At 68.2% G+C, this 57,671-nt stretch carries 39 protein-coding genes and 1 pseudogene (1 of these 40 only partly in view); 14 read left to right on the top strand and 26 right to left on the bottom strand.

What is annotated here, in order from left to right:
- The first annotated feature begins 285 nt into the window (after positions 1-285).
- Positions 286-765, top strand: a complete 480-nt coding sequence (locus ACFYW8_RS16225; RefSeq protein ID WP_389074308.1) for a DUF1772 domain-containing protein — start codon at positions 286-288, stop codon at positions 763-765.
- Positions 766-1,058: 293 nt separating this feature from the next.
- Positions 1,059-2,552 (top strand): glutamate synthase subunit beta, encoded by a 1,494-nt coding sequence (locus ACFYW8_RS16230; RefSeq protein ID WP_365874316.1) that lies wholly within the window; start codon positions 1,059-1,061, stop codon positions 2,550-2,552.
- A 111-nt stretch (positions 2,553-2,663) separates the two neighbouring features.
- Here the strand turns inward: ACFYW8_RS16230 and ACFYW8_RS16235 are convergent, their stop codons facing one another.
- The 3 genes from ACFYW8_RS16235 to ACFYW8_RS16245 all read right to left on the bottom strand — a co-directional run bounded on the left by ACFYW8_RS16235 (position 2,664) and on the right by ACFYW8_RS16245 (position 4,693).
- Positions 2,664-3,467 carry an SAM-dependent methyltransferase gene (locus ACFYW8_RS16235; protein ID WP_389074315.1) on the bottom strand — a complete coding sequence of 268 codons (804 nt, stop codon included), beginning with the start codon at positions 3,465-3,467 and terminating at the stop codon, positions 2,664-2,666.
- Positions 3,468-3,553: 86 nt separating this feature from the next.
- Entirely contained in the window at positions 3,554-3,832 is a 279-nt protein-coding gene (locus ACFYW8_RS16240; RefSeq protein ID WP_261703428.1) for a DUF397 domain-containing protein, read from the bottom strand.
- Positions 3,833-4,693: a helix-turn-helix transcriptional regulator gene (locus tag ACFYW8_RS16245; RefSeq protein ID WP_365874312.1), complete on the bottom strand. Its 861-nt coding sequence runs from the start codon at positions 4,691-4,693 to the stop codon at positions 3,833-3,835. It abuts the gene before it with no gap.
- A 260-nt stretch (positions 4,694-4,953) separates the two neighbouring features.
- Here ACFYW8_RS16245 and ACFYW8_RS16250 point away from each other — a divergent pair, with 260 nt between their 5' ends.
- Together ACFYW8_RS16250 and ACFYW8_RS16255 are read left to right on the top strand one after the other, a co-directional pair.
- The gene (locus tag ACFYW8_RS16250; RefSeq protein ID WP_389074324.1) at positions 4,954-5,805 is read left to right on the top strand and encodes an ATP-binding protein; all 852 of its coding nucleotides are present in this window, start codon (positions 4,954-4,956) and stop codon (positions 5,803-5,805) included.
- Positions 5,806-5,864: 59 nt separating this feature from the next.
- Entirely contained in the window at positions 5,865-6,248 is a 384-nt protein-coding gene (locus ACFYW8_RS16255; RefSeq protein WP_389075114.1) for a hypothetical protein, read from the top strand.
- Between the two features lie 70 nt (positions 6,249-6,318).
- Here ACFYW8_RS16255 and ACFYW8_RS16260 read toward each other — a convergent pair whose 3' ends face one another.
- The 4 genes from ACFYW8_RS16260 to ACFYW8_RS16275 form a co-directional block, all read right to left on the bottom strand.
- Entirely contained in the window at positions 6,319-6,492 is a 174-nt protein-coding gene (locus ACFYW8_RS16260; RefSeq protein WP_261703432.1) for a hypothetical protein, read from the bottom strand.
- A 223-nt stretch (positions 6,493-6,715) separates the two neighbouring features.
- Positions 6,716-7,402: a DUF899 domain-containing protein gene (locus ACFYW8_RS16265; RefSeq protein ID WP_389074329.1), complete on the bottom strand. Its 687-nt coding sequence runs from the start codon at positions 7,400-7,402 to the stop codon at positions 6,716-6,718.
- A gap of 250 nt (positions 7,403-7,652) precedes the next feature.
- Positions 7,653-9,551, bottom strand: coding sequence for an FUSC family protein (locus ACFYW8_RS16270; RefSeq protein WP_389074333.1), 1,899 nt, complete (start codon positions 9,549-9,551; stop codon positions 7,653-7,655).
- A gap of 555 nt (positions 9,552-10,106) precedes the next feature.
- Positions 10,107-10,844: a hypothetical protein gene (locus tag ACFYW8_RS16275; RefSeq protein ID WP_389074337.1), complete on the bottom strand. Its 738-nt coding sequence runs from the start codon at positions 10,842-10,844 to the stop codon at positions 10,107-10,109.
- Between the two features lie 147 nt (positions 10,845-10,991).
- Between ACFYW8_RS16275 and ACFYW8_RS16280 the strand changes: the two genes are divergently transcribed.
- On the top strand, positions 10,992-11,429 hold the full coding sequence (locus tag ACFYW8_RS16280; protein WP_389075118.1) for a transposase family protein: 438 nt from the start codon (positions 10,992-10,994) through the stop codon (positions 11,427-11,429).
- Here ACFYW8_RS16280 and ACFYW8_RS16285 read toward each other — a convergent pair.
- The 6 genes from ACFYW8_RS16285 to ACFYW8_RS16310 all read right to left on the bottom strand — a co-directional run bounded on the left by ACFYW8_RS16285 (position 11,421) and on the right by ACFYW8_RS16310 (position 23,749).
- Positions 11,421-13,562, bottom strand: coding sequence for a DEAD/DEAH box helicase (locus ACFYW8_RS16285; RefSeq protein WP_389074341.1), 2,142 nt, complete (start codon positions 13,560-13,562; stop codon positions 11,421-11,423). The two genes, ACFYW8_RS16280 and ACFYW8_RS16285, sit on opposite strands and share 9 nt — an antisense overlap.
- Positions 13,559-14,890, bottom strand: a complete 1,332-nt coding sequence (gene brxD, locus ACFYW8_RS16290) for a BREX system ATP-binding protein BrxD (protein WP_389074345.1) — start codon at positions 14,888-14,890, stop codon at positions 13,559-13,561. Before brxD ends, ACFYW8_RS16285 begins: the two co-directional genes overlap by 4 nt.
- Positions 14,887-17,628 carry a BREX-2 system phosphatase PglZ gene (gene pglZ, locus ACFYW8_RS16295; protein ID WP_389074350.1) on the bottom strand — a complete coding sequence of 914 codons (2,742 nt, stop codon included), beginning with the start codon at positions 17,626-17,628 and terminating at the stop codon, positions 14,887-14,889. Before pglZ ends, brxD begins: the two co-directional genes overlap by 4 nt.
- Positions 17,628-21,470, bottom strand: coding sequence for a PglY protein (locus ACFYW8_RS16300; protein WP_389074354.1), 3,843 nt, complete (start codon positions 21,468-21,470; stop codon positions 17,628-17,630). The genes pglZ and ACFYW8_RS16300 overlap by 1 nt, the downstream gene beginning before the upstream one ends.
- A gap of 126 nt (positions 21,471-21,596) precedes the next feature.
- Complete coding sequence (locus tag ACFYW8_RS16305) at positions 21,597-22,226, bottom strand: hypothetical protein (protein ID WP_389074360.1); 630 nt, start codon at positions 22,224-22,226, stop codon at positions 21,597-21,599.
- Positions 22,227-22,366: 140 nt separating this feature from the next.
- Positions 22,367-23,749 (bottom strand): PIN-like domain-containing protein, encoded by a 1,383-nt coding sequence (locus ACFYW8_RS16310; RefSeq protein WP_389074364.1) that lies wholly within the window; start codon positions 23,747-23,749, stop codon positions 22,367-22,369.
- 242 nt (positions 23,750-23,991) lie between these two features.
- Between ACFYW8_RS16310 and ACFYW8_RS16315 the strand changes: the two genes are divergently transcribed.
- The gene (locus tag ACFYW8_RS16315; RefSeq protein ID WP_389074368.1) at positions 23,992-25,479 is read left to right on the top strand and encodes a hypothetical protein; all 1,488 of its coding nucleotides are present in this window, start codon (positions 23,992-23,994) and stop codon (positions 25,477-25,479) included.
- Positions 25,480-25,548: 69 nt separating this feature from the next.
- On the opposite strand, the gene ACFYW8_RS16320 is transcribed toward ACFYW8_RS16315, so the two are convergent.
- The 4 genes from ACFYW8_RS16320 to ACFYW8_RS16335 form a co-directional block, all read right to left on the bottom strand.
- The gene (locus ACFYW8_RS16320; RefSeq protein WP_389074372.1) at positions 25,549-27,471 is read right to left on the bottom strand and encodes an ATP-dependent endonuclease; all 1,923 of its coding nucleotides are present in this window, start codon (positions 27,469-27,471) and stop codon (positions 25,549-25,551) included.
- A 145-nt stretch (positions 27,472-27,616) separates the two neighbouring features.
- Positions 27,617-28,159 (bottom strand): hypothetical protein, encoded by a 543-nt coding sequence (locus tag ACFYW8_RS16325; protein ID WP_389074376.1) that lies wholly within the window; start codon positions 28,157-28,159, stop codon positions 27,617-27,619.
- Complete coding sequence (locus tag ACFYW8_RS16330) at positions 28,156-29,346, bottom strand: helix-turn-helix domain-containing protein (protein WP_389074381.1); 1,191 nt, start codon at positions 29,344-29,346, stop codon at positions 28,156-28,158. Before ACFYW8_RS16330 ends, ACFYW8_RS16325 begins: the two co-directional genes overlap by 4 nt.
- A gap of 104 nt (positions 29,347-29,450) precedes the next feature.
- A complete protein-coding gene (locus ACFYW8_RS16335; protein ID WP_389074386.1) occupies positions 29,451-29,960 on the bottom strand; it encodes an ATP-binding protein in 510 nt (169 codons plus the stop codon).
- Positions 29,961-30,119: 159 nt separating this feature from the next.
- Here ACFYW8_RS16335 and ACFYW8_RS16340 point away from each other — a divergent pair, with 159 nt between their 5' ends.
- Positions 30,120-31,001 (top strand): helix-turn-helix domain-containing protein, encoded by an 882-nt coding sequence (locus tag ACFYW8_RS16340; protein WP_389074391.1) that lies wholly within the window; start codon positions 30,120-30,122, stop codon positions 30,999-31,001.
- A 14-nt stretch (positions 31,002-31,015) separates the two neighbouring features.
- Positions 31,016-31,204 (top strand): DUF397 domain-containing protein, encoded by a 189-nt coding sequence (locus ACFYW8_RS16345; RefSeq protein WP_389074397.1) that lies wholly within the window; start codon positions 31,016-31,018, stop codon positions 31,202-31,204.
- A gap of 71 nt (positions 31,205-31,275) precedes the next feature.
- Here ACFYW8_RS16345 and pglX read toward each other — a convergent pair whose 3' ends face one another.
- The 3 genes from pglX to pglW all read right to left on the bottom strand — a co-directional run bounded on the left by pglX (position 31,276) and on the right by pglW (position 46,470).
- Complete coding sequence (gene pglX / locus ACFYW8_RS16350; protein WP_389074402.1) at positions 31,276-34,959, bottom strand: BREX-2 system adenine-specific DNA-methyltransferase PglX; 3,684 nt, start codon at positions 34,957-34,959, stop codon at positions 31,276-31,278.
- Between the two features lie 111 nt (positions 34,960-35,070).
- On the bottom strand, positions 35,071-41,829 hold the full coding sequence (locus ACFYW8_RS16355; RefSeq protein ID WP_389074408.1) for a DUF3320 domain-containing protein: 6,759 nt from the start codon (positions 41,827-41,829) through the stop codon (positions 35,071-35,073).
- A 198-nt stretch (positions 41,830-42,027) separates the two neighbouring features.
- Positions 42,028-46,470 (bottom strand): BREX system serine/threonine kinase PglW, encoded by a 4,443-nt coding sequence (gene pglW / locus ACFYW8_RS16360; protein WP_389074412.1) that lies wholly within the window; start codon positions 46,468-46,470, stop codon positions 42,028-42,030.
- 511 nt (positions 46,471-46,981) lie between these two features.
- Here pglW and ACFYW8_RS16365 point away from each other — a divergent pair.
- The 4 genes from ACFYW8_RS16365 to ACFYW8_RS16380 all read left to right on the top strand — a co-directional run bounded on the left by ACFYW8_RS16365 (position 46,982) and on the right by ACFYW8_RS16380 (position 50,975).
- Complete coding sequence (locus ACFYW8_RS16365) at positions 46,982-47,185, top strand: hypothetical protein (RefSeq protein WP_389074415.1); 204 nt, start codon at positions 46,982-46,984, stop codon at positions 47,183-47,185.
- A gap of 317 nt (positions 47,186-47,502) precedes the next feature.
- Positions 47,503-49,260, top strand: a complete 1,758-nt coding sequence (locus tag ACFYW8_RS16370) for a DNA/RNA helicase domain-containing protein (RefSeq protein WP_389074419.1) — start codon at positions 47,503-47,505, stop codon at positions 49,258-49,260.
- A 187-nt stretch (positions 49,261-49,447) separates the two neighbouring features.
- On the top strand, positions 49,448-49,885 hold the full coding sequence (locus ACFYW8_RS16375; protein WP_389074424.1) for a RidA family protein: 438 nt from the start codon (positions 49,448-49,450) through the stop codon (positions 49,883-49,885).
- Between the two features lie 391 nt (positions 49,886-50,276).
- Positions 50,277-50,975 (top strand): RNA-binding S4 domain-containing protein, encoded by a 699-nt coding sequence (locus tag ACFYW8_RS16380; protein ID WP_389074428.1) that lies wholly within the window; start codon positions 50,277-50,279, stop codon positions 50,973-50,975.
- 62 nt (positions 50,976-51,037) lie between these two features.
- On the opposite strand, the gene ACFYW8_RS16385 is transcribed toward ACFYW8_RS16380, so the two are convergent.
- Positions 51,038-51,502, bottom strand: a complete 465-nt coding sequence (locus tag ACFYW8_RS16385) for a DoxX family protein (protein WP_389074433.1) — start codon at positions 51,500-51,502, stop codon at positions 51,038-51,040.
- Between the two features lie 185 nt (positions 51,503-51,687).
- Positions 51,688-52,674: an acyltransferase domain-containing protein gene (locus ACFYW8_RS16390; protein ID WP_389074438.1), complete on the bottom strand. Its 987-nt coding sequence runs from the start codon at positions 52,672-52,674 to the stop codon at positions 51,688-51,690.
- Between the two features lie 93 nt (positions 52,675-52,767).
- Between ACFYW8_RS16390 and ACFYW8_RS16395 the strand changes: the two genes are divergently transcribed.
- The gene (locus ACFYW8_RS16395; protein WP_389074443.1) at positions 52,768-53,079 is read left to right on the top strand and encodes a DUF6343 family protein; all 312 of its coding nucleotides are present in this window, start codon (positions 52,768-52,770) and stop codon (positions 53,077-53,079) included.
- A gap of 135 nt (positions 53,080-53,214) precedes the next feature.
- On the opposite strand, the gene ACFYW8_RS16400 is transcribed toward ACFYW8_RS16395, so the two are convergent.
- The 3 genes from ACFYW8_RS16400 to ACFYW8_RS16410 form a co-directional block, all read right to left on the bottom strand.
- A complete protein-coding gene (locus ACFYW8_RS16400; RefSeq protein WP_365874298.1) occupies positions 53,215-53,595 on the bottom strand; it encodes a tetratricopeptide repeat protein in 381 nt (126 codons plus the stop codon).
- Between the two features lie 50 nt (positions 53,596-53,645).
- Positions 53,646-54,254: a dephospho-CoA kinase gene (gene coaE / locus ACFYW8_RS16405; RefSeq protein WP_365874296.1), complete on the bottom strand. Its 609-nt coding sequence runs from the start codon at positions 54,252-54,254 to the stop codon at positions 53,646-53,648.
- A gap of 67 nt (positions 54,255-54,321) precedes the next feature.
- A complete protein-coding gene (locus ACFYW8_RS16410) occupies positions 54,322-55,260 on the bottom strand; it encodes a PAC2 family protein (RefSeq protein WP_389074453.1) in 939 nt (312 codons plus the stop codon).
- A 489-nt stretch (positions 55,261-55,749) separates the two neighbouring features.
- Between ACFYW8_RS16410 and ACFYW8_RS16415 the strand changes: the two are divergent.
- A pseudogene (locus tag ACFYW8_RS16415) lies at positions 55,750-56,169 on the top strand (sheath polysaccharide-degrading enzyme); the annotation flags it as partial.
- Positions 56,170-56,259: 90 nt separating this feature from the next.
- Here ACFYW8_RS16415 and rpsA read toward each other — a convergent pair.
- Positions 56,260-57,671: the 3' portion of a 30S ribosomal protein S1 gene (rpsA, locus tag ACFYW8_RS16420; RefSeq protein WP_389074458.1), read on the bottom strand. Its footprint extends 91 nt past the window's final position; 1,412 of the gene's 1,503 nt are visible here — the last part of the coding sequence; its start codon lies beyond the right edge, outside the window — the gene reads right to left on this strand; it ends in the stop codon at positions 56,260-56,262.

Below are 57,671 nucleotides of genomic sequence, written 5' to 3' on the forward strand. Positions count from 1 at the left end.
CGCGGGCGTGAGTGGACGCTCTGCGGGCCCAAGCGAACGCTCGCGCGGGCGTGAGTGGACGCTCTGCGGGCCCAAGCGAACGCTCGCGCGGGCGTGAGTGGACGCTCTGCGGGCCCAAGCGAACGCTCGCGCGGGCGTGAGTGGACGCTCTGCGGACTTGGAGACGCTCGCGCATGTGTGCGCGCCGCTCGGCCATGGCCACCGTCGTCGTTGCGGATTTCACTTGTGGTGACGATCGCCGCTGTGCAGGATCTTGGGTTCGGCCGGTTCGACATGGGAGTGAACATGATCGATGGACCGTATTTCGTGCTGACGCTGCTGGGGGTGCTGGGCTGCGGGCTGGTGGCGGGGGTGTTCTTCGGGTTCTCGACCTTCGTGATGAAGGCGCTCGCCCAGCTGCCGCCGGCCCAGGGAGTCGCCGCGATGAACGCGATCAACGTCGCGGCGGTCCGCCCCCCGTTCATGCTGGCCTTCGTCGGGTCGGCCATGCTGTGCTCGGTGCTCGCGGTGGTGACCTTCGTGCTGCTGCCGGACGAGGGGACCGTGGAGTTGCTGCTCGGCAGCGCGCTGTATCTGTTCGGGGCGTTCGGGGTGACGATCGCCGCGAACGTCCCGCGCAACGACGCGCTGATGAAGCTGGACCCCGGAACGCCTGAAGCCGCCGTCTACTGGCCCACCTTCGTGCGCCAGTGGACGATGTGGAATCACGTCCGCACCGCGGCCTCGGCCGCCGCGGCGGTGTCGTACGCGCTCGCTCTCACCTGAGCCGCCCGCCCCTCCCCCGGCTGTGCGCGTCCGCGCCCTCCCCAGCCGTGTGCGCGTCCGTCCCACCCCCCCCCCCCCCCAGCGGCCCGGACGTCCACCGTCGTCCGAGCCCTCGGACGAGCCCGCGTCCGAGCCCGCGGTCCGCTGCCGTCCGGAGCGGCCGCGTATGCGCAGGCGGCGTATGCGCGGGCGACGTATCGTGGCGGGAAAGGAGTGCCGCCAGCATTCCGGGGCCGATGACGGCCGACGGCTGTGCGGCCCCGCACCGGTACGCGTACATGAGGGGGACGGCCATGGCCGATCCCAAGGGTTTCATGACCACTCCGCGCCAGGAGTATCCGCGCCGGCCCGTCCAGGAGCGGGTGCGGGACTGGAACGAGGTGTACGTTCCCGGAGCCCTGCTGCCGATCATCGAGAAACAGGCCGACCGGTGCATGGACTGCGGCATCCCCTTCTGTCATGAAGCGTGCCCACTGGGCAACCTGATCCCCGAGTGGAACGACCTCGTCTCGCGCGACGACTGGCGGGCGGCGAGCGACCGGCTGCACGCCACGAACAACTTCCCCGAGTTCACCGGGCGGTTGTGCCCCGCGCCGTGCGAGGCCGGCTGTGTGCTGGCGATCAACCAGCCGGCGGTCACCATAAAGAACGTCGAGGTCGCCATCGCCGACCGTGCCTGGGAGGAGGGATTCACACCGGCGCGTCCGCCGGACCGGCTCTCGGGGCGGACGGTCGCGATCGTCGGCTCGGGGCCCACCGGACTCGCCGCGGCACAGCAGTTGACGCGGGCGGGGCACACGGTGGCCGTGTACGAGCGGGCCGACCGGATCGGCGGTCTTCTACGGTACGGAATCCCCGCGTTCAAGATGGAGAAGCGGCAGCTGGACCGGCGGCTGGCCCAGATGCGCGCGGAGGGGACCAAGTTCCGTACCTCGACGGCGATCGGCACCGACATCGGGGCGACCGAGCTCAAGGCGCGCTACGACGCCGTGATTCTGGCGCTGGGGGCCACGGCCTGGCGGGAACTGGACGTACCCGGAAGACAGTTGTCCGGCATCCATCAGGCGATGGAGTACCTTCCGCTGGCCGACCGGGTGTGCGAGGGGGATCTGGAGGTCTCTCCGTTGTCCGCGGCGGGCAGGCACGTGGTGATCGTCGGCGGCGGTGACACCGGAGCCGACTGCCTGGGGACCGCCGTACGTGAGGGCGCCTCGTCCGTGACCCAGCTCGACATCTATCCGCAGCCGGAGGCCGAGCGCGACGAGGACGCCGAACCGTGGCCGACGTATCCGAAGATCTACCGGCTCTCCGCCGCGCACGAGGAGGCCGGCTCGCTGGGCACGGCACCCGCCGCGGACGCGGACGCGCGCCTCTTCGCCGCGTCCACGCTCCAGTTCGGCGGAGGCGCCGACGGGCGGGTGCGCTCGCTGCGGCTCGTCGAGGTCGACGAGCGGCGACAACCGATAGCGGGTTCCGGGCGGACCTTGCCGGCCGACCTCGTGCTGCTCGCGCTCGGCTTCCTGGGACCGGACCGGCACGACGGCCTGATCGATCAGCTGGGACTGGCACTTGAGCCGCGCGGCACGATCGCCCGCGGCCCCGACTTCGACACGAACGTGCCCGGGGTGTACGTCGCCGGGGACGCGGCACGCGGCGCGTCGCTCGTCGTGTGGGCGATCGCCGAGGGCCGGGCGGTCGCCGCGGCCGTGGACCGGGCGCTGAGCGGCGCCGCCCGCACGCGTCTGCCGGCCCCGATCGGGCCGTACGACCGTCCGATGACCGCGTAGCGCCGACGAAACCGCGCCCCGAAGCCCTGAGCCCCCAAAGGCCGCGCCCCGCCGCGGTGTCCCCGCATCCGGGAGACAGCGCGACGGGGTGCTCAATTCCCCCCGGAAGACCTACGGTTTGCGTCCCACGGCCCCGTACCCGGGGATGATCCCGTCCTCCTGACCCGGCACCGGTTCGCCCAGTTCCGGGTGCCACTCGTGGACCACCGCCGCGCCCGGCTCGACCAGGTCCAGGCCGTCGAAGAACCGGAGGAACTCCTCGCGGGAGCGGAGTGCCAGGGTGACGCCCGCCGCCTTCAGCTTCGCGATCGCCGCCGCCGACTCCTCGGGAGTGAAGTCGGCGGTGGCGTGGGTGACCATCAGGTAGCTGCCGGAGGGCAGTTCGGACAGCAGGCGGTCGACCAGGGCGTACGCGCCGTCCGCGTCGGAGACGAAGTGGAGCAGCGCCACCAGGGAGAGCGCCACGGGCCGGCCGAAGTCCAGGACTTTCCTGGCCCCGTCGAGAATCGCGTCCGGGTCCCGCACGTCGGCCTGCAGGTATTCGGTCACTCCCGTGTCCGAACTACGCAGCAGGGCTGCCGCGTGGGCCAGCACGATCGGGTCGTTGTCGCAGTACACGACCCGTGCGTCGGGTGCGACGGCCTGGGCGATCTGGTGGAGGTTCGGCTCGGTCGGGATCCCGGTGCCGATGTCGAGGAACTGCCGCACACCGTTCTGGGCCAGCCAGCGTGTGGCACGGTGCATGAAGGCGCGGTTGACCCGGGCCATCACCGGCACCCTCGGATCGAGGGCGAGCATCTGACGGCCCATTTCCTCGTCGACGGGGTAGTTGTCCTTGCCGCCGAGATACCAGTCGTACATCCGCGCGGGATGCGGCTTGCTCGTGTCGATTCCCGTGGGGGGCTGCCCGGTCATGACGGTCTCCGTAAGTCCGCGCCGTGGTAGGTGATCAACTCAGAACCAAATTCAGGGAAGTCGGGGAAAGAGAAAAATCAAGTCGTTCAGGAAAGGAGGAAGTCCGCCTCTCCCGCTTTCGCGCCCTGGATGAACGCGGTCATCTCGCCGGGTGTGTAGATGAGAGCGGGACCGTCCGGGTCGGCCGACTGGCGTACGGCGATACGGCCGTCGGCGAGTTTCATCGCCTCCAGGCAGTTGCCGCCGTTGCCGCCGCTCCACGGTTTGTGCCAGCCCTCGCTGCCCAGTTCACGGGCGGGCATTCCGTTGTAGATGCGCACGTTGCCTATTCGCGGGTTGATGCGTTCCGGCGTGATGCGTTCCATTCACAGCTCCTTGCGGAGATCCCGGAGGATCTCCTTCGTGCGGTGTGCCGTGGCGGCTTGAGCCGCCATGCGGTCCATGACCTCCAGGTGGGTCGCCACCTCGGGACGCGCGTCCAGGTAGACGGCGCCGGTCAGGTACTCGCTGTAGACCATGTCCGGGAGTTCCGGCATGGCAAATCGGAACAGCACGAAGGGCCCGTACGTGCCGGGGTGCGGACCCGAGGAGAACGGGATCACCTGCAACGTCACATGGGGCAGCTTCGTGGCCTGAAGCAACTTGTCGATCTGAGCGCGCATCACCTCGGGACCGCCGATGGTGCGGCGCAGCACCGTCTCGTCCATCACGACCCAAATCCGGGGTGAGTCCTCGCGCTTGAGCAGATCCTGGCGTTGCATGCGCAGTGCCACATGGCGCTCGATGTCCTCGGGCCTGGTCTGCCCGATGGCTCCCGCCTCCAGGACGCCGCGGGCGTAGTCCTCGGTCTGCAACAGGCCCGGAACGAAGTGGGGTTCGTAGGAGCGCAGGAGGGCGGCGGCACCCTCCAGGCTGACGTGCATGGAGAACCAGTCGGGCAGGATGTCGTGGAACCGCTGCCACCAGCCTGGCTTGTTGGCGTCCTCGGCCAGTTGGACGAAGGCCTCGGCCTCCTCGTCGCCGACGCCGTACGACTTCAGCAGGAGCTGGAGGTACGGGATCTTGAGGGAGACCTCGGCCATCTCCATTCGGCGGACCGTCGCGGGGGCGACGCGCAGGATCCGCGCGGCCTCCTCACGCTTGAGACCCGCGCGTTCACGCAGGTCCAGCAGTCGCCGGCCGAGGACGACCTGGCCGACCGTCGGCGCGGACCGCGGTTCGCTCACGTCCCACCTCCACTGAGTCCGGACAGCCCGGTCGGCGCCGTCCGGGTTCTTCCTCGTCTTCCTCGACGATCCCAACTGGCGCCGCTCGGCTTGCTGTTGCCAGCAGTGTGCCACGCGCCCCCACGGCGTCACACGGCACTCTGCATTTTTCAGAGTGAGTCTTGCCAAGTGTTCGCGGCGCGGCGATAGTGGCATGCGTGATTCCGTCCGCGCCGTTAGGAACAGACGCCGCCGAAGACCGGTTCGGTCTCCGTGCCGCCATGGGGCAGCACCCCGGCGCGGCCGCCGAGCGCCGGTTCCGCTTCGAGCTGGCCGCACACCCGGGCTCCGTGGCACAGGCGAGACGCGTGACCCGGTCCCGTCTGTCCGGCTGGGCGGTGTGCGAGGACACGTGCGACACGGCGGCCCTCGTGGTGTCGGAGCTGGTCACCAACGCGATCGTGCATGCCGCCGGGCAACGCGTCGTCTGCGAGCTGCACGACGCCGGCGACCTGGTGCGCATAGCCGTGTGCGACGAGGGATGCGCTCCGGGTGAGCCGCAGCCCTCCCCGCGACGGCCCGACGAGGAGCACGGGAGGGGATTGCTTCTCGTCGCGGCAGTGTCCAGGGCCTGGGGGGCCCAGGACACCGGGCCCGGCCTGCTGGTGTGGGCGGAGATCGCGCGCTCGGCAGGCCGGGCCGATAACACCGCGGACACCACCCGCGAGACCTGGCCGGACCCGGTTGACACGGACGATCGGCATGACCTGGCCGACCAGGACGGCCCGGAACGGCTCGGCGCCGGCTTCGAGGCCGAGCCGGACCCGGGGCTGCCTGGTCGGCCCCGTGCAGCGTGGTCCGACCAGGGCCCGTCCGACGCGGACACGGGCCCGCGAGCGGACCTGGGCTGGAGCGCCAAGAAGCCCCCGAACGACGGTCGGGGCACGGGGGCGGAGGGATCCTGGGGGGCGGGAACCGTGGGGAACCCCCAGGATCCCTCCGCCCGGCACGGGAGTCAGGATCGCGATCCGCATCGGGATCGGGATCCGCATCGGGATCGGGATCGGGATCGGGATCCGCATCGGGATCCGCACCAGGAACGAGCGCTGGAACGGGAACGGGAGAGCCTGTGAGTCGTACGTCTGCGGCGGGGCCTGCGGCGCAGGTCCTCAGCCTGGACACGCTGGTCCGCATGGAGCGCGGACGGCGACAGTCCGGGCAGCCGAGGCGTCTCCCCGTTCCCGAAGGCATGAAGGTGCCGCTGGGCTGCGACGCGGTCTCGGTGCCCGCCCATTTCGGACCGCTGCTGCTGTCGCGGCTGCCTCGCGTGGGCTGCGTCTACGCGGACCCGGCGCAGTGGTGGTGGATCGTTCCTTCCGACTCCGATGTCGCCCTGGAGTGGCCGTCCCCCGCCCACTACGTCACGGGTGCGGTCGTGCCGGACTCACCTCGGATTCCCGGGCTGATCCACAAACCGGATGGCACGCTTCCGTATACCCCGCCGATTCCTCTGTACCTGGCCCTGTGCCGGGTCACGGGGACGACACCCGCTTGGTCGCGCCCGATCAGCGCGTGAGCACCGCCGTGGCCGGCAGGGGCAGGACGGATTCACCGAGTTGACTCTCCGGGAGAGGGCGCCGCGTCACTCACTCGACGCCGTCCGCACCGCCCACGACGACCAGGAACGCGTCGGAGGCGAGATCCATGACGACCTCGGCGGCCTGGCCCTCCTGGCGGCGCGCCTGCGCGAACTCCTCCGCGGGCCACGACCCGCGTGGTCCGCCGGCGGGAAAACGCTCCAGCACCATTCGCCCGTTCACCCTGTACCTCCATGTCGCGCTGCTCTCCAGAGTTAAACGCCTGCCATGGGGTGAACGGCTCTGGAAGTGACAGTACTGAGACGAAGTCGACACTGGGTAGCGGATCCGTCCCGCGAGCGGGCTACGCGGGCCTCCGGCGCTCTTCGGACCTCGTCCCGATCCCTCCGGACGTCCGATGTCGCAGGCTCTCGTCCCGGTCCCGTCGGACCTCTTGCTCCTCGCGTCAGATCTCGTACTCGTCGTGGTACCGGACGCGCTCGCTGCCCGCGGGTGCCCCCAGCGCGGATGCGCGGCCCTTGGGCTCCTCCCACTCCTCCTGCCGGCCCAGCGCGGTGAGATCGAGGAGAGAGGCCGTGGAGCCGAGGCCGTCAAGACCGCGTTCGTACGTGGAGTACGTATGGAACACCCGTCCGCTGTCACGCAGGAAGCAGCTCATCCCAGGCCGCTCGTAGGGTTCTTGTCCAGCGAAAGACACCTGGAAGTCGTAGTTGAAGTCACTGTCGTACGACGAGTACCAGGGCACAGTCCAGCCCATTCGGGCCTTGAACGGAAGGAGCTTCGTGTACGGCGCCCGGGACACCGCGGCGAACTCGGTTCCGCGGGCCCGCAGATGGGCGAGGTGCCCGAGCTGGTCGAGGAACGCCGAGCAGCTGCGGCAGCCCGCGTCCCACTCGGGAGCGAACATGAAGTGGTAGAGGACGAGTTGGTCCCGTCCCCGGAAGAGGTCGGGCAACGTCGCTTTCCCGTCGCCGCTCTCGAAGACGTACTCCTTGTCGATCTCGACCATCGGCAGTCCGCGCCGCTCCGCGTTGAGAGCGTCACGCGCACGGGTGGCCGCCTTCTCCTTGACCAGCAGTTCCTCGCGCGCGGCCTGCCACTCCTCGCGCGAGACGATCTGCGGAAGCGTCATGTGCTCCTCCTGTGGAACGGTGCCTACTCTGTGGTGGACGCCCGGGAGAAGCGGAACTCATCGGAGTCGGGTCAAGATTTTTCGGGGCCCTGGGGCATCGTGCGCGCGCTGAGTGAACTCGCGGGCGTCGCGCTCCGATGGACCGTACGGATCCAAGTCCCAGATCCGTCACGCTCCGATGGACCATACGGATCCAAGTCCCAGATCCGTCACGCTTCGATGGACCGTACGGTTCGAAGTCCCGTGAGCGTCACACCGTGAGGGGACGCGTGGGTGCTGTGCGAAGTCCCGCCCGTTCGCGTCGCTCGGCCAGTTCGCCGAGGAGTTCGGTGATCCGGTCGGTGTGCCGGGGCGTGAGCCGGCCGGTGTCGTCGAGCTGCACGGCACACGCCGTGGTCGTGTCGACGAGCCGTTCCAGGGTGACCGCGATCTCGTCCGTGCCCTCGGAGTGCCTTGCCAGGGCGGGGAGTTCGGCGGCGGCGAGGTCGATCGCGGTGCGCGCCTCGGCGAGCGCGCGATAGGCCTCCCGGCGCAGGACCCAGCGGCCCGTACGGTCGCGGGCCGTACCGTCGCTCAGCACATGCGCGAGATAGACGTCGGCCGCCTCGGTGGCGCGGGTGAGCCTCGCGCGCACGGTCCCGCCGCGCTGTCCGAGCGTCGGCAGATGCCCGACGAGAAGCACGATCGCGCAGGCAAGCAGCGTCTCCACGATCCGGTTCCAGGAGGCCTGTGGCTCGCCGCCGACCATCACGAGGGAGAGGACGAGGACGGTGACGACGGCGGTCTGCGCGGCGAAGTGCCGGGTGGCGACGGGGATGAGGGCGCCGCTGACGGCGACGAGCGCGACGAATCCCTCCGGCCGCGGCAGCACGAGGGCGAGCCCCGCGAAGGCGACCGCGCCGAGGACGGTTCCCGCCGCCCTGCACAGCACGCGTGAGGCGAGCGGACCGAGATCCGGCTTGACGAGGAAGACGGCGGTCGCCGGGAGCCAGTACCAGTGCGGGTGATTGCCGTACCAGCGCGCGTGGTGCAGCGCCTGGGCCACGGCGACGCTCGCGCCGAAGCAGAGGGCGACCCGGATCCCGTACTCGCGCCCCGCGGAGCCGAGGACGGTACTCACAAGGGAGACAGCCGTACGCCGCCGGGTGTGCAGGGCGTTCCCGGAGCCCCGGTCGAAGGCCTCGGCGGCGTACAGCAGGGCATCGTGGAGGGCGCGCAGCGCGGGCGCGACGGGTGTACTCCCGGGCGGCCCGGACCGGGTGCCGGGGACCGCGGGCGCCGGCAGCGGACCGGTGGGGGCGCCGGTGCGGACGGCGAGGGCGAGCCGCCGGGGACCCTCCGCGGCCCGTGCGGGCACGGCCTCACCCGTCCAGGCGAGCGCGGTCGCGGCCTCGGCGAGCGGCAGGGCGGCGGCGTACTGCGCGTGCAGTCGCCGCTCGGCCGCCGAACTGGCGTATCGCCGCAGCCGGGGCCCGTCGAGCGCGTCCTGCGCGTGGTCGAGGGCCGCGGTCAGCGCGACGCGCCGCCGGGTCGCGTCGGGTCCGCCCGCGGCCAGCAGCAGTTGGGCGATGGAATCGTAGACACCGCCGACGGCTTCCCGCTCCCCGTCGAAGCGGTAGTCCCCGGTGTTCACCGCGGTCGTCGGCAGTGCGAGCCGCAGCGCGAGCAACCAGCCGGCCCCGCCGAGGAAGAGGAGCGCACGCACCCACCCCGGTTCGGGCAACGGCATCCCGGCCCCGATCGCCGAGGCGACCAAGAACTGGGTCGCGGCTCCGGAGGCCACGGGTCCGACCGCGCTGACGGCTCCGGCGAGCAGTCCGAGCCCGGTCAGGAGGAGAGTGAGCGTCACGGCGCCCGTGTGCTGTCCGGCGTACGACCCGATGAGCAGACCGGCGGCCCCGGCGAGGGCCGGCACCCCGAGCCGCTCGACGGCGACCCGCCTGCTGCCCGGCCGGTCGTTGATCCCCGTCAGCATGGCGCCGAGGGCCGCGATCACGCCCAGAGAGGTACGACCGCTCAGTACGGCCACGAGCAACAGCGGCCCGGCGGCGAGCGCGCCCCGCAGGACCGCGTTCCAGGGGACCGGTCCGCGCTGCGCGCGCAGAGCATGGGCGAGCCAGGGTGGTACGGCGAGGCGGGTGAGGCGCACGGGGCTCCTGTCGGGCGAGGGCGGTGGGTGCCTTCGGGCGACGTCGGCCGGGCTCGTGTCGTTACCAGAGTAGTGCGCGTTGCCTGCGGAAAACGAACGCGGGGATTTCCGCGACGTGACACTTCGGGGGGAGGAGCGGGTCCGAGGGCGTAGCCGGCCCCCGGACCCTGAGATGCCACCATGTCGCACGCCGGCACGCTTGAGGACCCAGGTCAGTCGTTATGTCGCCGCGTCCTGCCTTTGGACCACCGCGCATCGAGCTGCGCAGACTGGACTTGAACCAGCATCTCGGCGTACTGGGGCCTGGGCCCGGTCGATCCGGCGATCGGCGGCGAATACTGAGTCTGGAGCAATAGTCTGAGATTGATCACGGTCTGCCTCTGCCGGGTTGGGCTACCGCGGCGCGTGGACACTCCCTTTGACCGGAGTGCCGTTGGGTGCCGCGGGGAGGACTCGAACCTCCACTGGAACCGTGCATTCACGACAAGCTTCAGGTTCAGCTTGCGCTCCTCGCGCACCCCGGCCGTGGTGCGTGGTGGCCGGGGAGTTCAGAGGCTACCCCTGTGCGAACAGGTAGCCGAAAACTGCGTCCCCGACACGCTGGTCGACGACGTCCACGCCGTTGGCCTCCTCGCGGGCGAACTTGACCGCCTGCTGCAACTTCTCTACACGGTCGAGGAGTTCGTTCACGCGTCGCGCGGGCAGGGCGCCGGAGAACTTGACGGTCGTCCAGTAGCCGACGGGGATGTCCTCGTAGTACACCTCGACCTGGGCCGGGTGCTTCTCGGTGGCCTCGGCCTTGACGTGGTTCCGGGGGACCTTCTTCGTACGAAGCGTCCGCACCGGCTCGGTCTTCCAGTCGTCGGTGGACGGATCCCGCACCCAGGACTCGGAGGCGTCGAGGACGGGCAACTTTCGTACGAAGGTGTTGAGATCGGTCAGCTGCTTCTCAAGAAAGAGCAGATAGGACACCGGCACCTCGGCGACGAGCACGCGCCCGTCCACCAACACATCGGCCCTCGCCGCGCAGTTGGCCCAGTCCTTGGTGGCGGTCACGTCGAACAGCCGTGTCAGGGTCGCCGCGGTGTCCCGCAGCACGTCCTCGGCCTGTACCTGGACCCGGGTCGACTCGGGCGGCAGTTGCTCGCCCTCCTCGTCCTTCGGCTGATACGTCCGCGAGATACCGGCGAGCAACGCCGGCTTCTGCAGGCCATGATGAGCAGCCGTCAGGTCCTGATGGGACTTGGACTTGATGCCCTTCTCCACTGCGATGATCTGATTGAGTTTCGCCACGTCGGTGACCGTAGCAGCGTCAACCGGGATCACTCGAAGCATTATTCGCACCGGACCGGTTCCCCGCCGGGTCCGGGAACCGGCCCATGAACGGCGCCCTCGACCAGGAGCAACGCCCTCGACTCTGCCGAGGCAACGCGCTCAACCCTGCGGAGGCGACCTCCTCAGCCTGCGGAGGCAGCACCCGTGGCCCCGCACAAGCGCCACGGCATGAACGTCCAGGTCATCACGGATCCGTTCGGCCGACTACTGTGGGCTTCCGCGGCCCTGCCCGGCTCCACCCACGACCTGACTGCCGCGCGTGAACACGGCAGCATCGACGCGCTCGCAACGGCAGGGCCGAAGTGCTGGGCGGACAAGGCGTACCAAGGGGCCGGCCACCATGTCCGCGTACCTTTCCGGGGTCGCCGGCTCAAGCGCTGGAAGCGACGGCACAACAGCACCCACGCCGAAATCCGGTGCCTCGGCGAACAGGCCATGGCCGTCCTGAAAGGCTGGCGCCTGCTGCGCAAGCTCCGCTGCAGCACCAACCGGATCACCGACATCGTGAAGGCCGTCGTCGTCCTTCACCACGCCTCAACCTGAGGTTGGAAAGGGCTCAACGACGAACCTCACGGGCTCCTTCAGGACAACCTGAGCGCCGTCCAAGTCGGCGAATCGTGCAGCAAGAGTTGCCTGGGCCAGGCGTGGTGGTAGCGCCTCGGCGAACTTGAGCCCTTTCAACGCCCGGTCATCGACTTCAGGAAGACAGAGATGCTGATGCGCATCCGCAGCAATCTGCTTCCATGCATGGGGACTGACGTCTTCGCGCATGCGGATCCACCAATCGTTGACACGCTGAACAGGCGAAGCTGCGGATCCAAGGGACGCCGCGAGCGTGGCATTGGCACGATGGCCTGCCCAAGTCCACCACCGCAAATATCCCCCAGACCCCCGAGTAATGACCGTCCCCCCCGGATGCACCTCCTCCAGAAAGAGATCCCTGGCTTCGGCCAAAGCCGCATGAGCACGCTTGGTGAGGGTGACGTCGAGGTCTTGCCCCAGAAGCACATCACGCATTGCTCGAGTCAGTTCGAAGGACGTGACGCGCTCAAAGCCGAACCCGCTCCACTTGGCCTTTCCACCGCCGTCGATCGGCTCCACGAAACACCGTTTGCGCTGCCAGTCGATGTATGTGACGAGCCAACTCCTACCCGCGAGGAGAAGCTTGCGAGGGCCGTCGATCTTCTCTGTGAGCAGATCCGGATCCGTCCTGCCGATTTCCGTACGTCCATGCATTACGGTGAACTGAGGCGGCGCTGTGAAGACAGCAGTGAGTCCCATGAAGTGCCTGTGACCGAAGCGATGTTCAGCCTCTGGCCCAATGAAGAGCATCCCACCGTCGCGGTCCAGGAATCCCGCACTCACCAGGTGCCGAACGATCGGCTCGGCCGCCGGACCGAAGGGACCGAAACCGCTCCACCATTCCTGCCAGAGCCGATCGCCAACGCGGTGTTCCTGCAAGCAGAGGGCGATCAGCTGCTGCGCCACGATGTGCCGAGGCTCCGGCGGAGCCACCACCGGCTCCACCCATCCCTGCGACCACTTCAGCAGCAGGGCCGCCGCAGACACCAGACCGTCCAAACCCAGAGCTAGAAAGAGGCAGTTGCGGCTCGCCCCCGGCCTACGTCCTGTTCGGCCCAAGCGCTGCAGAAAAGAAGCCACCGTGGCAGGCGCGTCGAGCTGGATGACACGGTCCAAGTCGCCCACGTCAATCCCGAGTTCCAGCGTGCTGGTGGAGACGATGACGCAGTCCCGCGCCTCCGCGAATGCTTCCTCCGCCCGCCGCCTCTCATCGACGGACAGCGAGGCGTGCGAGAGGAACGTCGTCACGCCTTTCAGCCGCAGTTTTTCGCCCAGTTCTTCCACCAGGCGGCGTGACTCGCAGAAGACGAGCCGCTTCTCGCCCTGGTGGAGTGCCGCGATGACAGTCGCCGCGTTCTCGACCGACCCCACGTAGTCGAGCTGGATGTCGGAGGGCGGGTGTGGGGCGGGGTGCGCCTCCGTCCTGGGTTCCTCGAGGTGCGGGGCAACGACCCTCGCCGGCCGTTTCCCGGCTGCCGCCCCCTGTAGCCACGTCAGGAGTTCGGCCGGATTGCCGACCGTCGCCGAGAGCCCGACACGCTGCACGGGCCGTCCCACAACCGTCTGCAGCCGTTCAAGGACGGCCAGCAGATGCCAGCCCCGGTCATCTCCCGCGAACGCATGGACCTCGTCGACGACGATGGCCCTCAGCCCTGCGAAGAAGGAGCGGTGATCGACATTGGCGCTGACCAGCATCGCCTCCAGCGATTCCGGAGTGGTCAGCAGAATGTCCGGGCGATCGGCCAGGATCCGCTTGCGTCCCGCGGCGGTCACGTCGCCGTGCCAGAGTGCTGCGGTGCGCCCGAGCCATCCGCTGTAGGTCTCAAGCCGTGGCAGCAGGTTGTTCAATAGCGCCTTCAGCGGACACACGTACAGCAGAGAGGTGCCTGTCCACTGTTCGGCGGTCATCTTGGACAACAAAGGGAAGCTCGCCGCCTCCGTCTTGCCACCTGCTGTCGGAGCCAGCAGCACGGCGTCCTCACCCGCCATGACCGGCTCGATTGCCTCCTCCTGCAATGGGCGCAGTCCACGCCAGCCAAGAGAATTGACGATGTGATGGGCAAGGACCGGATCGAGGTCGTCGATACCGCTCACGGAAGATCCAACTCCACGTCGTCCGCGTTCGACGCAGCCGCGTTGCGTTCCACCTCGTTCAACTCCGCGTTGGAAAGGGTGAGCGCGTAGTGCCGACGTGGGTCGAAGTCATCGAACTCGTCGACCCGGTCGAGCACGTCCGCGACAAGTTTGCGCAGGAAGAGGCGTGGCGCGACGCCGACCTTTCCGCCCAGCCCACCGGTCACGGCGGTGGCCAGTTCGGCGATATAGGCATCGTCCGCCAATGCTGCGATTCGTGCCGGATGGCGTGCGGCTCCCGCATACAAGTCACGTACGTTCCTGCCGAGTTCACCGAGTCGGACGAGGTCGAAGCCGGCGAGCCTGAGCTGGACAGCACGTGGTGAGTCGAAGCGCGGATCGGTGGTGAAGTCGGTCGCGAGACGCTGAGCGAGTGGTGCCAGCCGCTGCGCGCCCTGCTGCCCGTCGTAGAAGGCGGGCGTCCCCGTGATGACCAGGAAGAGTCCGGGAAAGCGACCTGCGTCGATCTCATCGAGCAGTTGACGCAGCGCGTTGAGCCCCTTCTCACGCACGTCACCCCGTACCCTCTGCAGTGTTTCGATCTCATCGAGAACCACGAGCAGTCCGGGATGGCCGCAGTCCCGCAGCACGGTGAGCAAGCCCTGCAGGAATCCGAGCGCGGCAAAGTGATCCAGATCGCCGCGGACACCGGCTGCACGACGTGCGGAAGCCGCGACCGATTTCTGTCCACCGAGCCAGGCGATGAGCGCTTCAGCGGTCGCCGCGTCCCCGGACGCCCGCGCCTGACGGTATCCACGCAGGGCCGCTGCGAACGCGGGCGTGCTCCGTGCCACGTCCGCCAGCCGCTGCTCCATCAGCGCGTCGACCGCCTCGGCCAATGCCTTCTCGTCATCGTCCGCGATGTCGCCTGTGTCGAGGATCTCCTCCTCAAGCGTGTAGAACCACGAGTCCACGACTGCGCGCAAGGCGCTGGGCTGGTGAGTGGCGGTGGCCAGCCGCTCCGTGAGCCTTCGGTAGACGGTTTCCAACCGGTGCAAGGGCGTTTCGGTTTCGGAGACCTGTACTTCCGTTGTCGCGAGCCCTGCGCGCTTGGCGCGTTCGGCGAGCCAGCGCGCGAAGAAGGTCTTGCCGGATCCGTACTCGCCTCGGACGGCGTGGAACGCCGCGCCGCCGCCCGCAACGGTGGCGATGTCGTCGTCCAGTGCTCCGGTGAACCGGTCGAGCCCGACTGCGAACAGGTCGAGCCCCGCCTGCGGCACAGTCCCGCGCCGCAGGGCGTCGACCACCTCGCGACGCCTCGCCGCACTGATTTCGGACAGACCGGTCACGGCTCCTCCGTTCCGAACTGCTCTTTCAAGAGGGGCACGTTCAGATCCACGGTCCGACCTGCCTCCACGAGGTCGATCACTCCGTAACCCTCGACGTTCAGCAATCGCTGGACGACGGTGACAAAGATTTCCGCGTTCCGCTGAGACCTGCCGGTCGCCCCGGCGGCAGCAGCGGCGACCGCATCCGGCGTGAGTTTGCCACCGGCCGCGGCGAGGGCGTCGATGACGGCCGCGACCGCTTTGGCGTCGGGCGGACGCCGGACGAATGCCTTCTGCGCCCGATAGCGGTCGGACCCCACAACCCGCCCACCGAGTGTCTGGGGTGGCGTGTCGTGGGCCACCGCGGCCTCCGCGAACAGCCCCTCGCCGTCTTGAGCCGGCGTACGTCGACGCGTCCTGCGCGCAGGCTCGACCTCGAGCTCCTCGACAGGAATCCGGGGCTCGGCGCGCGTGTTCCACCACGGCGGCACGACGCGTTCGCTGGGCAGCACCGTCCAGTTCGGCGGCTTCAGATCCTGCGACGGCACCATCACGATGACGGGCACCGTCACCTCGGCAAGCGAGGCACCACCGTGATAGCCGGCCTTGCGTGGCGTGTAGCGGATGTCATCGCGCCACGCTGCCACGATGCTGCCGCCCCCCTCCAGCACGCGCGGCCCGTTCAGTTCGACCTCTCCCTCGCCCGGTTCGCCGATGCGCCACCTGGCGCGCTTCGCTCCCGGTACGTTCACGGGCCCCTGGCCCTGCGGCGAACGGTCGAGCACATGGCCGTGGTCGGATACAAGGATGACCGGTCGGCCGTGACCGCGGGCTGCGTTGAGCAGATCCAGCAGGTGGCTGATGTCCCTGAGCCGCCAACTGGTCCGCTCGCCTTCCTGCCCGTGGTCCAGCGCGTCGTCGATCGTGTTCAGCACGACGCCGACCACGTCCTCACCCGCGAGTGACGCGAGCAGTTCAGGAGTCAGCCGGTGGCCCTCGGCCCCGCCGATCTGCCCCTTGTGGAAAAGCAGGCCGGAGCGCCGGTGCCGCCGCCAGAAGGCCGCGAAGCCGGCGTTCTCGACTGCTTGTCCGCCCGAAGTGGGCTCTCCGGTGAGCAGCGCGCTCCGGCTGACGGTGGTGACTGAGGGAAGCATGGACACCGCGGCCTGTCGCCGCGGCGCGACATCCCCCTCCGGTTTGGGCACGATCTCCGTCCACACGCGCCGGTCGATCTCGTCGCTCAACTGCGCCGCGACCGCCGCGCTCATCCCGTCCAGGACCAGTACGAGTGGGGGCGCCTGTGCGGCGACGGGAACGGCGACCTTCGCCAGAACGTCCTCGATGAGCAACGAGCCTCCAGGGGCCGCTGACATCGCCGTACGAGTCCAGGCGGCAAGCCGCGCACCGAATTGCTCGTCCAGTTCGCCACGTCGCTCACGCGCCAGCGTGATCAGTCGGTGGTAAGCCTGCCCCACGACCGGGTCCCCTATGGGGTCCCCCGCGGAGAGCACGGTCAACGCCCGGTCCACCCAACCCCATTGGGCCACCTGCTCGCCGACCGCTTGCGCGACCGACTCGACCACCTGAGGCGGTTCGCTCAGCCACCGCACCACGCGCACCGCCATGCGCGCGGCGTCGCAGCTCTCCGGGTGCAGACGTGCGAGCTGGTGCGCGAGGACCGGTCCGAGTGCCGTCTCCGCGGCCTGGGCCGAGACGTCCAATGCCGCTGCGAGATCACGCAGCCGGGTCCGCATGCCCGAGGGCAGGAGTGGATCGGCGCGCAGTGCCTGCATGAGGCCCGCACCGGCAGCGAGCTCGTCGGCCCGGTCGAGCACCGCGTAGACCCGCTGCCGTGCTTCGGCGCCCTGTGCGCTGTTGCCTTCCGCTTCGGCGATCCAGCGGGCGAGAGTGCCGGTGACGGCATCGGTGAAGGACGGCAGGTCTTGCGGCGAGCGCAGAGTGGATCCGAAGAGGCCGCCCAAGGCGAAGGTGGCGCCCGCCGGGGCTCCGGGGGCGCTGAGTACGGATCCGAGCACGCCGAGGGCCATCGCGTCCTGGCCGTGCCCGTCGGCGACGAGGGCCAGCAGGGTGGGCGCGGCGGCTCCGACCGCCTCGGTGAGCCATCCGGTGAGACCCTTGCGCTCCCTCTCCGGCAACTCGGCGAACCGTGCCGGACCCGCCGTCGTACGCGACCACGCGAGAAGTGCGTCGGCGTCCAGGTCCGTAGGTCCTTGCCCGACAGCGGACGGAATCCCGAGACGTTCCCCTACGAGCGCCCGCACCGAGGCATCACGAGTGAGTACGGCTCCGCTGCGTGGCCAGCCTTCCACCGGTTCGGCCTCCAGCAGTGCGTCGAGCAGCCACGCTTCCCGGAACATCCGCGGGTCGAGGTCGGTGGCGCCGAAGAGCTGCTTGACGATTTCCGCCCGGTCGACGCCCAGGCTCCGGCGTCCGACCGCGTGGGCTCGTACGTCCCATCCGAGCTGTGCCACCGATACACCGCTTGTGATCACGAGTACCCGGTCGTCGTCCTTCTCCGCGAGGTGTCGCTGCCAGGCGTCGACAATGCCCAGCACCGAGTCCTCCTCGCTGACGTGCACACGCCGCAGTACACCGTCGACCCGCGTCGTGAAGTCCCTCGGGGAGCCTTCGTCGTAGCGTGCGTTGACGAGGAGCAGTCGGCGGTCCCTGGCCCGGCGCAACTCGGTGTCGAGGAGGGCTTCGATGATGCGCCGGTTGGCGAGCGGCCGTAGCGCCATCAGTGCTCGGCCTGCTCGTCGACGGCGTTGGCGTCGTCGTCCGCGGGCACGGCACGCCAGGTGACCTCCACGGTCGTGCCCGGATGGTTCGCGGAGTAGGCGAGGATGTCGTCCCACAAGCTATTGAGTTTGTTCTCGAGATGCGTCGGATCCAGTTGTACGGAGCGGACCTGCGCTGCGGGAGAACCGCCTCCGCCACCGGGTGAGGACTGCTGCGACGGGACAGCGGGATCCCCGTGCTCCGTCAGCGAGACGTCGTTCGCCGTGGTGGGTTTCGGTGCCACCGGCGGGGTCACCGGTTCCGCCACCTGCGCGAGCCGCGCCGCATCCCTGGCCAGGCCGACGGCCTTGTTCCGGATGCCGTCCAGGACGGGCACGAGGGAGCGCTCGAACTCGCTGTCCTTGGCGGTCCGCTTGATTTCCTCGAGGAGCCGGTCCGCCCGTTCCCCAATGCCGTCCTGTCGCCCGGCGAACTCCTGAACCGTCTCGAGCATCTCCCAGTCGGCGCCGTCGAGGGCCTTCAGCACCTCCGGAGCAGAGCTGATCGCGGTGGCGAGTACCTCATCGCTCGTCGCGTACGACACCGCGGCGAATTCCCGCACGAGCCCGGTCGCGTCCCGATGACGTCCGAGCCGGGCCAACAGGTCCGCAGCGTCCTTCGCGGAGCCCATGCGGGAACTCGAGGTCTGGTCGATTCCCAGGGCGGTGGCATGCCTGCCGAGCGAACTGCGCAAGGCGTTGACCGGCTGTTCCAGGGAATCGATCTTGTCCCGTACACCCGTATAGAGCTTGTTGACGTTCCTCGCGAAGAGCGTGGGCTGCACCGCGAGGCCGAAGACCTTCGCCGACCGTTCTCGGGCGGTCGCATACTCCTCGTCGCTGGGCAGTTCCTGGGCGCGCAGCCCGTAGCCGGCACCGATGCGCTCCAGCTCGGGCGGCTGGGGCACGGGGCTGCCGTGGTAGGTCCAGGCGCGGTCGTCGAGCAGTGCGTAGGTGGCAATGATCAGGTTGCTGATGCTCTTGTCGAGTCCGGTCCAGCCGAGGTCCTTGGAGATCCACTCGCGGATCTCCTCGACCGACAGGTCCTGCTCACCGGGCCGGTGCTGGTGGGCGGACTGGTTGATCCTGGCCCGCCAGTCGTTGCGCAGCACGAGCGGACCGTCGTGGACCTGGCCGAGTTCCAGCGGCTCGACGATCTTCTTGACGGCCTTGAGGTGGTGGCTGTCGACCTCGACGCGTCGGCCGCCGTCGTCCATGGCCCTGGTGATCCAGGTGAGCGCGGTCTTCAGCTCCGGCAGGGTCACCGGCTTGCGGTCCCCTGCCTTGTCGAAGTCCGGGTGCCGGGGATACAGAGCTGTGAAGACGCCATCGGCGAGATGCAGCATGTTGTCGTGGAACGACTTGGCTCCCTGTAGTTGCGGCCTGCCGTACTCGGGCAGCAACGACAGGACGTGCACTCCGCCGTCGACGTCGACGGAGACGCTGCTCTCCTCCGCCTTGGCGATGCCGTACAGCTGGGCGAGCGTGGCGGTCAACTGTGAGGTCAGCGTGTCCCGTTGGGCTGCCAACTGGTGCCGGACGCGCGCCCGGTCATCGGAGGCGAGATGCCCCGCGTAGTCGTCGAGGCGATCGCGCTCCAGCAGATAGTTGATCTTGATGAGTCGGCCGAGCTGAGCGTGCTTCTGCTCGGAGAAGAACGAGGGCAGCCACACCAGGGTCGGAGCCATGAGTCCGTCCGCCCGCAACTCGTCGACGCGTCGGGCGTCGTCGCTGGGCCAGTGCTGACCGTCATCGAAGGGATAGTCCACGATGAAGCGGACTCTCCCGTCCACGCCCGGCCGGAACTGCTCGGCGGACAACTGCACCGTGTCCCGAACGTTCTCGAAGACGAATTCGGTGGTGCGGCGCGTCCCCTGCCAGACGATCTCGTGCTCGCACACGAAGGCGCCCGTGTCCTTGAGCCCCAGCGCCTTCCACAGTTGGTCCCGGACCCAGATCCGACGGGTGCCGGTACGGTCCTCGTCGGCGACCATGTCGAGCAGCGGCTCGATGTCGAGGTCGGACAGGTGCAGTGTGAAGACGGGGTCCTGGTCGCCATCGGCCCGGATCTCGCCGAACTCGGCCTGCAGTTCGCGCAGTCGGTTCACGACCATGGAGCCCGGGGCGACTGTCCTGGAGCGGATCGACCCGTGATTGAGGGCCGCGAGGCGCGTACCGGTGAGCCGCTTGAGCGCGGGCACATCGGGCGCGAGGGCGGCGAGAAGGAGGGTCTTGACGAAGCGCTCGTCGGCGATGAACTTCTCGTTCTCCTCGGACCCGTACTTCTCGAGCAGGTGTGTCCGCACCTTGGCGTGGAAGGCGTGCGCCGCCTCGGCCTCGCTCCGCAGCCGGTCGGTGAATGCCTCACCCGTGCCGTCCGACAGGACGTCCCACAGGTCGCCGAGCGGGATCAGCTGCCCGAGCTGGAAGTCCGCGCGGCGACGCCGCAGCATCTCCTGAAGCAGCTTGAGACCCGTCCGCTCGCGCTGCAGGGCGCCGGACAGCGCCACCAGTACGTTCAGCAGGGCGGGCGAGAGCGGGTACACGTCACGGAAATCGGTCCAGTCCGCGTGCGTGGCACCATTGGCGTCCAGCAGTACGTCCTTGACCTGCGCGTTGGTCGATTCGATCGAGGCGAACGCCCCGTCCAGGGCAGCCCGCGCCTCGGCGTTCTTCGGCTTGAGGATGCGCTCCTTGATGATCTCCGGAAGGTTGCGGTCCTCCAGGCTGACCACGTCGAAGCGCCCGGCGAGGTACTCGACCTGCTGCTCCAGGTTCTTCACGTCGGCGCCCACCACGTCCGCACCGACGAGCTGCGAGAGATCACGCTGGCGGGAGATGAAGGACACGATCGGCAGTGGCCGTGCGCTGTCCCCGGACTCGATCAGCTTGACGAGCTTGCTGACCTCCGAATTGACCTTCTCCCGGTTCGACATGTGGGCCTGCAGCCACAGGATCAGTTCGTCGAGGAAGAGCACGATGCCGTCGTAGCCGAGCGACTTCGCGTGCCTGCTGATGACGGCGAGCCCGTTCTCCAGGGGCAGGAACGCCTGTGCGTCACCGCGGGCGCCTTCCGCGTAGGAGGACATGGGGCCCGTCAGGAGAGCGGAGACGAGCCCGTCGCGCAGCGCGTCTCCGGCGGGCGCGGCGAAGGCTCGGTCCAGGTCCCCTGGCGTCCAGCCGCCTCCGGACCCGTCGATCACGTCAAGATCGTCAAGGTCTTCGCCCGTGATCCCGGTGCCCGCCCCGGCACTCGGCAGGAGTTTCACGAACGCCTCGTCCCCGATGTTCGCCCTCAGGTTCGCGGCGTCCACGAGCATGGCGTCGGCCCGGTAGACGGGCGGAGTGGGGGAACCGGGGTGCAGTCGCCGCACCGCGGCGACGTACCCGCCGAGCAGGGCGGAGTCCAGGTCGGTGGAACCGACGAGGTGGTACGGCACCATGAGGAACCGCTTGCCCCGCAGCCAGTCGTCGTGCTCGGCGATGACTTCCTGGAGCCGCGGCTTCGCGCGCGCTGCCGGCTCGTTGTTGAGGACGGCATGCAGAACGGTCAGGAAGTGGCTCTTGCCGGAGCCGAACGATCCGTGCAGATACGCGGCATGCGAGTTCCCGCTGCGGACAGCGGCTCGTACGAGTCCGAGCGCCTTGCCGAACGCCTGCTTGAGCTGGTCGGTGACCACGTACTCCGCGACGCGGGCTTCCGTTTCGGTGAAGCCGCCTGTCAGCTCCACCTTGAAGTCGCCGGCGTGGACATCTTCCTTGATGTCGATGACATCGCGCAGGAAGAGATCGGTCGTGGGCATCAGCAGCTCTCGTTCCCTCAGGTATGCGGTTCACATATCCCGCGCAGCACGCACGTCCCTCCAATCTTGCCAGCTCGCGGCCGGTGCCGACCTGCGCATTCGAACATCGTCCCCGTCGGCCGGAGGTCACACCTCCACAACGCGCAGCTCCTCCCGATGGGCCCATGCGAACGTCCCGTCGAGTTCGAGGCGGGCCTCTCCCCAGTGGATCGCGTGCACGCCGTTCTCCGGGTCACAGGTGAAGAGGACGGAAACGAGATTGTCGGCCCGGCCCAGTTCCTCGAATGCCTCGTGGAGGTCCTCGTACTCCTCGGTGGAGTACTCGTCCGCGGAGAACAGCCCTTCCGGCTCCTCGGGCCCGTAGACGGCGAACAGCCTGCGCCGGACCTTGGACGGGTCCTTCATGTGCGCGCTCTCCACAGGAGCCGGGTGACTGCCGTACTTGTAGGGGAACAGCACCTGGTCATTGATCACGGCATAGGCTCTGCCCCGCAGGGACCGGACGAAGCCACCCAGCGCTTCCGCCTCCAGCGCGAGTTCCTCGCGTACGGCCTCCGCCAGCGTGTGGCCGTACGCCGCTCCGGGCCTTGCCAGTCCAGAGGCCTTGTATCCCGCCCTGGCCCGCAGATGCGCGCGGGCCAGCCGTTCGGGCACGGCGATCGTCAACCGTGCCGCGTCCCTGCCGAAGCGCTCCCCGGCCCAGTCCGAGGGGGTCCCGCCGACACCGTGCCCGTCGCTGTCTCCCGTTGCGTTCACGTCGCCTCCCCGTCACATTCCCCGCCGATTTCTGTGTGACAGGTAGGTGCAGGTGACACAAGAACGCGATCCAGCCACTGAGCGCCGCGATACCCACAGCTCAGGAAGGAGGCCGGCAGCGCGGGTACCGCTGGCTACGGTCAGCCGTCGTGATCCTGGCCCTTCGGGATCTCACCGTCGCTCTCCGGCCCGTCCTTCTGGGACTCCGGCCACAGGGGCCCGCCCTCGAAGCTCTCGCGCAGCAGCGGGACGGCCTCGTCCGGGATACGGAAGCCCGTCGCCCATGACGGTTCGCTGAGAGAGCCGTAGATGGTGTGCAGCAGGAAAGGCTCCTCGCCCGTCAGCACATCTTGGTCCTCCAGCTCCCTGGCAACAGTGCTGACCGGCCGGGTGAAGCCCTTCAGCTGTCGGTCCCCCGGATACCCGGCGAGCTCGTAGACCGTCGCGCGGTCCACGAACCCCCCGTTCGCCGCAGCATTGATGATCACCTTGGCCTGCGCCGGGTACCGCGATCTCAGCTCGCGGACGAAGAGCCCGAGCGACTCCTTCGTCCAGCCGACCTCGGGAGCTTCCTCCGCGCGATCCGCGCCGCGCAGCTGTTCCAGATCGTTGACGGAGTCCTCGTCCACCTGGAGGCCTTCGAGCAACTCCTCGGCCCGGGTGAGAAGTTCGGCAGGGGTGAGCATGTAGAGGCGCGTGCCCGCATGCTCCCTGAGTTCGACGATCAGCTCGGCTCTGGGCCGTGCCGGAATGTCCCCGTCGCGGGTGTGCCACCAGTCCTTCTTGACGTCCCCGGTGACGAGGAGCACATCACACGCGCGGTTCTTGGCCTCCCTCAGCAGCTCCACCCAGAGCAGATAGTCGCCGGCGGCCTGCTCGGGCGGCTTGTTCTTGAAGTCCTCGTACCCGGGCGGCGTTTCCTCGGCCGCACGCTCCTGTGCCTCTTGGACGGCCTTGTCCTGATCCGCCGGGGACAGCGGATCACCGATCCGCCCCTGGAGAAGCGGCTCCAGCTCGGTCAGCACCGGATCGGTGTGCGTCTCGGCGGTCCCCGCGAGAGCATCCCGCTGCGACTGCCCGTCAATGGTGTCCCGCAGCCCGTCCAGCGCCTCGGCGAGCGCCTTCAGCCCCTCGTCGATCCGCTCGGTGACCTCTTCGCCCTCCTTGAGGCGTACGTCCTTCACCCACCGCTCGACAGCGTCCTGCGCGGACCGCCGCGCCCGGTCGAGGGCGGTGGAGGTCTCCTTCGCCTTGGTGCTGTGATGGTGGCGTACGGACTTCGACTCACGGTTGCGCCAGAACTCGGTCAGCACTTGATGGGGCACCCACAGCCGGTCGCGCAGCTTGCTGAGGACGGCGAGGGTGTCGCGGCGGGTGCGCTCGTTGGACCGGTAGAGGTTGAGCAGCACGTTGGTGTCGAGAACGACCATGCCCGACTGGAAGACCTGTTCGTAGTCAGCGACGAGGGGGCTGCGATGCGCTCCGTCGCAGTCGAAGATTCCGCGTCCCGTGCGCTCAGGCACTGGCTGACCATTGTTCGGCACGGCATCCGGCATACGTGTTCTGCTCCCCCTGGCCGATCCCCGTCACTCATCGGGATGCGGGGCATTTTTTCAGCTCACGCCTCTCGGACGAGAGTCGAGTCTCAGCCAACCCTTCTTGCTCATTCGTATCGTTGGCGCTTTGCCACCGCGTGCTGAACCGAGGTCCCGAAGAGATGCAATCGCCACCGATCGCCCCGTTCAACCGTCGGATAGAGGTTCTTGTGGCGGTGGTCGACACCCCGCAGGAGGTCGCTCTCGCCACTCAACTGCTTGATGCGCGTGGTTGGGCTGTGCGGCCGTGGGAGGGATCGGATCCGACAACGATCGGATCCGGGAGGCGCGGCCTGCTGGTGGAAGCTCGACTGTACGGAGCACGGCCTGGCGCGGTACAGGCAGCCGTCGCCGAGATCGAACGGATTGCGCGGCGGCATCAGGCGGGCATGTGGGTAGTGGACGCGGTACTCGTCGAGCACGAACTGGACCGTGATCAACGGTCGCGCTACCGAGTGCGGGAACGGCGTGACGGCACTGCGTCACGGCCTTTCAGGCTCCAGGCCTTTTACCAGGCTCTGGCCACTCTGCGGATCGTGAACCGACCCGGCCGACAAGATCCCGATGCCGTCGCCGCACTGCTCGAATCGGGTGCGTTCACGGGACGTCCGTTCGATCGCCGGGAGCACGAGATCGAGCCGTTCTTCGGCTCGGGGAGCCCAGATGACGATGCCGCGCGGCCGGCCGGCACGGCCACCTCCACGTGGCGCATCGCTCTGCCCCTCCTATCGAGTCTGGTCCTTGCATTGGCCGCCGGCTCGGCCGTGGTTTCCTTCGGCGGCTTCTACCGCGCGCTCCCGATCGCCGCGGCGACGCTGCTCATCCGGCCGACCGGGCGCATGATTCTCGGCAACCGGTACCGTCGCCCGCTCTGGATGCAACTGACCTGGGGCGCCTTGGCCGTTGGCTCGATGACGACCTTCGGCGCCGTACTCACTTTCGCCGTCCCCGGCCCGGCCCCAGAGGTGGCACGCGTCACGATCTACGCCGTGGCCGGCCTCGCGGTGCTCGTCCTCGTCCTGCGGGGCTTGGGCTACGCACTGGTTCATTCATGGCTGAGCCGCAACGCCAACTGGGCTGTACCCGCGATGGTTCCCGCGCTCGCGCTGATCCTCCCGTGGTTCGGCGGACTGCTGCACACTTTTTATCTCCAGACCGGATTCGATATTCCCGCGGACGGGGTATCGGTCTCCCTCTACTGGCGATACATGGCCTCGCTCCTGCCCCTCGGTGCGGCCGTCGTGGTGACACTGTTCTGGATCGCGGTTGCGGGTTGGCTGCGCCATCATCATCAGTGGATTCATTCCCGCGGTATTTCGGCAGCTACGGTCTCTGCCATGTGCGTCGTAATCCTGGGAATGTTCGTACTGGCCGGAATGACGGCGGCACAAGTGGCCTCGGGAGAAGCGTGGTCAGCCGTACGAGCGGGCAAGACACCGGCTCCGTACTACGGTCTGGAAGGCAGGCTCGTGTGCGTGAAGCCTGTGACCCAGCGGATATCCGTCTTCAACGGTCCGCTCGACAGCAAGCGGCCTCTGCTCACGTTCACCCCTTCCGGGGATCGGCTGTGGCTGTGGGATCCGCGGCGTACGGAGTCCCTCTCGGTGCGACTCGAGGACGTCATCGTGACCGAGGCCCGACAGGGCGGTTGCGACTGATCCCCTGGACGTCGCCACGGAGGCCGGTCCGGCGGAAGGACGATGACCTGCCCTTCCACCGGATTCTCCTCACCGTCTCCCGGTCAGCGCCCGCACGTTCTCCAGCAGGGCCTGGAGGATGAACGGAGGGTCCGCCATGGCCGTACGGGTGGCCTCTTGGTACGTCACGGCGTTCTTGCCCTCCACGCCCTCGCCCACGTCGATCAGCTCCTGCCTGCGCACGCCCCAGGCCGGCCACTGCTCCGCGAGGCAGGTCTCCAGGTCGTCCTTGAAGACGGTGTAGCCGGCTGCGGACTCGTCCGCGGGCTGCGCGGTGCGCGGAGCACCCAGGTACCCGAGAAGGTTCGCGTTCTTCTCGCGCGTCTGCCGTCCCTCGCGCTCGATGTCCAGCTCCTTCTTGCGCCGCTGCCCCTCGTCGAGCCCCTGCACGGACCGCAGTCTGTGCGCCTCCTTGCCGGCATCCCCGTCGAAGACCACATGGCACGGGACGCCCAGGGCACTGAAGATCGCGTGGCAGATCATCAGGTTGTCCTTGCCCGACACGTCGATGACGCTGATCCCTTCGGCACCGAGGTTGACGCCCGCCCGCTCCGCGCACCCCGCGAGCACCGCCCCGTCCGTCGCACCCTCGCCGAGCACCACGGCGTGGGCGAAGAAGCCCTCGGCGAACGAGCCGGTCAGCCGACCGACCGTGCGCCGCTTGATGGTGTCCGCGTCGACCATCCCGTCGAGGGCCCGGCACAGGTCGCCCTCGGTCGCCTGCCAGACCTCGGTGACGGGATGCGCCTCATCGGCGGCCCGGCACAGCCGGCGGATCTGGTGGTAGCCGCTCGGGTCGATGAAGACGGGATTGTGGGTGGCGTACATGACCTGGGTGCGCCCCTCGGAGGAGGTGGCCACCAGCTCGCGCAGCACCTGTGCGAACGTCCTCGCCTGCGGCGGATGCTGGAACAGCTCGGGCTCCTCGACCGCCAGGCACAGGGTCCGCGTGCCGTCCTCGGGTCGCCTGCGGTCGGCCAGGTACTTCAGGGCGGCGATGATGAGCGCGCGTTGGAAGCCGTGCCCCTGCCGGTACACCGAGGTCTCGGCAGCGCCGTCCCGGATGCTCACCTGGAAGGCGGTCCGGGCGGGCCTCGGCGCCTGCACGGTGGGGGTGACCACCACCTGGCGTCCGGTCGTGAACTTGGCGACCTCGGAAGAGAGGGCGGCGGAGATGTCGTCGAGCTTGGGCCCGTACACCTTGGCGTGGACCTCCTGGCGCGCCTGGTGTGCGTCCTCCTCGATCCGGCCGAGCTGCTCGTTCGCCTCGCTCCGGTCGACCGCGTGGTCCAGGATGCGGCCGAGCGCCGTCGCCTTCTGATCGTCCGCCTCCTCGTACGCCCGCAGATCCGCGGAGACGAACACGAAATCGATCAGCTGGGCGAGCACGCTCTGCCCCGCGAAACCGAAGAAGTGCGTGTCCTCGACCTCGGACGCGGTGAGCCGGTCGCGGTTCGCCAGCTCCCAGGCCCGCATCGCGTCCTCGGCCGCGGAGGCGCTCCCGACACTCGGCAGTCGCAGACTCGGGTCGCTCTCCATCAGCTCCTTGTACGCCGCCCGCAGCGGAGTCGCCTTCTTGTGCCGTCGCACGTCCTCGAAAGGCGCGTACGCGAGCGCCTTGCCGGTGATCTTGTCCTCACCGTTCTGCCAGGTCCGCCAGATACTGACGCTCTCGGCGCCCTCCGGCGCGTACCGCCCCAGGGTCCCGCGGTCGTGGCCGGTGAGTCCGTCGAACTCCACCTCCACGGAGATGCGCCCGCCCTCGGTGGCCGAGTGGACGTCGTCGTCACTGAGGGAGAGGGACTTCTCGCCATTGAAGAACCAGTCGAGTGCACGCAGCACGGTGGACTTGCCGACACCGGTCGGACCGATGAAGGAGGTTATCTCCTCGAACGAGACGTCCACTTTGTGGAGACAGCAGAAGTTCTCGATACGTACTCGCTTGATTTTCACGGTCGTCCTGAAAGCGCGGTTCGGAGGGTCAAATTGAGGCCCTGTGTGACGATCGTGATGTTAGCGGCGGGAGTGGCGACCCATCAGTTCTTTATCTCCGTGCACAACTTCGGCCACCGGAGAACAGGTAATGATCATTTCTGGTCTAGCGCAAGAGATCTTCGGGACGCTTTGAGACACGGTGCAGGTGACGCCCCGCCGCCACCATGCGACCGAGGAGATCGTGACCGTCAGCGGCACCGACCAACCCCTCGACGACAGCCTCGTTCATGAGGTCGAAGGTCTCCTTCGTGGTGATGCCCCGCCGCCGGGCGTACGAGCCGGCCGACCGGTCGTCGGTGATCCACACCGAATCGTGGAACTCCGGGCGCATTGTGATCAGTACACAGGTCTCGGCCTCACCGAGATGTCTGGTCGGCTCCGACGCGACACCGCCGAAGACCGCCCGACGCAGCCGGTCGACCGCGGTGATCTCTTCGATATCCGTGATGGCGATCGGCTCGCCGAGCATGCCGGCGGACGCGATGTCCCGTAATCGAGGAAGGAATCGGGCGGACTGCTCGGCTTCGTGAGCCACGGCCTCGGTCCAGCGACCGCGCCCGTCGAGCACTTTTTCCAGCAGTGGCAGGCGGTCGACGGCCGCGAAGTTGCACAGGACCGTGTTGTCCGGGAACCAGCAGATTCTCATGGCTGGAAGATCAGGTCCCCTTCTTCCACATCACTGCCGGCAAGCTCCGGAGCGGTGGGCTCGGCCGGGTCGAGAAGGCCGTGCAGTTGGTCCACGTCCATGCCCAACAGGGCGGCGAGGGGCCGCAGCGTGGTTTCCCCCTCGGCATAGCACTTGTAGAGGGCGGCGACGAGGCGTACGGGGAATCGCTCGGCCGCGGCCCAGGCGAGCTGCCGCTGGAAGGCGTCCGTCGCGCCGGCCAGCAGGTGACAGATCTCGGTGGTGAGACCGCGGTAGTGGAGCGCCGACTTGGCGTCGATCAGACGGAGTTGACTCAACCGTGCGCTCAGCGCGCTGGGCGAGACCTTGAATGCGACGACCAGCCTGGAGAACGCCTCGTCGGTGAGCCTGCCGCCCTGGTCGGCCACCTGCCGGAACTGGTCACGGACTTCGGGCACGGGCATCAGCAGGTTGGAGGCGAAGACGTTGGCCCGCACCTCGGTCAGATCCTTCTGTCGCCCCGGCGCGACATGCGACTCGACGACGAGTTCCTGGGCGTCCCGGGCCAGGATGTGACCGAGTTCGTGCGCCAGGGTGAACCTCTGCCGGGTCCAGGTCTCCGTGGGCCCGATGAGAACGAGCCGGAAGGAGTCCGTCTGCCAGGTGAGCCCTTCGACAGCATCGGGAAGGCGCGTGACCGCGACGTCCACGCCGAACGTCTGCGTACAGGCCGTGATCAGTACATCGGTCTCCAGACCGGCCACGGTCCGGGGGCCGTCGGCCGCCGTGAGGACGCCGACGGCGTCCTGCGCGAGCCGCTTCCCCTGGTCGACGTAGCGCTTCAGATCGGAGCACACGGAGGGCATGGGCGGCAGCTTCGGCGACCTCCCCAACAGCTCCAGCACCTCGTACGCCGCCGTGAACCGGTCCGCGGCATCGCTGACGCGGCCCCGCCGGGGAGCCGCTCCGGCAGTGGTCCGAGCCGCGAACGACGGGCGCAGCGGATCGCGCCCCGTGAGCAGCCAGTCCACCGTCCTGCCGCCCGCCTCGGCGATCAGCGCCAGATCGAGCGACGTGAAGCGGCGTACCCCCGCCAGCGACTTGGACAGCTTGTCCGGAGTGAGCCCCACCTTCTCGGCGAACGCGGCCTGATTCATCGAGGCCGCTTCTATAACTCTGCGTACACGATCGATCACGGAATCAGGCATACACCCACCGTAACCGCGCATTGCGAAAATCGCAACGCCTTGGCCAGAGCATCGGTGTCCGCGACGGCAGACACCAGGATGTACGCGGTGACCAGTGCATCCGCTCATGCCTGCACAGCGGGCTCTTCGGCCGGTGGCACCGGTGGCGCGTCTGCTGAGCATGTGCCGAGTACCGCCCATACACACTTGCCCGGGGCGGCGTCGCGGGACATCACGCCCCAGCGATCGGCGAGGTGGGCCACCAGGAGGAGACCTCGGCCGGCCTCGGCATCGGCGGGCGGCGGGGCCGGAGAGTCCGAGGCCGGACAGCGCTCGCCTCGTGTATCGCTCACCTCGATGCGGAGTGCGTACGGCGTGGCCGCGAGCCGGAGGTGGAAGTCGCGGCCGGGAACGCGGCCGTGGTGGATGGCGTTGGCGGCGAGTTCGGCGGCGATGAGGGTGAGGGTCGCGTTCGTGTCGGAGTCGTACGGATAGCCCCAGTCGTCGAGGCGATGTGAGACGAGGCGGCGGGCGAGTCGTGCGCCGCGCGGGGTGGACGTGAAACGCATGGCGAACTCGCGTGCGAGCGCGGACCGTTGCGGCATATGCCCGTTGGGTGGAGTTACTTGCTTCATGGCACTGACGGTCTCGGCATCTGCGTAGCGTTGACCAGGAGTGACGCGCCGAACGCTGTGGGTTGTACGCGGCGGTGGCCTGCTTGTACGCGACTTGGGGCGTGACCGGCTTCGGGTGCGTCGCGTTTGGCGGGCGCGGGAGTGCCGGGTGGTGTGGGTATGGGTGCGGTACGGGAGGTGGCGGGCGTGGAGGAGCGGGAGCCGGCGGAGTCGGGGGCGGGCGCCGGGGCGTCGGAGTACGAGGTTGGGTCAGGGGTTCTGTATGTGTTCGGGCGGCAGTTGAAGCTGTTCCGGGCGCGGGCGGGTCTGGAGCGGGCGGAGTTCGGGGCGCTGACGGGGTACTCGGCGTCGACGATCGCCTCGTTCGAGCAGGGGCGGCGGATCGCTCCGCCGAAGTTCATCGACAAGGCCGATGAAGTGCTCGATGCGGGTGGGGTGTTGAAGGCGGGGAAGGAGGAGGTGGCTCGGGCTCAGTATCCGGCGTTCTTCAGAGATGCGGCTCGGTTGGAGGCGGAGGCGGTTGAGCTGCACGTCTACGCCAACCACGTGGTTCCTGGGTTGTTGCAGACGGATGAGTATGCGCGGGCGGTATTCGCCATGCGTCGACCACTGCTGGACGAGGAGACGGTTGAGCAGCGAGTAGTCGCCCGACTGGCACGGCAGGGGGTCTTTTCCCGCATGCCCCTACCTACCATCAGCTTTGTCATCGAAGAAACTGTGTTACACCGCCCCTTGGGCGGACGGGGTGCGATGCGGGGCCAGCTGGAGCAGCTCCTAATGCACGGCCATCGGCGCAACGTCGAGATCCAGGTGATGCCAACTGAGCGTGAAGAACACGGCGGGCTGGCCGGTCCCTTCACCTTGATCGAGACACTGGAAGGGCGGAGGATCGCATACATAGAGGCACACAAGACCAGCCGTCTCTACACGGAGCGGACGTCAGTCCGGGAGGTCGAGGAGCAGTACGGGATCCTCCGGGCTCAGGCACTCACCCCGCACGAATCGCTATCCCTCATCGAGCAGTTGCTGGGAGAGAAATGAACGTCGAAGAGCCTGTGAGCACAGTGCCCGAGCCTGTCTGGTTCAAGAGCAGTTACAGCAGTGGTGAGGGCGGCGAGTGTGTGGAGGTCGCGGACCGCCCCGGCATCGTGCACGTCCGTGACTCCAAGGCCGGGGCGGGGCCGGTTCTGTCCTTCGCCTCTGGCCGATGGGCGGCCTTCATAGAGTTCGCCGCACAGGACTGACCCCACACGCCCGACGGCGCCCAGCTCACGGGAGGCGAACCACTGAGCGGGGCACCGTTGCGCTGGAGACCTCAGTCGGCCTTCTTGGCGCGACCGCGCGTCTTCTTCTCCGGGCGCCAGGCTTTCAGGTCTTCGGCGGAGAGCCCGTGCTTGGTGCGCTGCTCGTCGAGGTAGGCCTGGTACTCCTCGGCCGGGGTGCCATCCCACTCTTCGTCGTACTCACCGTGCCACTGGTGGACCCAGGGCATGAGTTCCTGGATGCCGGCGAGTAGCGGCGTGATACGCGAAGCCTCCCAAGCAGCTTGCTCGATCCGGTCGTTGATGACGTTGACCAGCGCCTGAACCTGATCCTTGTGATCCCATCCGGCCCAGCCGAGTAGGAGGGTGGAGTCAGAGTCCGGCGACGCCTCCGGGTACGAGATGAACCGCTCCTTAGGCACATCAAGCTTGCCACGGTGAGACCAATACGACTGTTTGAGGAGATCGACGGAGGAGTACTTGGGTGGAACTGGGATATCGAGACCCTTCCCCATCTTGTCCTCTTCGCGCTGAAGATCCCACACGTGCTCCCACTGTTCACGTTTGCGGAGGCCGGAGTCCTTGTATCGCATGGCTGCAAGGTAGGGGACGTGCTCAACGTCGACAATGTCCGCCAAGACGGTCGTAAGGGTCGCATCTCGCTTGCCGAGGTGATCAGCCGCGTACAACTCGGCAACCACTTGCACATCGGCGTCGTGCCTAAGGGCGTCGGCAAGTTGGGACACGGTGAGGGCGCGAGGCTGACGCATACCGTCCCGCAAACCGAACCAAAGGCTCTCGCTCTCACACTTGTCGAGTAGCCAGCCCCGAAGAGCTCGCTTCTCTTGCTGTTCCCACGGGTCGGAAGCCCAGCGACGCTTGTACTCAGGACGCTCAAGGAGGGCGATGTCCTTACGTGTATTGATGACGTCGATTCGCGCCTTGACGACGGCTTGGTATGGGGCTGGCCAATACTCAGGGATCTCGGTGGTGGCGGCATGACCATGATGACCAAACCAAGCGGTCTCGGTTTCGCCCGCCGCCTGTTCACGCGCTAGCAGCATCTCAAAGGCCCGTTGCCCCGGGGCGATTGCGGTCACTCCGGCCTCTTCCGGCAATACGCAAGAAGAAGCCTCGACCGAAGAAAGGAGGCCGTACGCTCTATAGACTTGCCAGTCCAGCTCCTCCTGAAAGAAAATCATCTGCTGGGAAATTCCAGTATATTCCACCCGGGCGGCATCAAGAACGGAACGCGTGGGAACCGCGCCACTTGCGCAGCTAGCCGCTGGCTCACAGCGACTAAGGCGCTGAGCCAGCACCTCAATCTTAGCTCCAACATTGAGCGGGAGGACATTCGGGAGAGGGAAGCTCTGAAGCTTGGTCCCCGTGAACTCATAGAACTCGTACCAGGGCTCAGGGCTCCACCGATTGCCACCACCACTCGAATTTGCCGTGCCGGTCTTTGCTTGACTCACTTGCTTAAGCCAGAAGCACGCCGTCGACGAATTCAACAATCCGAGCAATTCCAGGTACTGCTCTTCAGTCGCCCCTTCAGGCAACTTAATCACCGGTGCAGAACGAATCTGGACCCGCCCACCTCGATCCAGGACGAAATGATTGTGCGTGGCTACGAAGGCAAAGGAGATGAGCAATGGTGACCAATATCGCGCCCGCGAAAAGCTTGAATACTCATACCAGGTAAGACCCTGCTCTTCCTGCGTACCAGACAACGCTCGCCGCAGTTTCAAAAGCGTACGATTCGGCCACAGAACTCGTTCAGTAGATTCATCGATCCAGGCAGATCGATCTGATTCCCGGTACGGGAAAATTGAATTAATTCCAGCATTACAGGCCCAGTCCCGCACCAAGGTTCCACTCACCAAGGGGCGCCCGTTTCCTGACTCTACGCGGCCCTGGAGCCACTTCGCGTCACCGAGAATATAGGCATCATCCTCTCTGGTCACAGCACAGAACCCGATACTTTCCGTACGGCTGCTGAGGGCATCGTCAGCCGCGCGGTGAAGGTCATCCATAACCTGCGAAGCACCACCCCCCGTCAACGACCACGGATGAGACGAGAATCGGTCACGCTCCATGTCGTCGACCGATACCCAATCCGATTCGCTCCCAGCCTCCCCCAGCTGGTTAACGATAGCCGTCCACACCAAACCCGTCGCCGGGTCTTCAGGTTGAGTCGACTCGCCACGCACACCAAGCACCGCACGAATTCGATCCGCCTTGAGCTGGTTCTGATTCCGCCCAGCCAGAATCACCGTTGGCGTCCCGTGCCCAGGGATGTACGCGCCCGAAGTATCGATCACATGCGTGAGATCAACTTTCGGGAACAGTTCTTCAATCAGCCTTTTCCCGAACTCCCGCTTCATGAAAGAGTTCGCCGTGATCTGCCCTGTGAACCCACCGTCCCGTTGATCACCCCCTGCCCGGATCGCGAGCTCAAAGATCCGCTGAGCGAACGGCACTGACAGAGCATACTGCCGATAACAAGCGTCATACGCCTTTTTGTAGTTCTCGTTCTCCTGCTTGTCCTTCACCGTGATATACGGCGGATTCCCCACCACGACGTGGTAACTGCCCCGACCCAACAGATCAACCTGCTCTGAGAAATCCCAAACATCCTCGGTCCGATACGCAAAAGTCCGCGCCTCTGCAGCTCCCGCAAACAACGTATCCAGCGTCTCCGTAACAGTCTCCGCCCCCCGCCCATGCAACAGCGAATCCCCCACCGCCACGTTGATCGGAAACGCCGGCGCCGCCACCAACCGCCGCTCCCCGCAAGCCTTCAGCGCAGCGACCAGCAGCCGGAACCGAGCAATAGCCACCGCGAACGGGTTCTTGTCGCACCCGTGGACGGATTCCAACGCCCGCCGCACAAGCTCCCAGTCCCCCGTCCCCGGCTCAGCCGCCCGCCACTTCGTCAGCAACCGGTCGAACATCCCCAGCAGGAAGTGCCCCGACCCACAAGCCGGGTCGATGCACCTCAGCCCCCGGACCACCGACTCCTCGCCCTGCCACCCACGCGGCTTGTGCTTCCACTCGGGATCGAGACCGAACTCCTCGACCGCAGGCTCCAACGTCAGATCAAGGATGAACTCCTCGACGAACACCGGCGTCTGCAGCAGCGCATACGTCTTCCGAGCATGCTCACTCAGGTCCTGGTACAGGTCACCGAGGAACCGCGTATCCAGCTCCTCATCCGTGAAGTCGTACCGAATCTCGGCATCGGCGTCCCGTTCCCGCCAGAACGCCAGCAGCCGAGTCGCCGCCTCGTAAGAGGGATCCAACTCCCACAGCGGATTGTGGTCCCGGTCGAACAGCCCGGCCACCGCCTCGTGCGCCCCAGCCAGTGACTCGAACCCCGCAACCAGCCAGTCCCGGTCGTTCAGCTCGGGCCGGTCCCGGAAGAACGCCGCCTGCCGATCCTCCGCGTCCGCCAGCCGCTCCCCCGGCCCCGCAATGCAAGGATCATCAACCAGCCCGTTGTCCTCGCAGAACCGCACGAACACAGTCGCCAGAACCCAGGCAGCCGCCACCTGGATGACCCGCTCGTCACGCCACGCCCCATACGTCGCCGCCGTACGGTTCGCCTCCCGCGCCGCCGCATACTCCCGCTCGAAGTTCACGCGGAACTCGTCCACGGACTCCGTCCGCTCCCGCAGGTCGTCCTCCAGCGCGGTGACCTGCTTGCGCAGATCCTTCAGCAGTGCGGCCTTGTCCACCGGGGAGTCCTACCTTCGCTCAGTCGCGTCGTTCCATCGCATGGCTGCTCACTCAATCCTGCCAGCTCGGCAGACCTCTCCCGGCGGGCGCGGAGAACCTGCCGTAACGCCTCAGTCACCCTCCGGAGGCATCAGTCCGCCGTCCGTCTCCACGAGAGATCCACTGGCGATCAGCTCATCGATGTCTCCCGACAGCGCGTCCCTGATCTCGGACCCGAGTCGCGCCCACCCGAAGAAGCGGGCGGCCTCCCGCAGCAGGTCCTCCCGCTGCACGCCCGGCCCTTCCTCGACCACGTTCCTCAGGACGAGCTGCCGCTCGACGGCAGGAACCTCCGCGACTTTCCGGGCACACCGAGGAGTCGGCGTGCGGGCGAATTCCACCTCGTGCCCTGGACGGTCGTAGGCCGTGTCCAGACGGATGATCTTGCCCTGCTTGACCATGCGCTGAAGGGCCCGGCCGATGCGGTCCCGGACCACCTGGCCAGAGCGTCCGATGCCCCACGCCAAGCGGACCCGGGTGAGGATCACCTCCTGCTCCACCGGCCCCTCCACCTCGACGACGCACAGGGCGACATCCGCCACCACACCGGCGCCATCGGGGTCCTGCAGCTCGACACCCGACATGCCCCGCTGGCTGCTCGACCTGCGCCGCACCTCCAGCAGCAGGTCCGCATCCACCTCCTGGTACGGACGGCTCCACGTCGACGGCCCGTGGTCCACCGTCACGAACTGCACCCTCGGAACCGAGCCACCGGGCGCTCGAGCCGCCTCCCCCTGCCCCTCAGGGGTCACAGGCTCGGCCGGCAACTCAGGAGCCCCTGGCCCCGCGACCGGCACCTCCGTGCCCCGTACCGGCGGCGCCTCCCGCACCGCGTGCGGATCCTCCGCGCACGCCGCCTCCACCGCGGCCCGCAGTCGGGCCATCGCATCGCGCCGGTTGCGATACCAGTCCGTGCCCCAGATCCGGTGCAGCTTCCAGCCCAGGTCGCGCAGGACCGACTCACGCAGCCGGTCGCGGTCCCTGGCAGCGCGGGAGGAGTGGTACATCGCGCCGTCGCACTCGATTCCGAGGGCGTAGGTACCCGGCGCGGCCGGGTGACGTACGGCCATGTCGATGCGGAAGCCGGCGACGCCCACCTGAGGCTGGACCGAGTAGCCCCAGTCCCTCAGCACGTCGAGCACCTCCTCCTCGAAGGGGCTCTCCGGCTCGGCGTCCGGGTCGGCAGCCTCGGTCTGGAGGATCTGCGGGCCGTGCTGGGCGTACTCGAGGTAGCGCTTGAGCTTCCGCACACCCTCTTTGGTGCTCTCCGCCAGGTCTCCGCCGTGGAAGGAGGCGACGACCTCCATGCGGCGCCGAGCGCGGGTCACCGCCACGTTGAGGCGCCGCCAGCCGCCGTCCCTGTTGATCGGGCCGAAGTTCGACTGCAGCTTGCCCTTCTGGTCGGGGCCGTAGCCCACCGACAGGATGATGACGTCTCGCTCGTCACCCTGGACGGTCTCCAGGTTCTTGACGAAGAAGCCGTCGAGGCGGTCCTCCGTGAAGAAGTGATCCAGGTCGGGGCGTGCCGCCCTGGCCTTCTGCACCGCCTCCTCGATGGCCTCGGCCTGCGCCTTCGACAGCGCGACCACGCCGAGCGTGAGACCGGGGCGCGTGGCGAAGTGGTGGATGACGCGCTGGGCGACCTTCGCGGCCTCGCCGGGGTTGTTGCTGCGTCCGCCCCTGTCGTAGACGCCGTCCGCCTTGATGAACTCCACACCGATGTCGGGGCCCTGCTCCAGCGCGCCCGGGAACGTCACCATCTTGTTCTCGTAGAACTCGTGGTTGCTGAAGGCGATGAGGTTCTCGTGCCGGCTTCGGTAGTGCCAGCGCAGGGGCAGCCCGCGCAGCACGCCGCTGGCCTTGCACATGTCGAGAATGGACTCGAATCCGTCGGTGCCGTCCTCGTCCCACTCGTCGTCATCGTCGCTGCCGCCACCCGCGCTGAAGAAGGAGGTGGGCGGCAGCTGCTTCTGGTCCCCGGCCACGATGAGCGCGTTGCCGCGGTACACGGAGTTCACGGCGTCCTGCGGGAGCACCTGGGAAGCCTCGTCGAAGATGACGACGTCGAACTTGAAGTCCGGAGGCAGGAACTGGCTGACCGTCAAGGGGCTCATCATGAAGCAGGGCTTGATCAGACGTACGACCTCACGGGTCTGGCTCATCAGGTGGCGCACCGGCATGTGGCGCCGCTGCTTCTCCGCCTCGCGGCGGATCACGGCGGCCTGGCCCACCGACGTACGGCGGGGACGGCGGGCGTTGCACGCGGCGATGACCTCGGCGTGTGCCGCCTCCACCATGTCGTTGTCCGCGGATCGGAACCGCTCCACGAGTTGGTCGCGTTCCATGCCACGCATCGGCCTCAACCGCGCGTCGGTGGACAGCTGATGCTCGACCCAGGCGGTGAGCACAGCACGTTCCATCGACGCGGGGAAGTCCTCTGCGGAGACCTCGCGTCGAGCGAGTTGGTCCGGCAGTCCGTCGAGGTGGTACCTGCGCAGTCGGGACAGCGCTTCGGCGCAGGACGTCCACGCCTCCGGGCCGTACGGGTCGTGGTCCAGTCGCGACAGGACGGCCTCCGCCTCGGGCAGCGAGCGGGCCAGCTCCTGCCGCAATTCCTCCGCCCGTGCCGGTTCGAAGTATGCGGCGAACGCGTCGCGTTGGCGGCGCCAGTCGTCGTCGCGCGCCGCGACCGAGGGGTCGGCGGGCGTGGTCAGCATCATCCGTGCGGCTGCTGCTGTCAGGGGCGCGGAATGGCCACCGTGCGCGGTACGCCTGACCTTCTGAGCCCAGTCCACCGCGTCTTGAACGTCGTCGCGGTCCGTCTCCGTGCCGCGGTACAGGGAACCGAGAAGGTCACGATAGAGAGGGTCGTTCTCGGCGAACCGCGCTTCGGCGGCGCGTGCGGAGACGACAGCGGCGACGGCTTCGCGAGCTCGGGAGAGCGTCAGTCCCGTGCTCTCGTCGATGACCCGAGCGACGGAGTGGATGAGGTCGGTCGCATCCTCGAAGGGCTCCACGTGCGCACGCAGCCAACGGGCCGCCTGGTCCAGCGGGCGCGTCGTGAGAGAGGCACCGGCTGCCGTGAAGTGCGGCTGCTGGGTGCGCTCCTGCCAGCGGTCCAGGTCGCTCCGGATGCGCTCGGCCTGCCTCAGGAGCTCTGGCTGTTCGGGCCGGCCGTCGGAGAGCACATCGGCGAGACGGGCTCGGCGCGCCGGATCCGCGAGTGTGTCCGGTGCCAGGCGCGCAATCCGCTGAGCGGCCTCGAGCGCGCCACGCAGTGCCTCGGTGTCCGGGCGGCCGTCCTCCGCATGCCGTCCCAGCAGATGGCGTTGCCGCTCCGTGGCATAGGGACCCGGCCGCTGATGGGTCAGGTCCAGTGCGCGGCTGAGGAGTTCTCCGGTGGCCTCATAACCCGTCACGTCGTGGGGGGCGGGCTCGCTCAGATCGGCCGCCTCGGTGTCCAGGCCCCGGTACCAAGGGCCGAGAAGGCGGCGGTCGAGCACTGCCTGGGCTCCGAATGAGGCCGTCTCCCGCTGTGCCGCGTGCGCGACCGTGATCGCCGTACGCGCGGAGGCCAGGGTTTGTCCGGCACCGGGACTGTTGTCACGTCGGCCCACCGAGGACACCGTGTCCAGCAGGGCGACGGCCTGGCGGAGAGGGCTGAGGTGGGCTCGGAGCCATCGGGCGACATCACCCAGGGGCCGTTTGGTGAGTTCGGCGGCGTACGCCGAGAGATAAGGACGGCTCAAGTCCTGGCGCCACCGAGCGAGTTCCCGATGCAGAGACGCCCCGTGCTCGAGGAGTTCCGGCTCCGGCGTACGCGCGTCGGTCACCTGAGCGGCAAGTAGGCCTCGGCGGGACGCGTCCGCGACCGTCTCCGGCACGAGCCTGTGGAGGGACTCGGCATGCGCCAACGCCGACCGCAGGGCGGGGACATCAGGCAGCTCGGTCCCCGCGTAGCGGCCGATCAGCTCGGTGTGGGAGACCGTCAGCGAGCGCAGGTGGTGGTACGTGGTGTACCAGGCGACGGCCAGCGGCAGCTTGTCCTGCAGGTCACCGCGCCAGGAGCCCCCGTGGGTGAGCCGGCCGACGAGTTTCCGGTCGGCCCGGACACCGCTGGACATTGCGCCGACGATTCCCCGATGACCGTCCGTGAGACGGCGGACGGCTTCGGGAAGATCCGGCGTGGAAACCACCTCGGTGTGGAAGGTGTCGCGCGCCGCCTGTTCAGCGGCATCCAACTCGTCGGCGGCCGATGCGATACCGGCGACAGCAGCCTGGACAAGGGGGAGCACGCGCGGATCGAGCCAGGCTTCCAGCGCGCGGTTCGACGCGCCGGCCGACTCCACGACAGCAGCCACGTCCTCAGCCTCGGAGGTCGACTGCGGCCTGCCGCAGCCGAGACGGTCGGCAGCGGAGTCGGCGTGCTGTCCGGCCGATTCCAAGATCTCCGCGAGGTCTTCGAACCGGTCGGCCAGCTCTGACGCCTGTCGGCCGGACTGCGACGCAACGTCCGCGCCGGGCGGTTCCAGCTCGGCGAGCGACTGCTCATCGGCTGGACGTTGTGCGCTCAGCTCTGAGCGGAGGTCGCTCCAGCCCGGCCCCGCTTGGGACGTCGCGAGCGACTGGGCGTGCAACACCTGATCCCGGCGAGCGAAGAACTCATGGAGCGCGTCGGCCACGACGTACACCGCCGCCTCGTCGGCCTCCGCCGCGCCGCCCGGTGTGAGCCACTGTTCCAAGGGCCGATGGACGGCTCCTCCCAGCGCGACCACGTCGCAGGCGTGGCACGCTTCTTCGAGAGTTTCCGGCTCCCTGAACCCGGCGTGACGGCTGAGGCTGGCGAGGCTCTGGTGTGTGCGGTCGAGCACGTTCGCGGTCTCGTCGAACTCCTGGGCGAGCTCGGCGGAGCGCACCTCGGTGAGCCCTGCCGGATCGAGCCCCGGTGGCGTCATCGTCGACAGGGCCCGCTCGGCCTCGCCCGGCTCCGCCGTCAGCCGGGCCGACAGCTCCTGCCAACGATCGCCGGCCGCAGCGCGGGCAGCCGCACGCACGCGATGAACCGTGCGGAGCTCCGCCGCGAAGGCGTCGACCCGGTCGTCCACGACGTCCGCGAAGTCGTCCGTCGTCAGCCATGTCCCGGGCACCGCGCTCCGTGAGTCGAGCAACCGCAGCAGCGCGATCAGGCGACGAACACCGGCCTCGCCGACGAGGGGTTCACCGTCCACGGCAAGGTCCTGATACCGGTCAACGGCCGTGGCCAGTCCGTCCCGTGCGGCCCTGGCCTGGTCGAGCTCAGGCCGAGGATGTGGCAGACCCGCACGCAGGTCGCGCCAAGGGAACGACGGGTCGGCGACTGCCTCCCACGCGTCGGTGATGGCCTTCGTCGCCTCGATGATGAGGTGCAGGTCTCCGGCGCTGACCTCTTCGGCCCGAAAACCTGCCGCTCCTCCGGGGCCGGCGTCAGCCGCAGCGGTCAGATAGGCCACCGGTGCCTCGGACAACCGCCCGACCCTGCCGATCACATCGTGCAGAGTCTGCCCGAGCGGATCGCGGACCTCGTTCATCGCCTCGGCGTAGGCGGTGAGCGCCAGCCGCGTCTCTCGAGCCTGCGCGCGTGCCTGCTCCGACAACTGCGGCGCACGTGGTTCTTCCGCCAGGGCCCGGCCGAGTTCTTGGGCGACAGCCTTACGGCTCGTGTTGTGGCTGTGCAGGGCCAGGGCGTACGAGTCGAGTCCGACCGATCGGAGTCGGTCGAGGACGACGTCGAGGGCCGCGGCCTTCTCGCTGACGAAGAGCACGCTCCGGCCGGCGTGCATCAGCCCGGCGATCATGTTGGTGATCGTCTGGCTCTTCCCCGTACCGGGAGGTCCGTCCAGCACAAAGGACTGCCCGGCCACGGCGGCCGCGACAGCCTGGCGCTGGGAGGCGTCGGCGTCGAGCACCAGCGGGCTGTCCTCGGGCGGGCTCAGCTCGTCGATCCGGTCGAGTTCGATCTCCTCGAAGTCGAAGCGATCGGACGCGAGGCCTGCCTGCGGTCCGAGCGCCATCGCCCGTACGAGATCGCTGTCCAGGACGCGGCCTTCGTTGTCCAGCAGGTCCTGGTACATCGACTCCTTGTGAGAGGCGAAGAGAGCGACGACCACCCGCGGCGACACCTGCCAGCCGGTCTTGCCCTCGATCGCGCGAACAGCGGCCGAGAGCACAGCCGACAGGTCCGTCGGATCCTGCTCCGCCACCGGCGTCCAGTCGATGTGGAACTGCTCCAGCTTCACCCTCAGAGCCGGGTTGAGTCGCGGCTCCTCTTCGTCGTTGGCCCGGAGTCGAACACGTCCGTTCGCCACCCGCTCCATGCGTACCGGCAACAGGATCAGTGGAGCGTCACTGCCCGCTTCGGATCCGTCCTCGCGCCAGCGCAGCATGCCGACACCGAGGTTGAGAGTCCACAGGCCGTAGTCGTTGAAGAGCTGGGTCGACTTGCTCCGCAGGCTGTTCAGTGCGCGCAGGAGCGAGGGACCGGAGGTCTTCTGAGTCAGGATCCCGTCCTTGCGGTCACTTCCCTCGGCGGGGAGTGCCTCGATGTTCCTGTCCGCCGCGTCGGACTCGGGCTCTTCGTCGGGGAGGGGCGCGAAGTCCCAGCCGCGATCCAGGCCTGCGACGAGAGTCTGGGCGGACGGGTACGAGATCTCCAAGGTGGCCGACTTGGTGTGCCGGAAGTTGAGCAGACGGTTACGCCCGCTCAGATCCACCAGGGAGGTCCGCCAACCGGCGAGGATCGTCTTGAGTCGTTCCAAGTCTTCGCCGTCGCCGAAGGCGCCCGGATTCGCCACATTGGCCCCTGTTGATCGCTGTTACGGGCCAACGGAGCCCTGACGTCGGTGACACGTTACGTGTCACCGACGCAATCATGGCCCGGAAGGTTCGTACTGTCCCAGAGGCCGCGCAAGTCCCGTTGATCCCCCCTTGGATCCGGGATTCTACGGTCAGTGCTCAATACAGTGGAAGTGCTGATCACTGAACTGCCCGAGCTACCGGCCTTCTCCGCCTGCGGTCCGCAGCTCCTTCAGGAACAGCGAGTCGAGCACCGCCCATTCCGTGGCCCGGTCCACGACTTCCACCGTCCGCCCGTCCAGCGATGGTGTCTGCTTCGGGTCCTCCATCGGGCACAGCCACCACAGCCCGTGCGGGAACTCGGTCGGGCGGCGGGCGGACTGCTGCAATGAGACCAGGAGGTCGTGGCCGCCGCCATCGAAGTAGCGAGCTGTCAGTCCCGAGTTGTGGACGAAGAGCACGCTCTTCGGTCCCGACGCCTCAGCCAGCCCCCTGAGACGATCGGCCAGCGTGGCGGTGACGCGCTGGGCGTAGGAGCGCAGCCCGGGCTTCAGTTCGCCTGACTCCGTGAAGACGGCATCCGCACGCAGAACCTTGGCCCAGTCCGTGCGGAGTTCGTCCGCGAGCGCGCGGAAGACGGTGAGGAACTCGGCGTTCAGGTCCACCGCGACGACACCGAATTCCGCAGCCAGCGCCTCCGCCGTACCCGGCAGGTCGACCCCCTTGAGTGTGAGGGCGAGGAAACCGCCTCGCTGGGTCGCCGTGGCCAGCTTGGCGCGCACGGCTGTCTGAGGATCGCGCCCTGCCGCCGCTGCGGCCTGGGCTTCGGCTACCAGCACGCTCGTACGCGTGTAGGTGGAGCTGGTCCAGCGGGCACCCTCGACGGCCGGGGGGAAGAACCGCTTGCGCACCGGGTCGTACTCAAGCGGGAAGCCCGCCTCGGTCAGCGCGTCCTCCACCTCGATGTGGGTGGGCGCGGCGGCTATGGCGAGGGAGGGGAAACGCGCGTGGACGCGGGAGAGGAGTTCGGTGACCGAGACGCCCGTCTCCCGGCGCACCCCGGCCGCGGCCTGCGAAATGCGCAGGGCACGGGCGAGGCCGAGCGCCGTGGGGTACAACTCCAGACGTGGCGAGGCCGCCGCGTCCTGGGCGACCGCGGCGGCGAGGGCCACCAGCCGGGTGTCCGCGAGCGGCGTCATCCCCTCGGGGGCAGGGACCTCACGCAGCGTGCGTACGACTGTGCCGCGACCCGGCAGGGGGTCTTCGGCTGCAAGCCGGTCTGCGGCGATGCCGAGCGCCGCCGCGTAGCCGGCGAGTTCCTGGGGCGTGGGGTCGTCGGTGCCGGGCAGGGACTCCAGCGCGAGCAGCACGCGTTGCCCTCGCCGCAGCACTGCAAGGCGTGGTTCGTGGTCCGTGTCGGCGCCTCGCTGCAAGACTTCCGCATCGGCGGCCGCGCGTACGACAGCGAGGGCCTTGGCCAAGGTCCGCTCAGCCGTGTCGGTGCCCGCGCCGTGCCGGATGCGCAGCTCGGCCGCGGCCTCCTGAGCTGTCAGAACCCGCCCCGACTGAGTGAGTATCTGCACCAGCTCGTCGCGGACGGCCGTAAGCCAGGCGGTGGCGCTCCACTCCTCGATCGCTGCGACGTGGTGGCGTGAGACGGTGGGCTGACTGGTGCCCAGGTGCTTCGCGATGGCCGTCTGCGGGGGCCAGGGTCCGAGTGATGAGAGAGCGTCCCCTTCCTCCCGGGGCTGCGGCAGACCGAGCGTGAGCCGCACGACATCGGGGCGAAGGTTTCCCTTGCGGGCAGGGGCGGGAGTGAGCCGGGCCGCGAGTGAATCGACGGACTCACGCGCGATGCGCTGCGCCTCCGCCTCAAGGTCCTCTGCATCCCCTGGGATTGGGTGAACAGCGGGCGGCGCCGGGCGCGGCTCGGCTTCGATCGCGGGGCGGCGCAGCATCGCCGTCCACTGCTTGTGGCGGCGGTTCAACTCTCTGCGTACGAGCGCTCCGGCACCGCGGGCGCGCGAGATCGTGTGCGGCGGGATGTCGAGCAGCTCTCCAACGGTGCCGGCACCCAGGCCTCCTGCGACCGAGACGGCGCGGAGGGAAAGGCCTGCCGCGTCCAGCGCCGTGGTGAGGTCGGCCGCTGCCGCAGCGGTCTCCCGCGCCTCCTCGGTCGTGGCACTTGCGGCGCCGACCGTGGCCTGGGTGGTGGGAGGCTTGGCGGAGTCAGCCGTACGGAAGATGTGCCGCCAGGCATCCTCCATCTGCTGGAACGTGTCGAAGCGGCGGTCCACGTCCCGGTGCAGCGCACGCTGGAAGAAAGCGGTCAGCCCGTCACGCAGCCCCGGCTCGAACAGCTCTGCAGCGACATACAGTTCGGCCTCGTCGCTCACGCGAGGATCGGTCTGGCCGTCACCCCACACCGGGCGCTCGCCGGAGGCCATCTCGTGAAGGGTGACCGCAGCGGCGTACCGCTCGGCATGGTCGTCGTACAGAGAGCGTCGCGCACTGCCGAGGAACGGGTCGAGGTAGCCGCGGGTACCCGCGCTGATATCGCGCTCGGAGGCGTCGGCCAGCGAGAAGTCGAACAGCATCAGCTGCCACGAGCCGTCGCTGCGCTTGTGCAGGCCGAGGTTGTCCGGCTTGATGTCGCGATGCCGTGTGCCCTTGGCCGCCAGCTGGTCGAGGGCGATGAAGAGGTCGTTGCCGTAGCGCTCCAACTGGTCGTAGGTCAGGCGCCCTTCGCCGCGCAGGCGCGCGCCGAGGGAGGATTCACCCGCGTACTCCAGCTCCAGGACCGCGTGGCCCGCGATCTCCCGAGGCTCGTCGAGGAGACGGATGATGCGTCCGCCACCCACTGTCTTGAGCGCCTGGGCCTCCGCATACAGCCGGGCGTCCTTGTCTCGGTCGAGGGCGACCTTGAACACTCGCTCCTCGACGACCTGCTCGCCCGCAGGGCCTTCGAGATCCTCTATGACCCGTTCCACCAGCAGGGCGCGTGCCGTGGCTCCCGTGCCCAAGACGCGCTTGACGCTCCATGTTCCGTCCAGGGACTGACCGGGAAGCGCGGTGAGGGGGTCTGCCTCCGTGACCGCGGACTGTTCTGGTACGGCGGTTTCCTGCTCGGCGTCGTCGAGCAGGTCCAGGAAGCGCTCGGCCGACGGGAGTCTGTCGTTCACCTCGGCCCGGGTGGCCCGGAAAACGAGGTCGTCCAGCTTGTCGGAGAGCCCGTCGGCGACGGCGTACGGATGCAGGCCCCCCTCTGCCGACAATCGCTCGATCAGGGCACTGCGCTGCGCTGCCGGACGCTCGCCGGTCAGCAGCAGATAGGCGAGGGCGCCGAGACCGAACATGTCCAGGTCGACCGGGTCGGCGAACTCCTGATCCGTCTCGGGCGCGAGGAAGACCTGGGCGCCGTCCTCGATCAGGTTCGGGTCGAGCGGCGTGTCTCCGATGGACCGCATCGAGCTGGTGTCGAAGTCGCGGGCCGCGGTCTGCCAGTCGGCGATGCGGACGACCGGCTCGCTGCCGTCCTCCTTCGCGGAGACGTACACCGAGCGAGCGGCGAGGGCACGATGGTAGAGCGATCGGTTGTGCGCGTAGCGCAGGGCTTCGGCGAGCTGGCGGACCAGGTCGAGGCGGATCTCCGGAGTGAGCCTGCCGCCGTATGCGTCGAGATAGGCGTCGAGACGCAGATCGCCGTGGCGGTGGCGGAACAGGATCGCCGGTCCGCCCTGGTGTTCACGGATCTGCACAGCCTGAGCGACGCCGCGATGAGTGATGCCCTGCAGGACCTGGTACTCACGGCGGGCAGCGCGGTCGGCGGCCTGCCGGGCCTCGTCCGTGGCCATCTGCTCGACGAGGTAGATCCGGACCCTGCCCTCTTCCTGGACCAGCCCGTCGTCGCGTGCGGCGAGACGGTCCTCCCAGCCGGGGCCCGCGTCCAGTGCGCGCGGCTCGAGTTTCCAGTCGTCCCCGAAGCGCAGGTGTGCGATGGAGTGGCTGATGCCGATCTGCTGCATCAACTGCTCAAGCAGTTGAGCCGTGTTGGGCGTGATCCGCCAGCTCTCCCGCTCCGGCGGCTTCCCGAGCAGGTCGTCCCAGACCTTGTCGAGGCCGCTCGCCCCGTCGTTGCGGCCGTAGACGTTCAGTCGCTGGAACTCGTCGAGGCCGCTGATCAGCCCCGCCCCATGAAGGAACACAGCCGGCTTGATGAAGGGAATCCGGCGCGGATCGATGTGGTTGGCACGCGCCGCGCGCTCCAACTGCCCTTTGAGTTCCTTGCACTTCAGGTCCGTGAGGTGCAGCGGGTTCTTCAGCGTCCGAACCCTGTCCGCCTGGAACTGCCAGGTGTCGCCGTGGTTGACCACCCGACCGGGATGCCCCTTGAGTTCAAGGAGGTAGACCCCGCCAGGCACGGCGACGAACAGGTCGCACTCGTTCGTACGGCCGGAGGCCGCGGTGAACGAGAAGGTCGCCCAGGCTCGGTAGGGCTCGTTGGCGGGCATCAGCTGCCGGATGTGGTCGAGCCCGTCCTGCTCCCAGGTGTGGGTGGAGCGGCGGGGCTGGAACCAGCGCTGTTGTTTGCGCGGCGGAGGGCCCGGCTTCGGGGCGGCGGGCGTTCCTGCTGCCGTCACTGTCCGACCTCCACCGGTGTGCGCCCCGTTCTGTGGGTGTGGTGTGCCCGCTAGACCCTACATCGCCGGGTGGCCACGTCAGTCGGGAGTTTCCCGCTGCTCAACCCATCCCCCGCGGGCCTGAACCCCCAGAGGTCGCCCCACCCACGCACCGTCCCGTCGAAATACGTGGCCACAGCTGTCACCGCCCGTGCTAGCCTTTCGAACACTCAATCGGCCCGCCTGATGCTCCGCCCCCTTAGATCCACAGGAGCTCACCACACCGAATTCGGGAGCATTTGCATGTCCGCATTCTGCGATTCAATGCTTCGCACAGTGTCCTGTGCGCACCCCTCTCCCGCACAGCTCTCCTCCCGGGAAGATCGCGTCCTCCGCAGCGGCAACTTCGCCCACGGCTTCTCGGCCTGATCAGGCCGAGACAGGTCAGACGACAACGACGCCCGCCGTGCCCCCGTTCTGGCGTAACGTTCCCGCGCCCGAAATCAGGCACCTCTTCCCCGAAGGTGTTCTCGTGCAGACCCAAGAGACGGCGATCGTCGCCGTCATCGCCGCGGCCGTCACCGTGACCGTGTGCTTCGCGCTTTTTTGCCTCACCTTCTCCAACACCGTCAAGGCCGCGCTGAAGGACAGCAATTCAGCTCACCGCGCCAAGATCCTCACCCAGGTCGCGACAGTTCTACGGCAGTTGCCGCTCCTCCGCTGGCGCCGCAGGTGAGCCAGAAGCAAGGAGAGAGCAGCATTTCCGCGAGCCACGGGTATGTCCCGCTCCGTTCCCGCTCAACCGAGGGAGACCGATGTACGTCGATATAGGCTTCAGTCGATCGCCTATGCGGCCCGCCGGGCTTCCCTCCATGGACACGCCCCCACCCGCACGTCTCATATCGTGCTGCCCGGGAGCCCGTCTTGCTTCGTGAATCCGTATCCGCCGCCCGCGAGCAGGTTCACAGTGAGCAGTTGTTTCTGCGACTGCTGGAGCATTTCGTCCGCGACCACGGTCACCGGCCGAGCGATGCCGAAGCCAGATCGTGGCGGATGAGTATCCCCGCTCTGCTCAATGTCCTCCTGGAAGCGGGACTTGACGACGTGCACGTGCTTTTTGAGTACCAGCTGCCACTGACCAGCAAGCGCGCCGACGCCGTACTCGCCGGGGTCCATCCCACCACCGGCGAGCCTTCCTACGTGGTGGTCGAGCTGAAGCAGTGGGCCGACGCCGAGCCGGATGATGACGATGCCCTGCTCTGCCGACTCGACTCCTATCCTCGTCCGGTCCTCAACCCGATCGAACAGGTGCGGGGCTACTGCGACTACCTGGTTTCCTTCAACGGAGCCTTGGCCCAGCACCCGGGCAGAATTTACGGGGCCGCGTACCTCCACAATGCGACCGAGTTCGGCATCAGCGGCCTGTACAACGTCGAGCAGAGCGAACGCGGACGGCTCTTCAGCGAAGAACGCCGAGGTGAGTTCATCGCCTTCCTCAAGTCCCGCCTGGGGCCGACATCCGGGGCCGCCTCGGCCGATGAGCTCCTCGCCGGAAAGATCGGCCCTTCCAAGCAACTGATCGCTGTCGCCGCCAGGGAGGTACGCAACCGCGAGGAGTTCGTCCTGCTCGACGAACAGCGAGTCGCGTACGAAGTGGTCATGCGTGCGGTGAACCGGGCCGCGCGCGCCGACCACAAGGAAGTCGTCGTGATCACCGGCGGCCCGGGGACGGGCAAGAGCGTCATCGCTCTGTCGCTGCTCGGCGAGTTGTACCGGCAGGGCAGGACAGCACTCCACGCAACAGGTTCCGCATCGTTCACGAAGACCATGCGCAAGGTGGCCGGCGCCCGCAAGCGCGAAGTCCAGGAGCTGTTCAAGTACTTCAACAGCTTCATGGCCGCAGAGCGAAACGGTTTGGACGCGCTGATCTGTGACGAGGCGCACCGCGTCCGCAAGACCTCGGCGAACAGGTACACGCGCGCGGAGCACCGCACGGGCAAGCCCCAGATAGAGGAACTGATCGATGCGGCCCGGGTACCGGTCTTTCTTCTCGATGAGCACCAAGTGGTGCGTCCTGGAGAGATGGGGACGGTCAAGGAGATCAGGGATGTCGCGGCGGCCAAGAACCTGAGCTTCCAGGAGATCTCCTTGGACAGCCAGTTCCGTTGCGGAGGCAGCGACGCCTACTTGCGTTGGGTCGTGCGCCTGTTGGGCCTGGAGCCCGGTGGCCCGGTGACCTGGGATCCGGACGACCGGATGCAGCTCCTGGTCGCGGACAGCCCTCAGGAAATGGAGGACTTCCTGCAGAAGCGGCGGGCCGAAGGCTACAGCGCCCGCATCTCGGCAGGTTACTGCTGGAGGTGGACCACCAAGTACCAACCCGGCCAAGAGCTGCCAACAGACGTAGTGGTCGGCGACTGGGCCCGTCCCTGGAACGTGTTCGGCGAGCGCGGGGTGGCCGGGGCACCTCCGGCCGCGCTCTGGGCAACGGATCCGGCCGGGTTCGGTCAGGTCGGGTGCGTCTACACGGCACAGGGCTTCGAGTACGACTGGAGCGGGGTCATCATCGGTCCCGACCTGGTGTGGCGTGGCGACCGCTGGGTCATCGACCGCACGGCCTCCAAGGACCCTGTCTTCACAAAGGCAACTCCGGACACGCTGGTGCACGAGCTGATCCGCAACACTTACAAGGTTCTGCTGACACGGGGAATGGTCGGCACGGTGGTCTACTCGACGGATACCGAGACGAGGGCCAAGCTGCAGGAGTGGGCGGGGGCGGCCAAGTCCAAGGCGCCGTCACTCTCTTTGTAGCAACCTGTCAGGGCAGGTTGTCCCGGCCGGAAGCCCCTCCGCTCGCAGGAGGCTGTGACAGCAGGATGCGGCCGAAAACCGGATGCGAGATCTACTTCTGACCCGCAACATCAGCAGGTCACGAGCGCGCCGAAGGTGACGACGGCGCGGGCCACACCCCGAGCCGAAATCATCCAGGAGCGCCCCCATGGTCCAGCGCGTCACCGTTCCCAGCCTCTTCGCGCCGCCCGTCTACGCGCACGCGTCCGTCGTCGAGGCGGGGACGAGGCTGGCCTTCCTCGCCGGGTCCGTGCCGCTCGACGCCGACGGGAAGCTGGTCGGCGCGGGCGATCCCGTGCGGCAGACCGAGCAGGTACTTGCCAACCTCGACGAGCAACTGCTCGCCGTGGGGAGCGACATGGCCCATGTCGTGTCGACCGATGTGTACGTCGTCAGCGGTGAGCCCGCCGTGCTGTCCGCGGTCTGGGATGTCGTCGAGGCGTCGGGGCTGAGCATCGGACCACACTCCTCGACGCTGCTCGGCGTGACCTGCCTCGGGTACACCGGGCAGCTCGTGGAGATCACGGCGACCGCCGTCGTGCCCGAGGTCGAGCCGGTGGCCGAGATCGAACCCGACTGCGCCTGACATCCGGCTCCGGGGCCGCGTCCGGCGAAGCGGAACGGACCATCGTCCATGAACCGGCCCACGTCCACGCACCGACCGGACATCGACCGGCCGGCCTGTCCACGAGCCCGCACATCCGGGTTCCCGCAGATCTCCCAGTGGAGACGGGTTGCCGTCACCGACGTCGAGCATGCCGCGGTCGTACGATTCGATCTCCGGACACCCCAGCCCTGCGGAGGGTGCCGCACCCGCGAAGACTTCCGGGCCGGCGCAGGATGCCGGCCCGGCTTCGTTCGAACCGCCGCCGTGCACTCCACCACCGTACGACCGGTCCTCCCGCGTCCGGGTGTCCACTGCCCGGTCCCGGTTCAAGGCATGCCGTGTGCTGGACCGCGGGCACTAGAGTCGGGTTATGGCTTCTCAGAGTGCTGACGGGGTGATGAAGGGCACGGCCGCCGACGGCCGGCGCGGCGCGGGCGGGGCGAATGCCGCCACGACCGACTCCGGGGCCGCTTCCACGGCGACTCCCACGACCACTGCCGCCGCCAAGCCCGCCACCGCTGCCGGGCCCGCCGGCGGCGAGAGCGTGCGGGTCGACGCCTGGATCTGGTCCGTCCGTCTCGTCAAGACCCGTTCGATGGGTGCCACGGCCTGCCGAGGCGGTCATGTTCGAGTCAATGGCGAGCGCGTCAAACCCGCGTACTCGGTGCGCGTGGGCGACGAGGTACGCCTGCGGCACGAGGGCCGGGAACGGGTCGTCGTCGTGAAACGCGTGATCCGCAAGCGGGTCGGCGCGCCCGTCGCCGTCGAGTGCTACGTCGACAACAGCCCGCCGCCTCCGCCGCGCGAGGCCGTGGCGCCGGCGGGCATCCGCGACAGGGGCACGGGGCGCCCGACCAAGCGGGACCGCCGCGAGACGGAACGCCTGCGGGGGATGCAGGCGGGCTCGTCCGGCCCGATCAGCTCCTCCGGCCCGTCCACCGGTACGACGGGAGCGACCGGGTCCACGGGCGCTTCCCGCCGCTCGGCCGGTCCCCGCTGGAACGGTCCTCCCTGGATCGGTCCCCGCTCCACCGGTTCATCGGGTTCCTCCGGCACCTCGGGCTCCTGAACCTCGGAAAGCCGACGTGCCGTCGTACGGCGTCGGGGGAGCCCTCCGTCCTTCCCGCGTCGTCACACCTGGCGTCCCACCCGTCGGCGTACCAGGCGCAGCAGTTCGGTTGCGTGGCCGCGCCTGGCCCAGGCGATCAGGGCGAGCGGCAGCAGCAGGATGAGCGGCGTCGCCACGTACGGGCCGTGGACGACGGTGACGTTGACGATGAACGCGCCGACCATCAGGGCGCTGAGCGCCACCGCCGCCACCGAGTCCAGCAGCGGGATCACCAGGGCGAGGCCTCCGGCGAGTTCGAGCGTGCCGATGATGTACATGCCCGTGTGACCCCAGCCCAGTTTGTCGAACGACTCCGTCGCCGAAGGATGGGCGATCAGCTTGGGCAGAGCACTCGCGAACGCGTAGAAGAGGCCGAGGACGATCTGCAGGCCGGTCAGGGAGATACGGGCGAGGCGGGAGCGGGGGGTTGCGGTGGCCTGGGTGGTGGCCTGGGTGGTGGTGGCGAGGGGAAGGGCGGTCTCGGACACGGTGGTCTCCTGTGCGAAGCGGGGGCTGCTCTTTTCACAGAGACAGACCTGGAGACTGTCGGGAACTCATCGGCACGGAACGGGGTTTGTTCCACCCGGCGACCCACTGCCCCCTCGCCTCCCCTCGCTTCCCCTCCCCCACCTCCCGCCTGCCGGACCCCGGACCGGGTCCACGGCAGGACGGACTACAGCGCGAACCAGCCCCGCCCTCCATACCAATGCCCTCCACCGCGCAGGTGGTCCACCACCGCACGCTCTACGCTGTTGCGCCGTGGCAGTTCGTCGAGCGGAAGCTCCGGATCGCCGAAGACGAAGCCGATGGGCACCGTGTCGTCCGGGGTCGTCTCCTCGCACTCGAGGTGGAAGCGGTCCTGGAAGCGAATGATGTTGGAGTCGGCCGGCAGATACCGCTTGAGCTGCCGGTCGAGCAGCCAGGAGTCGCAGACCGCGATCTCGTGGCGCTCGTCGGGATAGTGGCGGGCGAAGAACTCCCGGGCCAGGGCGAGTGAACGGTCGCAGGCGGCCGGGGAGAGCGGGCCGCGGAAGTCGGTGATGTGCAGGCTCAGGCAGGGGGCGCCTGGGCCCAGGTCCAGACCCGCCGCCGCGACGGCGGCTGCCGTGCGCCGCCCCAGCAGCACCCGCTGGAACTGGAGCCGGCCCAGCTGGAACAGTTCGCCGTGGAAGTGCAGGGCGATCCACCAGGGGAACAGCAGTCCGGGGCCGCCGGCTCTTCTGTGGTGCACGGACACATGACGGCCGAGATCGGCGAGCGTGCGCCGTGAGACGTCCTCCGGGACACCGCGCTCGCGGTGATGGGCGCGGACGTACGGAAGCGCCGCTATGAAGACGTACAGATGGAAACATCGCCCGAGAGGTCCCGTCGTCGCGGGGAACGTGGGCGGCTCCCAGCCCTTCCCCGTCTCCCCCATGTCCCGGACGAAGCGGGTGACGCAGCGCGCGAGGAGGGTCATGGCCTCCGGGTCGGCGGCCAACCGGTCGCGCAGCGCGACGAGTTCATTGATGTGCTCATGGGGCACGGACAGGTCGAGCAGGATGTCGGGCAACGCGTCGGCGTCCGGGAGCGACGCCTCCCGCAGGGCCGTGCTCTCGCTCTCCAGGTCTCTCAGCCAGTCGGCGAGCCTCGCGTCCGCCCGCAGCGCCTTCAGCAGCACCGTCGCCTCCCCCGGCGGCCGTCGTCCGGGCCGCGCTCCCTTGGTGAACGTGCACCACGAAGAGTACGTTTCCTCGTAGGAGTAGTGATCGTGATGCGTACGGGCAGTGAACCGATGACAGCGCGCAGTGCTCTGCGGATGCGCTTCTGGCTGAGCGTCTGGGGCCTGATCTGGGCGGTCTTCGGAACGGTCGCGTTCACCCTGGTGGGGCGGCCGGGATGGGCGGCGGCGTGCGGTCTGCTGTGGGTGATCGTCACCGTCGACATGACCATGATCCTGCGGCACATGAGGCAGGGCCCGCACTATCAGCCGGGCCGTGACGTCCCGCCGTACGAGCCGGTGGACGACCGGCCCCGGTACCGCCCGCCGGAGCGCCACCGTCCGTCGAGACCGTCGCACCCCTGAAGCGGCCGGGCGATCCCCGCCCCTGTCCGACGAGGTCGTGCGCGCGGAGCAGCGAGCGCCCCTGCCCGGTGCGGTCGGAGCGGGATGCCGTCAGGCTCACTGCCGTCACCGTCGCCGCCGCCTCGCGCGGACCCGCTACGACTCGAACCGCGCCGCTTCCAGGTACTGCGGCTTCGGGTCGAGTGCGGCCGCCAGTCTGAAGTGCCGCTTCGCCTGCTCGGGACGTCGCTGGCGCTCGTAGGTCCGGGCGAGTGCGAAGTGCGCGAACGCGTTGTCCGGCTCGCGCTCCAGGACGATGGTGAACTCCAGCTCGGCGGGGCGCAGTTGCGCGGCGGCGAAGAAGGCACGCGCGCGCAGCAGCCGGGCCGCGGTGTTCTCCGGGTGAGCGGCGACGACAGGGTCGAGCAGCTTCACCGCACCCCGCGGGTCGCGCGCGGCGAGCAGTTGCTCGGCGGCGCGGAAGTCGATGACGTGCGTCTCCGGAGTGCGTCCGGTCGATCCGCTGGTCTCGGGCACGGCATAGTCCTTCCCTCGCTGCAAGGGTTCAACGCCCCTCGCGAGGGGCGCTATTCCTGGGGCTGCCGGGCTCTGCGCACCAGATCGGCCCATACGTCCCGTACGCGCCGCTCCAGTCGATCCAGGGGTACGTCGTTGTCGATGACGATGTCCGCGATCACCAGTCGCCTGTCGCGCGGGGCCTGTGCGGCCATGCGGGCACGGGCGTCCTCCTCGGTCATGCCGCGCAGGCGGACGAGGCGGTCGAGCTGGGTCTCGGGGCGGGCGTCGACCACGATCACGAGGTCGTACAGCGCGGCCAGGCCGTTCTCCGCGAGCAGGGGCACGTCGTGGACGACGACGGCGTCCCCGGGTGCGGCGTCCTCGAGTGCGCGCGAGCGGGTGCCGACCAGGGGGTGAACGATCGAGTTCAGGACGGCGAGCTTCTGCGGGTCGGCGAAGACGATCGAGCCGAGCTTCGGCCGGTCCAGGCTGCCGTCCGGAGCGAGCACGTCCTCGCCGAAGGCGTCGACGACCGCCGCCAGCCCGGGAGTTCCGGGCGCGACGACCTCCCGCGCGATCCTGTCCGCGTCGATCAGCACCGCGCCGTGCTCGACGAGCAGCCGTGACACTTCGCTCTTGCCGGCGCCGATACCACCGGTCAGACCCACCTTCAGCATGACTCGCAGCTTAGGGCCTGTCACTGACAGACCCTGCGCCCGGGAGCCCTGAGCCCTGGAGGGGAATTCAGGAGTCGCCTTCGCGCTCCGCCAGGAACCGCTCGAACTCCTGGCCGATCTCGTCCGCCGAGGGGATGTCCACCGGTTCCGCGAGCATGTTGCCGCGGGTCTCGGCGCCCGCGGCGGCGTCGTACTGGTGCTCCAGACCCGCGACGAGCGCGACGAGTTCCTCGTCGCCCTCCTGGATCTGACGGTCGATCTCGGTCTGGGTGCGGTGCGCCTCGGTGCGCAGGGCGTGCGCTATCCCGGGAAGCACCAGTCCGGTCCCGGCCGTGATGGACTCCAGGACGGTCAGCGCCGCGTCCGGGTACGGGGAGCGGGCGATGTAGTGGGGCACATGGGCGGCGACACCGAGGACGTCGTGACCGGCCTCCATGAGGCGGTACTCGACGAGGGACTCGGCGCTTCCGGGGACCTGCGCCTCGTCGAAGGGGCTGCGGTGGCCGGGCACCAGGTCGGTGCGGTTGCCGTGCGGGGTGAGGCCCACGGGTCGTGTGTGCGGGACGCCCATGGGGATGCCGTGGAAGTTCACGCACAGCCGCACTCCGAGCCGTTCCACGATCTGCTGGACGGCGGCCGCGAAGCGCTCCCACTCGGTGTCCGGTTCGGGTCCCGACAGCAGCAGGAAGGGCGCGCCGGTCGCGTCCTGCACGAGCCGTACCTCCAGGGCCGGCTCCTCGTACTCGGTCCAGCGGTCGCGCTTGAACGTCAGCAGCGGACGGCGGGCGCGGTAGTCCACGAGCCGGTCGTGGTCGAACCGGGCCACGACCTGGTGGGGCAGCGAGTCGAGCACCCGCTCGACGATCTGGTCGCCGGTTTCGCCCGCGTCGATGTACCCGTCGAAGTGGTAGAGCATGACAAGACCGGCCGACTCCTGGGCGAGCGCCATGTCTACGACGGCCAGGCCCTTCGGCTCCCATGCGTACAAACCCTGCGGATCAAGCACTGTGACCGCTCCTCCTCGTGTTCGTACTGCACAACGTGGCACGGAGCACGGACATTCCCGTCCCGTGCTCCGTGCCACCGTCTCGTGCCCTCTCGGCCTCCACGAGCGGCCGACGGGAGTTCCGGGGCGGCGGGCGCACCGCGGCCGGGACCGCCACCAGCACACCACAGGTGTGTTACGAGGACAGCACGCGTGCGTGGAGCGCGGTGGCGGCGTCGCGGGCGGACGTGAAGGCGCCGTGCCGCCAGGCGTCGGCGTAACCGAGCCAGTCGCCCGCGAAGTAGACAGGCCCGGCGGGCCGGTTGAGCGGCTCGTAGCGACGTCGTCGGGTCCGCCGGGGATGTTGTGCCAGGCGCCTTCGATCTTGATTGCCCCGGGGATCCTGGCAACGGCCTGTTACGGCCCGGCAGTTACTCATGTATCCACCACGTTCCCCTCCCCGCACACCGCCCTGGTCCAGACCTTGACGCGAACCTGCAACACCCTTACAGGAGCGACCGCGTCCAGATCACCGGCAGCACGATCGGGCCGGACGTGGGCGGCGAGAACGTCGACATCGAGGAAGGCACCACGGGCGCCCGTATCACCGGCAACACCTTCGACGGCAGCGGCCTGACCGGCGCCGACTACGACGACTCCTGGGTCGACGTGAAGGGCGACGACGTCCTGGTGGAGAACAACAAGGGCACTTCCACGACGAACGACGGCTACGAGACCCACACCCAGCAGACCGGCTGGGGCTGCGGCACCGTGTTCCGGGGCAACACCTCGGACCTGCGGGGCGCGACGGGCGACAAGCAGCCGGCGGTCAACGTCACCGACCACACCACCGGTTACGGGACCACCGTGTACGCCTCGAACACGGTGACGGGCGGCAAGGGACTCACCAACATCACGGTGACCCCCTGACCTGCCCCCGCGAAAGGACCCCCATGGAAGTGGGCCCGCACCGAATCGGTGCGGGCCCACTTCTTTCAGCTACTTGCTAGCGGTGAGCTTTCAGCTCTGGCCGCCGGCGAGCTTCTCGCGGAGGGCGGCGAGCGCCTCGTCCGACGCCAGGGCGCCGGAGTTGTCGTCCGACTCCGAGGAGTAGGAACCGCCGCCACCCGAGGCGGCCGGAGCCGCGCTGGAGGTGCTGGCACCCTCGGCCTCGGCCTGCGCGTCGGCCTCGCGGGACTTGATGACCTGAGCCTGGTGCTGCTCGAAGCGCTGCTGCGCCTCGGCGTACTGCGTCTCCCACACCTCACGCTGGGACTCGAAGCCCTCGAGCCAGTCGTTGGTCTCGGGGTCGAAGCCCTCGGGGTAGATGTAGTTGCCCTGGTCGTCGTACGACGCGGCCATGCCGTACAGCGTCGGGTCGAAGTCGACCGACGCCGGGTCGGCACCGAAGGCCTCGTTGGCCTGCTTCAGCGAGAGGCTGATGCGGCGGCGCTCGAGGTCGATGTCGATGACCTTGACGAAGATCTCGTCGTTGACCTGGACGACCTGCTCCGGGATCTCCACGTGGCGCTCGGCCAGCTCGGAGATGTGGACCAGGCCCTCGATGCCCTCGTCCACGCGGACGAACGCACCGAACGGGACGAGCTTCGTGACCTTACCCGGGACGACCTGACCGATCTGGTGCGTCCGGGCGAACTGCTGCCACGGGTCTTCCTGCGTCGCCTTGAGCGACAGCGAGACGCGCTCGCGGTCCATGTCGACGTCGAGGACCTCGACGGTGACTTCCTGGCCGACCTCGACAACCTCGGACGGGTGGTCGATGTGCTTCCAGGAGAGCTCGGAGACGTGCACCAGACCGTCGACGCCACCCAGGTCCACGAAGGCACCGAAGTTGACGATCGAGGAGACGACGCCGGAGCGGACCTGACCCTTCTGGAGGGTGGTGAGGAACGTCTGGCGCACCTCGGACTGGGTCTGCTCGAGCCAGGCGCGGCGGGACAGGACCACGTTGTTGCGGTTCTTGTCCAGCTCGATGATCTTCGCCTCGAGCTCCTTGCCCACGTAGGGCTGGAGGTCGCGGACACGGCGCATCTCGACGAGGGAAGCCGGCAGGAAGCCACGGAGGCCGATGTCGAGGATGAGACCACCCTTGACGACCTCGATGACGGTACCGGTGACGATGCCGTCTTCTTCCTTGATCTTCTCGATCGTGCCCCAGGCACGCTCGTACTGAGCGCGCTTCTTGGACAGGATCAGGCGGCCCTCCTTGTCCTCCTTCTGGAGAACCAGGGCCTCGATCTCGTCGCCGACCTTGACGACCTCGTTCGGGTCGACATCGTGCTTGATCGAGAGCTCACGGCTCGGGATCACGCCTTCGGTCTTGTAACCGATGTCGAGCAGGACCTCGTCCCGGTCGACCTTCACGATGACGCCGTCGACGATGTCGCCGTCGTTGAAGTACTTGATCGTCT

The organism is Streptomyces sp. NPDC002742, from assembly GCF_042888885.1.
Lineage (GTDB): Bacteria > Actinomycetota > Actinomycetes > Streptomycetales > Streptomycetaceae > Streptomyces.

Coding starts and splice junctions, on each gene's coding strand:
- ACFYW8_RS16230 (WP_365874316.1), top strand. CDS start 1,059: ATGGCCGATCCCAAGGGTTTCATGACCACTCCGCGCCAGGAGTATCCG.
- ACFYW8_RS16250 (WP_389074324.1), top strand. CDS start 4,954: ATGGGGCAGCACCCCGGCGCGGCCGCCGAGCGCCGGTTCCGCTTCGAG.
- coaE (WP_365874296.1), bottom strand. CDS start 54,254: ATGCTGAAGGTGGGTCTGACCGGTGGTATCGGCGCCGGCAAGAGCGAA.
- pglZ (WP_389074350.1), bottom strand. CDS start 17,628: ATGGCGCTACGGCCGCTCGCCAACCGGCGCATCATCGAAGCCCTCCTC.
- ACFYW8_RS16235 (WP_389074315.1), bottom strand. CDS start 3,467: ATGACCGGGCAGCCCCCCACGGGAATCGACACGAGCAAGCCGCATCCC.
- ACFYW8_RS16375 (WP_389074424.1), top strand. CDS start 49,448: ATGGTCCAGCGCGTCACCGTTCCCAGCCTCTTCGCGCCGCCCGTCTAC.
- ACFYW8_RS16330 (WP_389074381.1), bottom strand. CDS start 29,346: ATGCCTGATTCCGTGATCGATCGTGTACGCAGAGTTATAGAAGCGGCC.
- ACFYW8_RS16300 (WP_389074354.1), bottom strand. CDS start 21,470: ATGCCCACGACCGATCTCTTCCTGCGCGATGTCATCGACATCAAGGAA.
- ACFYW8_RS16335 (WP_389074386.1), bottom strand. CDS start 29,960: ATGAAGCAAGTAACTCCACCCAACGGGCATATGCCGCAACGGTCCGCG.
- ACFYW8_RS16265 (WP_389074329.1), bottom strand. CDS start 7,402: ATGACGCTTCCGCAGATCGTCTCGCGCGAGGAGTGGCAGGCCGCGCGC.
- ACFYW8_RS16370 (WP_389074419.1), top strand. CDS start 47,503: ATGAGTATCCCCGCTCTGCTCAATGTCCTCCTGGAAGCGGGACTTGAC.
- ACFYW8_RS16340 (WP_389074391.1), top strand. CDS start 30,120: ATGGGTGCGGTACGGGAGGTGGCGGGCGTGGAGGAGCGGGAGCCGGCG.
- ACFYW8_RS16240 (WP_261703428.1), bottom strand. CDS start 3,832: ATGGAACGCATCACGCCGGAACGCATCAACCCGCGAATAGGCAACGTG.
- ACFYW8_RS16255 (WP_389075114.1), top strand. CDS start 5,865: ATGGAGCGCGGACGGCGACAGTCCGGGCAGCCGAGGCGTCTCCCCGTT.
- ACFYW8_RS16225 (WP_389074308.1), top strand. CDS start 286: ATGATCGATGGACCGTATTTCGTGCTGACGCTGCTGGGGGTGCTGGGC.
- ACFYW8_RS16325 (WP_389074376.1), bottom strand. CDS start 28,159: ATGAGAATCTGCTGGTTCCCGGACAACACGGTCCTGTGCAACTTCGCG.
- ACFYW8_RS16380 (WP_389074428.1), top strand. CDS start 50,277: ATGGCTTCTCAGAGTGCTGACGGGGTGATGAAGGGCACGGCCGCCGAC.
- ACFYW8_RS16395 (WP_389074443.1), top strand. CDS start 52,768: ATGCGTACGGGCAGTGAACCGATGACAGCGCGCAGTGCTCTGCGGATG.